The 57,671-nt window shown below is 73.4% G+C and carries 47 protein-coding genes and 1 pseudogene (1 of these 48 only partly in view); 32 read left to right on the forward strand and 16 right to left on the reverse strand.

The genetic code is table 11. From position 1 onward, the window contains the following. Positions 1–79 precede the first annotated feature (79 nt). The 4 genes from ACFC2L_RS04000 to ACFC2L_RS04015 all read right to left on the reverse strand — a co-directional run bounded on the left by ACFC2L_RS04000 (position 80) and on the right by ACFC2L_RS04015 (position 4,641). The gene (locus ACFC2L_RS04000; protein ID WP_375823007.1) at positions 80–1,333 is read right to left on the reverse strand and encodes an ABC transporter ATP-binding protein; all 1,254 of its coding nucleotides are present in this window, start codon (positions 1,331–1,333) and stop codon (positions 80–82) included. Positions 1,334–1,451: 118 nt separating this feature from the next. Continuing rightward, positions 1,452–2,303 carry a carbohydrate ABC transporter permease gene (locus ACFC2L_RS04005; RefSeq protein WP_375823008.1) on the reverse strand — a complete coding sequence of 284 codons (852 nt, stop codon included), beginning with the start codon at positions 2,301–2,303 and terminating at the stop codon, positions 1,452–1,454. After that, complete coding sequence (locus ACFC2L_RS04010) at positions 2,303–3,352, reverse strand: carbohydrate ABC transporter permease (RefSeq protein WP_375823009.1); 1,050 nt, start codon at positions 3,350–3,352, stop codon at positions 2,303–2,305. The genes ACFC2L_RS04005 and ACFC2L_RS04010 overlap by 1 nt, the downstream gene beginning before the upstream one ends. Continuing rightward, positions 3,349–4,641 carry an extracellular solute-binding protein gene (locus tag ACFC2L_RS04015; protein ID WP_375823010.1) on the reverse strand — a complete coding sequence of 431 codons (1,293 nt, stop codon included), beginning with the start codon at positions 4,639–4,641 and terminating at the stop codon, positions 3,349–3,351. The genes ACFC2L_RS04010 and ACFC2L_RS04015 overlap by 4 nt, the downstream gene beginning before the upstream one ends. A gap of 125 nt (positions 4,642–4,766) precedes the next feature. On the opposite strand from ACFC2L_RS04015, the gene ACFC2L_RS04020 reads away from it, so the two are divergent. Together ACFC2L_RS04020 and ACFC2L_RS04025 are read left to right on the forward strand one after the other, a co-directional pair. Beyond that, positions 4,767–5,438 carry a carbonic anhydrase gene (locus ACFC2L_RS04020; protein WP_375823011.1) on the forward strand — a complete coding sequence of 224 codons (672 nt, stop codon included), beginning with the start codon at positions 4,767–4,769 and terminating at the stop codon, positions 5,436–5,438. A 97-nt stretch (positions 5,439–5,535) separates the two neighbouring features. After that, on the forward strand, positions 5,536–6,981 hold the full coding sequence (locus ACFC2L_RS04025) for a class II fumarate hydratase (protein WP_375823012.1): 1,446 nt from the start codon (positions 5,536–5,538) through the stop codon (positions 6,979–6,981). A 68-nt stretch (positions 6,982–7,049) separates the two neighbouring features. Here ACFC2L_RS04025 and ACFC2L_RS04030 read toward each other — a convergent pair whose 3' ends face one another. The 4 genes from ACFC2L_RS04030 to ACFC2L_RS04045 form a co-directional block, all read right to left on the reverse strand. After that, positions 7,050–7,289, reverse strand: a complete 240-nt coding sequence (locus tag ACFC2L_RS04030) for a TM2 domain-containing protein (protein WP_375823013.1) — start codon at positions 7,287–7,289, stop codon at positions 7,050–7,052. 136 nt (positions 7,290–7,425) lie between these two features. Beyond that, on the reverse strand, positions 7,426–8,805 hold the full coding sequence (locus ACFC2L_RS04035; RefSeq protein WP_375823014.1) for a PhoH family protein: 1,380 nt from the start codon (positions 8,803–8,805) through the stop codon (positions 7,426–7,428). A 340-nt stretch (positions 8,806–9,145) separates the two neighbouring features. Further along, the gene (locus ACFC2L_RS04040; protein WP_375823015.1) at positions 9,146–10,792 is read right to left on the reverse strand and encodes a DHA2 family efflux MFS transporter permease subunit; all 1,647 of its coding nucleotides are present in this window, start codon (positions 10,790–10,792) and stop codon (positions 9,146–9,148) included. Beyond that, on the reverse strand, positions 10,789–11,409 hold the full coding sequence (locus ACFC2L_RS04045; protein WP_375823016.1) for a PadR family transcriptional regulator: 621 nt from the start codon (positions 11,407–11,409) through the stop codon (positions 10,789–10,791). The genes ACFC2L_RS04040 and ACFC2L_RS04045 overlap by 4 nt, the downstream gene beginning before the upstream one ends. Positions 11,410–11,577: 168 nt before the next feature. On the opposite strand from ACFC2L_RS04045, the gene ACFC2L_RS04050 reads away from it, so the two are divergent. Both ACFC2L_RS04050 and ACFC2L_RS04055 read left to right on the forward strand, forming a co-directional pair. Next, a complete protein-coding gene (locus ACFC2L_RS04050; protein WP_375823017.1) occupies positions 11,578–13,044 on the forward strand; it encodes an amidase in 1,467 nt (488 codons plus the stop codon). Next, positions 13,011–13,595 carry a DUF1697 domain-containing protein gene (locus ACFC2L_RS04055; RefSeq protein WP_375823018.1) on the forward strand — a complete coding sequence of 195 codons (585 nt, stop codon included), beginning with the start codon at positions 13,011–13,013 and terminating at the stop codon, positions 13,593–13,595. The genes ACFC2L_RS04050 and ACFC2L_RS04055 overlap by 34 nt, the downstream gene beginning before the upstream one ends. Positions 13,596–14,338: 743 nt before the next feature. Here ACFC2L_RS04055 and ACFC2L_RS04060 read toward each other — a convergent pair. Then, positions 14,339–15,250 carry a hypothetical protein gene (locus tag ACFC2L_RS04060; RefSeq protein WP_375823019.1) on the reverse strand — a complete coding sequence of 304 codons (912 nt, stop codon included), beginning with the start codon at positions 15,248–15,250 and terminating at the stop codon, positions 14,339–14,341. Positions 15,251–15,431: 181 nt separating this feature from the next. Between ACFC2L_RS04060 and nhaA the strand changes: the two genes are divergently transcribed. Next, a complete protein-coding gene (gene nhaA, locus ACFC2L_RS04065; RefSeq protein WP_375823020.1) occupies positions 15,432–16,751 on the forward strand; it encodes a Na+/H+ antiporter NhaA in 1,320 nt (439 codons plus the stop codon). Positions 16,752–16,857: 106 nt separating this feature from the next. Here the strand turns inward: nhaA and ACFC2L_RS04070 are convergent, their stop codons facing one another. Continuing rightward, complete coding sequence (locus ACFC2L_RS04070; protein ID WP_375823021.1) at positions 16,858–18,351, reverse strand: PHB depolymerase family esterase; 1,494 nt, start codon at positions 18,349–18,351, stop codon at positions 16,858–16,860. 259 nt (positions 18,352–18,610) lie between these two features. Between ACFC2L_RS04070 and ACFC2L_RS04075 the strand changes: the two genes are divergently transcribed. From ACFC2L_RS04075 to ACFC2L_RS04135, 13 genes are read left to right on the forward strand one after another with little or no spacing between them, the layout of a single operon-like run. Then, entirely contained in the window at positions 18,611–19,825 is a 1,215-nt protein-coding gene (locus ACFC2L_RS04075; protein ID WP_375823022.1) for a substrate-binding domain-containing protein, read from the forward strand. 1 nt (position 19,826) lies between these two features. Next, positions 19,827–20,603: an ABC transporter ATP-binding protein gene (locus tag ACFC2L_RS04080; protein ID WP_375823023.1), complete on the forward strand. Its 777-nt coding sequence runs from the start codon at positions 19,827–19,829 to the stop codon at positions 20,601–20,603. Beyond that, positions 20,600–21,379 carry an ABC transporter ATP-binding protein gene (locus ACFC2L_RS04085; RefSeq protein WP_375823024.1) on the forward strand — a complete coding sequence of 260 codons (780 nt, stop codon included), beginning with the start codon at positions 20,600–20,602 and terminating at the stop codon, positions 21,377–21,379. Before ACFC2L_RS04080 ends, ACFC2L_RS04085 begins: the two co-directional genes overlap by 4 nt. After that, positions 21,376–22,251, forward strand: a complete 876-nt coding sequence (locus ACFC2L_RS04090) for a branched-chain amino acid ABC transporter permease (protein ID WP_375823025.1) — start codon at positions 21,376–21,378, stop codon at positions 22,249–22,251. Before ACFC2L_RS04085 ends, ACFC2L_RS04090 begins: the two co-directional genes overlap by 4 nt. After that, a complete protein-coding gene (locus ACFC2L_RS04095) occupies positions 22,248–23,405 on the forward strand; it encodes a branched-chain amino acid ABC transporter permease (RefSeq protein ID WP_375823026.1) in 1,158 nt (385 codons plus the stop codon). Before ACFC2L_RS04090 ends, ACFC2L_RS04095 begins: the two co-directional genes overlap by 4 nt. Then, a complete protein-coding gene (locus tag ACFC2L_RS04100) occupies positions 23,402–25,027 on the forward strand; it encodes a class I adenylate-forming enzyme family protein (protein WP_375823027.1) in 1,626 nt (541 codons plus the stop codon). Before ACFC2L_RS04095 ends, ACFC2L_RS04100 begins: the two co-directional genes overlap by 4 nt. Beyond that, complete coding sequence (locus ACFC2L_RS04105) at positions 25,024–25,722, forward strand: TetR/AcrR family transcriptional regulator (RefSeq protein WP_375823028.1); 699 nt, start codon at positions 25,024–25,026, stop codon at positions 25,720–25,722. The genes ACFC2L_RS04100 and ACFC2L_RS04105 overlap by 4 nt, the downstream gene beginning before the upstream one ends. Then, positions 25,719–26,513 (forward strand): 3-hydroxybutyrate dehydrogenase, encoded by a 795-nt coding sequence (locus tag ACFC2L_RS04110; protein WP_375823029.1) that lies wholly within the window; start codon positions 25,719–25,721, stop codon positions 26,511–26,513. Before ACFC2L_RS04105 ends, ACFC2L_RS04110 begins: the two co-directional genes overlap by 4 nt. Then, the gene (locus ACFC2L_RS04115) at positions 26,510–27,613 is read left to right on the forward strand and encodes an alpha/beta hydrolase (RefSeq protein WP_375823030.1); all 1,104 of its coding nucleotides are present in this window, start codon (positions 26,510–26,512) and stop codon (positions 27,611–27,613) included. The genes ACFC2L_RS04110 and ACFC2L_RS04115 overlap by 4 nt, the downstream gene beginning before the upstream one ends. Continuing rightward, complete coding sequence (locus ACFC2L_RS04120; protein WP_375823031.1) at positions 27,610–28,494, forward strand: CoA transferase subunit A; 885 nt, start codon at positions 27,610–27,612, stop codon at positions 28,492–28,494. Before ACFC2L_RS04115 ends, ACFC2L_RS04120 begins: the two co-directional genes overlap by 4 nt. A gap of 3 nt (positions 28,495–28,497) precedes the next feature. Continuing rightward, entirely contained in the window at positions 28,498–29,202 is a 705-nt protein-coding gene (locus ACFC2L_RS04125; RefSeq protein WP_375823032.1) for a CoA transferase subunit B, read from the forward strand. Then, positions 29,199–30,350: an alpha/beta hydrolase gene (locus ACFC2L_RS04130; protein WP_375823033.1), complete on the forward strand. Its 1,152-nt coding sequence runs from the start codon at positions 29,199–29,201 to the stop codon at positions 30,348–30,350. Before ACFC2L_RS04125 ends, ACFC2L_RS04130 begins: the two co-directional genes overlap by 4 nt. Next, on the forward strand, positions 30,347–31,552 hold the full coding sequence (locus tag ACFC2L_RS04135; protein WP_375823034.1) for an acetyl-CoA C-acyltransferase: 1,206 nt from the start codon (positions 30,347–30,349) through the stop codon (positions 31,550–31,552). Before ACFC2L_RS04130 ends, ACFC2L_RS04135 begins: the two co-directional genes overlap by 4 nt. A 49-nt stretch (positions 31,553–31,601) precedes the next feature. Here the strand turns inward: ACFC2L_RS04135 and ACFC2L_RS04140 are convergent, their stop codons facing one another. Continuing rightward, complete coding sequence (locus ACFC2L_RS04140; RefSeq protein ID WP_375823035.1) at positions 31,602–33,383, reverse strand: hypothetical protein; 1,782 nt, start codon at positions 33,381–33,383, stop codon at positions 31,602–31,604. Between the two features lie 194 nt (positions 33,384–33,577). Between ACFC2L_RS04140 and ACFC2L_RS04145 the strand changes: the two genes are divergently transcribed. Further along, positions 33,578–35,338, forward strand: a complete 1,761-nt coding sequence (locus ACFC2L_RS04145; RefSeq protein ID WP_375823036.1) for an alpha/beta hydrolase — start codon at positions 33,578–33,580, stop codon at positions 35,336–35,338. A 9-nt stretch (positions 35,339–35,347) separates the two neighbouring features. Here the strand turns inward: ACFC2L_RS04145 and ACFC2L_RS04150 are convergent, their stop codons facing one another. Continuing rightward, a complete protein-coding gene (locus ACFC2L_RS04150; protein ID WP_375823037.1) occupies positions 35,348–36,841 on the reverse strand; it encodes a helix-turn-helix domain-containing protein in 1,494 nt (497 codons plus the stop codon). A 180-nt stretch (positions 36,842–37,021) separates the two neighbouring features. Between ACFC2L_RS04150 and aceA the strand changes: the two genes are divergently transcribed. The 5 genes and pseudogenes from aceA to ACFC2L_RS04175 all read left to right on the forward strand — a co-directional run bounded on the left by aceA (position 37,022) and on the right by ACFC2L_RS04175 (position 43,274). Further along, a complete protein-coding gene (gene aceA / locus ACFC2L_RS04155; protein ID WP_375823038.1) occupies positions 37,022–38,449 on the forward strand; it encodes an isocitrate lyase in 1,428 nt (475 codons plus the stop codon). A 109-nt stretch (positions 38,450–38,558) separates the two neighbouring features. Then, entirely contained in the window at positions 38,559–40,277 is a 1,719-nt protein-coding gene (gene aceB, locus ACFC2L_RS04160) for a malate synthase A (RefSeq protein WP_375823039.1), read from the forward strand. A gap of 201 nt (positions 40,278–40,478) precedes the next feature. Further along, entirely contained in the window at positions 40,479–41,405 is a 927-nt protein-coding gene (locus ACFC2L_RS04165) for a hypothetical protein (RefSeq protein ID WP_375823040.1), read from the forward strand. 93 nt (positions 41,406–41,498) lie between these two features. Continuing rightward, positions 41,499–42,620: pseudogene (locus ACFC2L_RS04170) on the forward strand (SulP family inorganic anion transporter); the annotation flags it as partial. 27 nt (positions 42,621–42,647) lie between these two features. Next, positions 42,648–43,274, forward strand: coding sequence for an STAS domain-containing protein (locus ACFC2L_RS04175; protein WP_375823172.1), 627 nt, complete (start codon positions 42,648–42,650; stop codon positions 43,272–43,274). Between the two features lie 74 nt (positions 43,275–43,348). Here the strand turns inward: ACFC2L_RS04175 and ACFC2L_RS04180 are convergent, their stop codons facing one another. Then, the gene (locus ACFC2L_RS04180) at positions 43,349–43,789 is read right to left on the reverse strand and encodes a winged helix-turn-helix transcriptional regulator (protein WP_375823041.1); all 441 of its coding nucleotides are present in this window, start codon (positions 43,787–43,789) and stop codon (positions 43,349–43,351) included. Positions 43,790–43,942: 153 nt separating this feature from the next. Here ACFC2L_RS04180 and ACFC2L_RS04185 point away from each other — a divergent pair, with 153 nt between their 5' ends. Further along, on the forward strand, positions 43,943–44,308 hold the full coding sequence (locus ACFC2L_RS04185; RefSeq protein WP_375823042.1) for a DoxX family protein: 366 nt from the start codon (positions 43,943–43,945) through the stop codon (positions 44,306–44,308). Between the two features lie 4 nt (positions 44,309–44,312). Here ACFC2L_RS04185 and ACFC2L_RS04190 read toward each other — a convergent pair whose 3' ends face one another. From ACFC2L_RS04190 to ACFC2L_RS04200, 3 genes are all read right to left on the reverse strand, one after another. Continuing rightward, the gene (locus ACFC2L_RS04190) at positions 44,313–45,173 is read right to left on the reverse strand and encodes a phosphotransferase (protein ID WP_375823043.1); all 861 of its coding nucleotides are present in this window, start codon (positions 45,171–45,173) and stop codon (positions 44,313–44,315) included. Positions 45,174–45,245: 72 nt separating this feature from the next. After that, positions 45,246–45,812, reverse strand: coding sequence for a hypothetical protein (locus tag ACFC2L_RS04195; protein ID WP_375823044.1), 567 nt, complete (start codon positions 45,810–45,812; stop codon positions 45,246–45,248). 9 nt (positions 45,813–45,821) lie between these two features. Beyond that, on the reverse strand, positions 45,822–49,178 hold the full coding sequence (locus tag ACFC2L_RS04200; protein WP_375823045.1) for a type I restriction endonuclease subunit R: 3,357 nt from the start codon (positions 49,176–49,178) through the stop codon (positions 45,822–45,824). 384 nt (positions 49,179–49,562) lie between these two features. Between ACFC2L_RS04200 and zorA the strand changes: the two genes are divergently transcribed. The 7 genes from zorA to ACFC2L_RS04235 all read left to right on the forward strand — a co-directional run. Next, positions 49,563–51,311, forward strand: a complete 1,749-nt coding sequence (gene zorA, locus ACFC2L_RS04205; RefSeq protein WP_375823046.1) for an anti-phage ZorAB system protein ZorA — start codon at positions 49,563–49,565, stop codon at positions 51,309–51,311. Beyond that, positions 51,304–52,092, forward strand: a complete 789-nt coding sequence (locus ACFC2L_RS04210) for a flagellar motor protein MotB (RefSeq protein ID WP_375823047.1) — start codon at positions 51,304–51,306, stop codon at positions 52,090–52,092. Before zorA ends, ACFC2L_RS04210 begins: the two co-directional genes overlap by 8 nt. A 131-nt stretch (positions 52,093–52,223) precedes the next feature. Further along, positions 52,224–53,636 carry an EH signature domain-containing protein gene (locus ACFC2L_RS04215; RefSeq protein WP_375823048.1) on the forward strand — a complete coding sequence of 471 codons (1,413 nt, stop codon included), beginning with the start codon at positions 52,224–52,226 and terminating at the stop codon, positions 53,634–53,636. 4 nt (positions 53,637–53,640) lie between these two features. Then, positions 53,641–56,670, forward strand: a complete 3,030-nt coding sequence (locus ACFC2L_RS04220) for a DEAD/DEAH box helicase (RefSeq protein WP_375823049.1) — start codon at positions 53,641–53,643, stop codon at positions 56,668–56,670. 101 nt (positions 56,671–56,771) lie between these two features. Continuing rightward, positions 56,772–57,044 (forward strand): multiprotein-bridging factor 1 family protein, encoded by a 273-nt coding sequence (locus tag ACFC2L_RS04225; protein ID WP_375823050.1) that lies wholly within the window; start codon positions 56,772–56,774, stop codon positions 57,042–57,044. Continuing rightward, positions 57,041–57,289, forward strand: a complete 249-nt coding sequence (locus ACFC2L_RS04230; RefSeq protein WP_375823051.1) for a HipA N-terminal domain-containing protein — start codon at positions 57,041–57,043, stop codon at positions 57,287–57,289. Before ACFC2L_RS04225 ends, ACFC2L_RS04230 begins: the two co-directional genes overlap by 4 nt. Positions 57,290–57,355: 66 nt before the next feature. Beyond that, on the forward strand, positions 57,356–57,671 hold the start of the coding sequence (locus tag ACFC2L_RS04235; RefSeq protein WP_375823052.1) for a type II toxin-antitoxin system HipA family toxin. 626 nt of this gene lie beyond the right edge of the window; only the first 316 of its 942 coding nucleotides appear in the window; the start codon lies at positions 57,356–57,358; its stop codon lies beyond the right edge, outside the window.

The following is a 57,671-nucleotide window of genomic DNA, read 5'->3' on the forward strand; positions in this document are numbered from 1 at the left end:
CCGGCCCCCCCCGCGCCCCCCGCGGCCGGGGGGCGGGCGGCCGCGGGGGGGGGGCCGCGGGGGCCCCCGACGCCGCACCTCAGACCTGGGCGTCCTGCTTCTGGGCCCGTTCGAGCGACCGCTTGCGGTCCTCGGCGTTCTCCTCCTCGATGCGGTCGGCCTCGGCGTCGTCGCGCGTGAGGTTCTCGCTCGTCTCGGGGTCGAAGATCATCATCTTCGTCGGGTCGAACCACAGCTCCGTCGTGTCGCCGTCGCGCACGCGCGACGCGGAGTCCAGGGCGACGACGAACTGGCTGCGCAGGCCCTCGCCGTCGAGCTCGCGGTCCAGCTCCTCGAGCTGGCCCTTCACGGACTCGTGCATGTCGAACGGCACGTAGGCGTAGAGCTCCGCGCCGAGCCACTCCGTGACGTCGATCTGGATCTCGAACGTGTGGCCGCGGTCCTTCTTGGACGGGTCGACGAGCCGCGCGTCCTCGAAGTGCTCTGGCCGCAGCCCCACGATGACGAGGCCCCGGTCGCCGACGACCGACGCGACGTTCTCCGGCATGTCGAACTCGCCGAACGGCAGCGTGATCCGCCCGCCCGACACCTCGCCCGGCAGGAAGTTCATGGGCGGCGTGCCGATGAACCCCGCGACGAACAGGTTGACGGGCTGCTCGTAGAGCCCGCGCGGGCTCGCGACCTGCTGGAGGACACCGCGGCGCAGCACCGCGACGCGGTCGCCGAGCGTCATGGCCTCCGTCTGGTCGTGGGTGACGTAGACGGTCGTCGTGCCGAGGCGCCGCTGCAGCCTGGCGATCTCCGTGCGTGTCTGACCGCGCAGCTTGGCGTCGAGGTTGGACAGCGGCTCGTCGAAGAGGAACGCCTTCGCGTCGCGCACGATCGCGCGCCCCATCGCGACGCGCTGGCGCTGGCCGCCCGACAGGTTCGCGGGCTTGCGGTCCAGGTGCTCGCGGAGGTCGAGCATGTCGGCCGCGCGCTCGACCTTCTCGCGGATCTCCTCCTCGCTGTGCTTGCCCTTGGCGAGGCGCAGCGGGAACGCGATGTTCTCGGCGACCGTGAGGTGCGGGTACAGCGCGTAGTTCTGGAACACCATCGCGAGGTCGCGCTCGCGTGGCGCCTTCTCGTTGACGCGCGTGCCGTCGATGTCGAGCTCGCCGGAGGTGATGTCCTCGAGCCCGACGATCATGCGCAGGACCGTCGACTTCCCCGAGCCGGACGGGCCGACGAGGATGACGAACTCGCCGTCGGCGATGTCGAGGTTCACGCGGTCCACCGCGAGGAACCCGTCGCCGTAGCGCTTGACGATGTCCTTGAGGGTGATCGACGCCATCAGCTCTCTCCTCGGGTTCGGCGTGCGGCACGGTGCGCGACGGCGCGGGCGGGGCGCGGCGGTGCCGCGGCGGGCAGCAGGGGCGGCTGCCGGGTGGTCGCCCGGCGATCGGTCGTGCTCATCCCTTCACCGCCCCCTGGGTCAGGCCGGAGACGATCTGACGCTGGAAGAGCACGACGAGGACGACGACCGGGATCGTCACGACGACGGCCGCCGCGGAGATCGCTCCGGTCGGCTCCTCGAAGTACGACGCGCCGGTGAAGAACGCCAGCGCTGCCGGGACCGGGCGCGCGGCGCTCGTCGACGTGAGCGAGATGCCGTAGACGAAGTCGTTCCACGCGATGAAGAAGGCGATGAGCGCCGTCGTGAAGACGCCGGGCGCCGCGAGCGGCACGATCGCCTTGCGGAACGCCTGCCAGGGGGTCGCCCCGTCGACCTGCGCGGCCTGCTCCAGCTCCCACGGGATCTGCCGGAAGAACGCCGCGAGCGTCCAGATGGAGATCGGGAGCGTGAGCGACAGGTACGGGATGATGAGGCCGAGCCACGTGTCGTACAGGCCGATGTTGCGCCAGAGGTTGAACAGCGGCGTGACGATCGAGACGACCGGGAAGATCGAGACGCCGAGCGCCGTCGTGAGGATGAGGCGCTTGCCCGGGAAGTCGAGGCGGGCGATCGCGTAGGCGCACAGCGTCGCGAGCACGACGGCGATGACGGTCGCGATGAGCGAGATGCCGATCGAGTTGCGCAGGGCGGAGAGGAACAGCTCCTGCGCCGAGCCGTCCGACGCGAGGATCTGCTCGTAGTTCTCGGTGCTCCACCGCGGCGGGAGGAACGTCCCGGAGTTGATGTCGCTCGACGCCTTGAAGCTCGTCATGAAGATCGACAGCACGGGGAACAGCGCCCCGACGAGGACGACGACCGTGATGACGGCCCACCAGATCTTGGCCCGGGTGCTGAGGACGCTGCCCATCACTTCTCCCCCCTCGCGCCGGCGAGATCCACCTTGAAGAGCTTGATCGCGATGAAGCAGATGAGCACGACGCACAGGAACAGCAGCACCGAGATGGCCGATCCCATGCCGATCTGGAGCTGGCCGATCGAGGTGCGGTAGGCGAGCAGCGACAGCACCTCGGTGCCGTTCGCGCCGTTCGTCATGATGAAGACGTTGTCGAAGATGCGGAACGCGTCGAGCGCGCGGAACAGGACGGCGACCATGATCGCGGCCTTCATGTTCGGCACGATGACGCGCGTGAACCGCTGCCACGCGGTCGCGCCGTCGACCTTCGCGGCCTCCTCGAGATCGCCCGGCACCTGCGCCAGGCCGGCGAGGAGCAGGAGGGAGATGAACGGCGTCGTCTTCCAGACCTCGGACATGATGATGACGAACAGGCTCGTGCCCTGCTGGGCGAACCAGTTGAGGTCGGGACCGATGCCGGGCACCCAGTCGAACCAGTGGTTGACGTACCCGGACGTGATGTCGAACGCGTAGAACCACGCGAACGCCGAGACGACCGTGATGATCCCGTACGGCACGAGGATCGCGGTGCGCAGCAGCCCGCGCAGGCGCTTGATCGCGCGGTGCATGACGAGCGCGAGCGCGAAGCCCAGGACGAGCTCGATCGCGACGGTGATCACGGTGATGAGGACGGTGACCCACAGGGCCTTCCACCACACGGGGTCCGTGAGGATCACGACGTAGTTGTTGAGCCCGACGAACGCGCGGTCGTCCGGGGCGGTGAGCTTGTAGTTGAAGAGCGAGTCGTAGACCGCCTGCAGGATCGGGTACAGCGTCACGGCGAGCATGACGACGAACGCCGGCCCGGCGAGGTACCACCCGAGGCGCGCCTCGGCGCGGGCCCGGTCGCTGCGCGCGGCCTTCGCGGCGGCGTCGGGCGCGCCGCGGGCGTCGTCCCGGGACCCGCGGCGGGTCTCGCGACGGGCTGAAGCCTCCTCGGTCGTGGTCGACGGCGTGGCGTGCCGGCCGCGGGGTGCGGGCTCGGCGGGAGGTCCGGCGTTCACAGGAGTCGCTCCCCTCGCAGGACGGCGGTGATGAACTCGGTGGACTGCTGCGGGGTCGTGTCGGGGTCGACGGACGCCGGTGGGTACCACGTCTGCTGCAGGCCCGTGGAGACCTCGTTGTAGAACGGCGTCTGCGGTCGCGGCGCGGCCTGGTCGAGCGAGTCGCGGATGACGTCGTACATGGGGAAGGCCTTCTGGACGTCGGGGTCGTCGTAGGCTTTGATGCTCGCGGCGGGGTTGCCGTTGGTCACGAAGTACTCGGCCTGGTTCTCCGGGCTGACGATGCACTGCGCCGCCTCGTACGCGAGGTCGGTGTGCTTGCCGAACGCGCCGATGCCGAGCGAGATGCCGCCGTAGGGCGGACGGGCGTCCTCGCCCTCCGTGGTCTGCGGGTAGAGGGCCCAGCCGATGTCGTCGAGCAGGGACTGGTCGAGCGACCCCGCGTCGACCGCGCCCTGGGTGGAGGACCAGACGAACGGCCAGTTGACCATGAACGATCCGCTGTCGCCCTGGAACTTCGTCAGGGACGCCGGCTCGTCCTCGCTCGGCAGCCCGGGGCCGCCCACGCCCGACGTGCCGATCTCGCCGATGATGGTCGCGGCCGCCTTGCCCGCGTCGGTGTCGAGGCCGAGCTTCACCTCGTCCGCCGGCGCCTCCGGGTTCTCGAGGATGTGCCCGCCCGCGCCCTCGACGAGCGCGTTGATCCACACCGTGAGCGACTCTGCCTTGGCGCCCTGGACCGCGAGGAGCTTGTCCTGGTCCTGCGCGGCCTTCATGATCTGGTCCCACGTGACGGGCTGCGACATGTCGAGCCCCGCGGCCTCGGCGACCGACTTGCGGTACCAGAGGAGCTGGGTGTTGGCCCAGAACGGGATGGCGACCAGCTCGTCCTTCCACGTCGACGCGTCGATCGCGCCCTGCACGACGTCCTGCGTCGTCGCGTCGGCGACGTCGGCGGGCACCGGCGCGAGGAAGTCGGCCTCCGCGAACTCCGCGATGAAGACCGGGTCGAGGCTCATGACGTCGATCGACGAGTCCTTCGCCGCGAGGCGGCGGGCGAGCTGCTCGCGCTGCGACGCGGCGTCGCGCGGCAGCAGCTCGGTCTGGATCCGGTACGCGCCCCCGGCAGCCTCCGTGCAGGACGCGGCGATGTCGGCCTGCCCCCCGTTGTCCGGGTTGATGTACCACGTGAGCACCGGCGTCCCGTCGTCGCCCGGGCCGCACGCGGCGAGCGGCGCCACGAGCCCCACGGCGACGAGGACGGCGAGCGCTCGGGTGCGTCGACGCACGTCAGCTCCCCTCGGTCGCGGCCAGCCGGTCTCCCGGCGTCCCCCTCCATGGCTACACCCGGACCCGGTGGTTCGCCATGCGAACGGCTCCGGCCTGCGCGGACGCGGGCTGCGATCATGAGGCCATGACGTCTGCCTCCCCGACCCCCGCCCCCCTCACCCCGGCCGAGGCCTGGGCGACCCTGCGCTCCGGCAACGACCGGTTCGTCGCGGACGCCCCGCTCCATCCGTCGCAGGGCGCGGACCGACGGCGGGAGACGTCGTCGTCGCAGCACCCCCACACCGTGCTGTTCGGGTGCTCGGACTCGCGCGTCGCGGCGGAGATCATCTTCGACCAGGGCCTGGGCGACATGTTCGTCGTGCGCACGGCGGGCCACGTCGTCGACACGACCGTGCTCGGGTCGATCGAGTACGGGGTCGAGCTCCTGTCCGTGCCGCTCGTCGTGGTGCTGGGGCACGACTCGTGCGGCGCCGTCGGAGCCGCGGTGGACACGCTGACGACCGGCGCCCAGGCGGACGGGTTCGTCCGCGCCGTGGTCGACCGCGTCATCCCGTCGATCGCGAAGATCACCGGCGCCGGGAACGGCTCGCTGGAGAACCTCGACCCGGCCGTGCTGCGCCGCGAGCACGTGCGCAACACGGTCGACATGCTCCACTCGTACTCCGCCGGGCTCGCGGCCGCGGTCGCGGAGGGGCGCTGCGCGATCGTCGGCGTCGAGTACGACTTCGCCGAGGGCCGCGCCCGCCTGGTCGACGTCGTGGGCGACGTCGGCGAGGCACCGCTCGCCGACGACTGAGGCCCCGGCACCGGCGCCCGGCCGGGCCGCCCGCACCCCGCGTGACCTGGGTCACGCGGGTTGCGGGAGCCCGCGCGCGGTGCGGCAGGATGGCCCCATGACTGCATCTCCCGAGGCCTCCGGCGCCGCCGCCGGCGAGGCCGCACCGACGACCGAGTACCGCATCGAGCACGACACCATGGGCGAGGTGCGCGTCCCCGCGCAGGCTCTCTACCGCGCGCAGACGCAGCGCGCCGTGGAGAACTTCCCGATCTCCGGCACCCCGCTCGAGCGCGGCCACATCGAGGCCCTCGCGCGCGTGAAGAAGGCCGCGGCCCGGGCGAACGCCGAGCTCGGCGTGCTCGACGAGGACGTCGCCGCCGCCATCGTCGCCGCGGCCGACGAGGTCGCCTCCGGCGCGCACGACGCGCACTTCCCGGTGGACGTCTACCAGACGGGGTCCGGGACGTCGTCGAACATGAACACGAACGAGGTCCTCGCGACGCTCGCCACGCGCTCGCTCGGGCGCGACGTGCACCCGAACGACCACGTCAACGCCTCGCAGTCCTCCAACGACGTGTTCCCCACGTCGGTGCACGTCGCCGCCACCGCGGGCGTCGTGCGGGACCTCGTGCCCGCGCTCGGCCACCTCGCCGAGGCGCTCGAGGCCAAGTCGGCCGAGTTCGAGACCGTCGTGAAGTCGGGCCGCACCCACCTCATGGACGCCACCCCCGTCACGCTCGGGCAGGAGTTCGGCGGCTACGCCGCCGCGATCCGCTACGGCGTCGAGCGCCTCGAGGCGGCCCTGCCCCGCGCGGCCGAGGTCCCGCTCGGCGGCACCGCCGTCGGCACGGGCATCAACACGCCCGCCGGGTTCCCGCAGCGTGTCATCGCGCTGCTCGTCGAGGACACCGGCCTGCCGCTCACCGAGGCGCGCGACCACTTCGAGGCGCAGTCCTCGCGCGACGGCCTCGTCGAGCTGTCCGGCGCGCTGCGCACGATCGCCGTGTCCCTCACCAAGATCTGCAACGACCTGCGCTGGATGGGCTCCGGCCCCAACACGGGCCTCGGCGAGATCTTCATCCCCGACCTGCAGCCGGGCAGCTCGATCATGCCGGGCAAGGTCAACCCGGTCGTCCCGGAGGCCGTGCTCATGGTCGCCGCGCGCGTGATCGGCAACGACGCGACCGTGGCGTGGGCGGGCGCGTCGGGCTCGTTCGAGCTCAACGTGCAGATCCCCGTCATCGCCCAGGGCGTCCTCGAGTCGATCCGCCTCCTCGCGAACGCGTCCCGCGTGCTCGCCGACAAGACCGTCGCGGGGATCACCGCGAACGTCGAGCGGGCGCTCGCGCTCGCCGAGTCGTCGCCGTCGATCGTCACGCCGCTCAACCGCGTGATCGGCTACGAGGCGGCGGCGAAGGTCGCGAAGCACTCCGTCAACGAGGGCCTCACCGTCCGCCAGGCCGTGATCGACCTCGGGTTCGTCGAGCGCGGCGAGGTCACCGAGGCGCAGCTCGACGAGGCGCTCGACGTGCTGTCGATGACGCGCCCGCCGCAGGCCTGACCCACCGCGGAGACGGCACGACGCGGGCCAGGTGCGTTCGCACCTGGCCCGCGTCGTTCAGCCTTCGCTCAGGTCCACTGGGTGAGCTTGCGCCCCTCCTTGTCCCGGAACGCGCCGACGATCAGCATGATGAGGTCGACGAGCGTCCAGACCCCGAACGCGCCGAGCGTGAGGATCATGAGCACGCCGGTGCCGATCTTCCCGACGTAGAAGCGGTGCACGCCCAGCGTGCCGAGGAAGAAGCAGAGCAGCACCGCGGGCAGCAGGAGCTTGGGGCTCGTGGCCTGGTTCGAGACGGGGACGGACATGGGGCTTCCTCCGGGAAGTCGAGTGACGGGCACGGCGCCCACCACGACGGCGGCCGAAGCGTAGCGTGCCGTGGTGGGTCCGTGGATCCGTCCGCGGAGATTTCACCCGCCTCCGGAGACGCGCGCGCGACGCGCCTCAGACCTCGATCGACTCGAGCATCTCCGTGACGAGCGCCGCGACGGGCGAGCGCTCGGAGCGCGTGAGCGTCACGTGCGCGAACAACGGGTGGCCCTTGAGCGCCTCGATGACCGCGGCGACGCCGTCGTGCCGCCCGACGCGCAGGTTGTCGCGCTGCGCGACGTCGTGGGTGAGGACGACGCGCGACGACTGACCGATGCGCGAGAGGACCGTGAGCAGCACGTTGCGCTCGAGCGACTGGGCCTCGTCGACGATGACGAACGCGTCGTGCAGCGAGCGCCCGCGGATGTGCGTGAGCGGCAGCACCTCGAGCATCTCGCGGTCGATCACCTCGTCCAGCACCTGGGGCGAGACCAGCGCGCCGAGCGTGTCGTAGACGGCCTGCGCCCACGGGTTCATCTTCTCGGCCTCGGAGCCGGGGAGGTACCCGAGCTCCTGGCCGCCCACCGCGTAGAGCGGGCGGAACACCATGACCTTGCGGTGCTGCCGACGCTCCATGACCGCCTCCAGCCCTGCGCACAGCGCGAGCGCCGACTTGCCCGTCCCCGCCCGGCCGCCGAGCGACACGATGCCGACGGACTCGTCGAGGAGCAGGTCGATCGCGACGCGCTGCTCCGCCGAGCGACCGTGCAGACCGAAGAGCTCGCGGTCGCCGCGCACGAGCTGCACGTGCTTGTCCGCCGTGACGCGGCCGAGCGCGGAGCCGCGCGGCGAGTGCACCACGAGGCCCGTGTGGCAGTGCAGGGGTCCGGCGGCCTCGACGACCTCCGGGTCGAGGCTCGTGAGCTCGACGGACTCGTGCTCCCAGAGCGACGCCGCCTCGGCGTCCGTGAAGGAGATCTCCCCCATGCCGGTCCAGCCCGAGTCGACGGCGAGCTCGTGGCGGTACTCCTCCGCGCGCAGCCCGACCGCCGACGCCTTGACCCGCATCGGCAGGTCCTTGGACACGACCGTCACGTCGTGCCCCTCCGCCGCGAGGTTCGCGGCGACGGAGAGGATGCGCGTGTCGTTGTCCCCCAGCCGGAAGCCGGCGGGCAGCACGTCGGGATCGGTGTGGTTGAGCTCGACGCGCAGGGTCCCGCCGACGTCCCCGACCGGGATCGGGGCGTCGAGCCGGCCGTGCTTCACGCGCAGGTCGTCGAGCATGCGCAGCGCGCTGCGGGCGAAGTACCCGAGCTCCGCGTGGTGGCGCTTGGCCTCCAGCTCGGTGATGACGACGACCGGGAGGACGACGTCGTGCTCGGCGAACCGCCCGATCGCGCGGGGGTCGCTCAGCAGGACCGAGGTGTCGACGACGAACGTGCGGCGCGCGTCGTCGTCTCTCGCGTCATCCTGCGGGGTGGGTGAGGTACCGGGGGTGGGTGAGGTGCGGACCACGAGGGCTCCCCTCCGGCGCGCGGGCGCCGTTCTCTCTCTGGGCGAGGCGGGCGACCGGCCGTCGGGCCGTGGGTGCCACGGCTCAGCAGCGCCGGTGCCGGCCCTCCTGAGCGGAGCGTGAACCCCATCGGCTGGCCTCCCGGAGGACGGCGGTGGTGCCGTCCGTCTCATCGAAACTACGCCGGTGTGATTCCGCTCACCACCCCCGACACGCCTCCGGGGCGAGGTTTAACCCTCCGTTCACGCGGTGGTCCGGAAGCGTGCTCCGCGAGATCGGCCCGAGCGTTCGAGATCGACCCTCGGGAGGCCGATCTCGCGACGTACGGGCCGATCTCGCGGGTCAGTGCTCGACGTGCTTCGGTGTCATCGCGATCGCGCACACGAAGCCGAGCACCAGGACCGCGGCCGTGACCGCGAGCGTCTGCCCGACGGCGGTCGCGAACCCCTGGTGGAACGCGGCGGTGGCGGCGTCGGTCACCTGGCGCGCGACGTCGTCGGGCACCCCGGGCGGGAGCGGGAAGGAGCCGCCCTGGCCGCCCTGGAGCGACCCGGCGTTCGCGAAGCCGTCGACGAACTGCTGGCGGAACTGCTCGGGGAGGGAGGCCGCCGCGTCCTGCGCGGCGGCGGGGAGGGTGACGGCGAGGCGCGCGGTGAGGGTCGCGACGATCGCCGCCGAGCCGATGACGCCGCCCACCTGGCGCGTGGTGTTGAACGCGCCCGCCCCGGCGCCCGCGGTGCGGTGGTCGAGGCCCGACGTCGCGAGGTTGGCGAGCGGCGAGAACACGCAGCCGGTGCCGATGCCGAACAGCGTCATGGGCAGCACGATCGTCACGACCGACACCCCCGGGCCGACGACCAGGGCGAGCCACCCGATCGCGACCGCGAGGACGCCGAACCCGGTCGCTACGACCCACTTGGCGGGCACCCTGTCGGACAGGCGACCCGCGAGCGGCGCCACGATCCCCGACACCAGCGACCCCGGCAGGTTGACGAGGGCGGCGTGCAGCGGCGACAGCCCGAGGATCGACTGCAGGTAGATCGTCAGGGGGAAGAAGATCCCGATCATCGCGAACGAGACGGACATGCCCGCGATGTTCGCGAGCGAGAAGTTGCGGGAGTGGAAGAGCCGCAGGGGCAGGAGCGCGCCGTCGCCGAGGTGGCGCTGCCACAGGACGAAGCCCACGAGCACGAGCAGCCCGGCGCCGATGACGCCCCAGACCGTGATCGGCCCGGTGATGGTGCCCCAGTCGTACGTCTCGCCCTCCTGGAGGCCGAAGACGACGGCGAACAGGCCGACGACCGAGAGCACGACGCCGAGGACGTCGAACGAGCGCTTGTTCGTCGCGAGGCGCGGCAGGCGCGTGAGCGCGAACCACAGCGCGACGACGCCGACCGGCACGTTGACGAAGAAGATCCACTCCCAGCCCCACGACTCGACGAACACGCCGCCGAGCAGCGGTCCGGCGATCGTCGCGACGCCGGCGGTCGCGCCCCACAGGCCCATGGCCGCGCCGCGCTGCCGCGGCGGGAAGACGCGCGTGATCATCGCCATGGTCTGCGGCGTCATGAGCGCCGCGCCGACGCCCTGGACCACGCGCGCCGCGATGAGCATCTCGATGGATCCCGAGAACCCGCACCACGCGGACGCGATCGTGAAGACCGCGAGCCCGACGACGAACACGGGCTTGGGGCCGTACCGGTCGCCGAGGCGCCCGGCGAGCAGGAGCAGCACGGCGTAGGAGAGCAGGTAGGCGCTGTTCACCCAGCCCACCGCGACGAGCGACGCGTCGAGCTCGGTCTGGAGCGTCGGGACGGCGATGTTCACGATCGTGGTGTCGACCATGATCATGAAGAAGCCGAGGATGAGCGGCGGCAGGATGCTCCAGGCGCTGCGGCCGTGGAGGTCGACGAGGGGCACCACGCGCGAGCCGCCGTCGGCGGGCGCCGGGGCCGTGCTCGGGCTGCTGCCCGGGGCGGGAGTGGTCACGAGGGCTCCTGAGGTGAGGTCGTGCGGGGGAAGCGGAACGCAGGCGCGGGCTGGTCGGTCCAGCTCAGCGCGCCCGACTCGAGGTCGGCGACCGTCGCGTCGAGCCACGCGATCTCGGCCTCGGCCTGGTGGAGCTGGAACGACGCGTCGAGCAGGTAGCGCCGGGGCAGCCCGCGCGTGACGACGCCGTCGAGGTGCTCGCGCACCCCGTCCGTCGCGGCCGCGAGCGCTGCCCGGCGCTCCCGCAGGAGGGCGAGGGCGTCCTCGAGCGGGAGGTCGTGCACGAGCGCGAGCCCCACCGGGAACGCCGGGTACTCGGGCGGCGTCTCGCGGACGAGGTCGCGCGTGCGGTCGTGGTGCGCGGCGACGCCCGCGTCGGTGATGGCGTAGAGGGTGCGCTCGGGCCGGTTGCCGTCGCGGTCGACGCCCGCGCGCTCGACGAGGCCGTCGCGCTCGAGCCGGTCGACCGCGTGGTAGACGGCGCCCGGGTTGAGCCGGACGAGCCGGTCGTCGCGCCGCTTGCGCAGGCGTACGAGCATCTCGTACGGGTGCATGGGTTGGTCGAGCAGCACGGCGAGCACGAGGGTCGCCGTGGGGCTCAGGCGCGGTGCGGGCACGGTCGTCTCCGGGACGGGTTCACGGCGGGGGCGGCGGACGGTGCGGGCAGGTGGCCCGGACAGGGAGGTCCGCAAGGAATATTCCGACTGGAATATACGCCGGACCCGGCGGGGTGTCGACCCCGGGCGGTTCGCGCGGTCGCGGCCCGCCGCGTAGGTTCACGAGCCATGAGCGTCACCGACCTGCTCGACCTCGACGCGACCGCCCTCGCCCACGCGCTCCGGAGCGGCGACGCCTCCCCGACGGAGGTGCTCGACGCGACGCTCGACGCCGCCACGGGCGTCGGCGCGGACGTCGGAGCGTTCACCGTCGTCACCGCCGACCTCGCGCACACGCAGGCGCTCGCCGCGGAGGCCGCGCTCGTCGCGGCACGTCGCGCGGGCTCCCTCGTCGCCGCGTCCACGGAGCCGGGCGCGCCGCCGCCGTTCCTCGGCGTCCCGTGCCCGGTCAAGGACCTCACCATGGTCGAGGGCGTGCCGATCCGCGCCGGGTCGGCCGCGATCGACCCGTTCCCGGCGCCCTACGACGACGGCGTCGCGACGCTCCTGCGCGCGGCGGGCACCGTCATGGTCGGCAAGACGACCACCCCGGAGCTCGGCCTGCCCTGCTACACCGAGCCCGACGTCGGGCCCACGGCCCGGACGCCGTGGGACCTCGCACGGTCCGCGGGCGGGTCGAGCGGCGGCGCCGCGGCCGCGGTCGCGGCACGCGTCGTCCCCGTCGCGCACGGGAGCGACGGTGGCGGCTCGCTGCGGATCCCCGCCAGCGCGTGCGGGCTCGTCGGGCTCAAGCCGTCGCGCGGGCTCGTGAGCCCCGGGCCGTACGGGGTCGACGGCGCGGGGCTCGCCACGCACGGCGTCCTCACCCGGTCGGTCCGGGACGCCGCGGCGTTCCTCGACGTGCTCGCGCGCCCGTGGCCGGGCGACACGTTCACCGCACGCCTGGCCGCCGCACCGTCGGGGCGGCGGCTCCGCGTCGGGCTCCTGCTCGACCCCGTGATCGCCGCCGACGCGCCCGTGCACCCCGCGTGCGCGGACGCGGCCAGCACGACCGCCGCGCTCCTCGCAGGGTTCGGGCACGACGTCGTCGAGATCCCCCCGCCGTTCGGCGCCGAGCGCTGGGACGCGTTCGCCGCCCTGTGGTCGGTCGGCGCGCTCCAGGCCCCCGTCCCGCCGGACCGCGAGCACCTGCTCGTCCCGCTCACGCGGTGGTTGCGCGAGCGCGGGCGCGGCGTGAGCGGGCTCGCGTACGCCACCGCCCTCGCCGGGGTGCAGCAGCTCACGCGAGAGGTCGCCGCCGCCTGGGCCGGGGTCGACGTCGTGCTCTCCCCCACGCTCGCGCAGCCGCCCGCGCTCGTCGGCAGCCAGCGGATCGACGACGACCCGGCCGCCGACTTCGCCGCACAGACCGCGTTCACCCCCTGGACCAGCGTGTGGAACCTCACCGGCCGCCCCGCGATCTCGCTCCCGCTCGGCGAGGCGCACGTGACCGACCCCGACGGGTCGTCCGCCACCGTCCCCGTGGGCGTCATGCTCGGCGCCGACCACGGGGACGACGCGCTCCTCCTCGACCTCGCCGCCCGCCTGGAGGAGGCCGCGCCGTGGTCCCACCGCCGACCGGGGACGGCGTCGTGACCGCCTACGTCGCCCTGCTGTTCGCCGTGAACGTGGGCGGGCGCAAGGTCCCGTCGACCGCGCTGCGCGAGCTCGCGGGCGAGCTCGGGTTCGCGCACGCCCGCACGGTCGTCAACAGCGGCAACCTCGTCGTCGCGCCCGGGACCTCGGGCGCGTCCGGTCCCGACGACGTCGCGCGGCTCCTGCACGACGCCGTCGCCGAACGCTTCGGCGTCGACGCCGCCGTGGCCGTGCTCACGACCGAGCGGTTGCGCAAGATCGTCCGCGGCAACCCCCTCCCCGACGACGCACAGGAGCGACCCGCCGCGCTCCTCGTCCTCGTCGGCGAGACCCCGGTCGACCCGGACGGCGCCGCCACGATCGACGACCGCGGCGGGACGGAGCGCGCCGCCGTCGCGAACGGCGTCCTGTACGTCGCCTACCCCGACGGCATCGGCCGCTCGAAGCTCACGACGGCGGTCCTCACGAAGGCCGCCGGCGCCCCGGTGACCGGCCGCAACTGGAACACCATGACCCGCCTCCTCACCCTCGCCGAGGACACCTCCGCCTGACCGCCCCGCCGAGGGGTCACGCAGGGTAGAGCCGTGGTCCGGCGAGGTAGGCGTGCTCGGAATTCAAGCCCGCGGGGTCGGGTCCGCGGCGCGGGTGTCCTCGGTGCTCGGGGCTGCGGCGCCCTCACCCTGGTCTTTCGGGCGTGGGTTCTAGGAGCGCCGCTCTGACGCCCCTTCGCATCCGAGTCCACCCCCACCGCTCAGCCGTCGGCCCACCACGGGCCTGCCGCCCGGCCGACCAGGCCATCCCCGTAAGCCGAACAGGCGACCACGGCTCGTCAGACACCCCCGACGAACCACAACCACCTGCTCGACGTCATGTCGCCACGACTCGACGCGACATCGCGACGACCAGAACCGTCGCGACGGTGACGCAACCCACGGCCACGGCGCAACGGCACCGAGAGCCGGGAGCCGGGAGCCGGGAGCCGGGAGCCGGGAGCCGGGAGCCGGGAGCCGGGAGCCGGGAGCCGGGAGCCGGGAGCCGGGAGCCGGGACGACCGTGCCACGCGGCTACCGAACGCGACAGCGGGAACATGCTCGGGGAACCGACACCGCGGGCAGTCGCCCGAGGTGAGCGGAGACCAGGGCGAGACGACGCCGGGCGGGGTGGGTGGTGGTGCCGCGTCGTGGCGGGCCTGGCGGGAGCCGCGAGGAACGAGCGGCGGATGGTAGACGCGGCACCACCACCCATCCCGCCACCCAAGGTGACCAGACCGCCGTCGAACACACGAACCAGGGCTCTAGCTCGGCGGGGTGGCCGGGCGCCAGTGCTGGACCTTGTCGACGTCGCGGACGACGACGTCGAGGCGGGCGAGCTCGCGCCGCAGGTCGGCGGCGTCGGACGTCTTGTCGGCCTGGAGCATCGTCGCGCGGGCGCGCAGGACCGCGTCGGCGCTCGGCGGGAGCGACGGGTCGCCGGGGACCCAGCGCCGGAACTCCTCTGCCCACGGGTCGCCGTCGTGCCACGGCCAGCCGTGCGACCGGAACGCGTCGGCAAGACGGTGGGTCGCGAGCTCGGTGCGGACGTGCAGGAGCTCGACGACCGGTGCGTCGTGAGCGTCGCCGTCCACGATGTCGACGCCGGCGTCGGGTGCGGTGCGCGCCGCGGGCGACGTGGGCCGGTCGGTGGCGGTCGGGGTCCGACGGCCGAGCACGACGAGGTCCTTGCGGTCGACGAGCACGGCGGTGACGTGGTCCCGGTCCAGCTCGGTGCGGTCGCCGCGCCGGTCGACGGCTGCGTGCGCGGCGTCGAGCGTCACGACCGCGATGTCCCGCACCGCGTGCGCGGCGAACACGAGCCCGGCACCGACCCCGAGGGCGAGGCAGATCGCGACGCCGAGGGTTCCCCGCTCGCCGAGGAGCTCGTCGATGGCGCGCGCGAGTCCCTGGAACGGCGCCCACCGCAGTCCCGCCATCCATCCGGCGAGGTGGAGCGCCCCGTACGCGAGCAGCGCCCCGAGGACCGGCGACCCGCCCCACAGGAGCCAGCGGTCGAGCGCCGTCGGTCCGACGACGGTCGGCACGTCCGGCGACACCGTCCCGTCCGGGGACGGGGTCGGGGACGGCGTCGGGGCAGGTGTCGGGGTCGGGGCGGAGTCGGTGGACTCTGCCGGGGTGAGGTCGGGCGCGGGGCGGGGGACGTTGTCGGGCACCTGCCGATCCTCACGTGCGCTGGCCGCGGGCGGCGTCGCCCGGGAGGATGATCGCCAGACGAGCACGTCGGCCGCGCGGGGTACGGCCCCCGTAGAATCGAGGACGGTGTGCCGGGAAGTCTGGTCGGCCACGGTCTCGCGTCCGCGGGCCGTGCGACACGACAGCGACCCCGGGAGCACGATGACCCACGCCACCCCGCCCTCCGGCACCCACCCCGCCCCGTCGACGGACCGGCCCTCGCCTCGCGTGCGGCTGCGCCGGTGGGTGAGCAGAGAGACGACGGGCGGCGCGCTGCTCATCGGCGCGGCGCTGCTCGCGCTGCTGTGGGCGAACTCCCCGTGGCGGGACGCGTACACGACCCTCTCGGAGACGGTGGTCGGGCCGGCCTCGATCGGCCCGCTGTCCCTGCACCTCGACCTGAGCCTCGAGACCTGGGCCGCCGACGGGCTGCTCGCGATCTTCTTCTTCGTCGTGGGCGTCGAGCTCAAGCAGGAGTTCGTGGCGGGCAGCCTCCGGAGCCCACGGCAGGCCGGGGTACCGATGCTCGCCGCGGTCGGCGGCATGGCCGTGCCGGCGGCGATCTTCACGGCGGTCGTGCTGCTTGCGGGCGACGACGGCGCGCTGCACGGCTGGGCGATCCCGACGGCCACGGACATCGCGTTCGCGCTCGGCGTGCTCGCCGTGTTCGGGCGCGGGCTGCCCGCCGCGATCCGCACGTTCCTCCTCACGCTCGCGGTCGTGGACGACCTGCTCGCGATCGTCGTCATCGCGGTCTTCTACACGGCCGACCTGCGCATCGGGTTCCTCGGCCTCGCGCTCGTCGCGGTCGCGCTGTTCGCCGTGCTGGTCCGGGCACGGCGCACCCGGTGGTGGCTCCTCGTGCCCGTCGCGGTCGTCGCGTGGGTGCTGGTCCACGAGTCCGGCGTGCACGCGACGATCGCGGGCGTCCTGCTCGGCTTCACCGTCCCCGCGCTCGCGATGCACGGCGAGACCGAGTCGCGCACGCACCGGTTCGAGCACGCCTTGCGCCCGGTCTCCCAGGGGATCGCCCTGCCGGTGTTCGCGTTCTTCGCCGCGGGCGTGACGTTCGTCGGCGGCGGGGGCGACGTCCTCGGCCAGCCGGTCGTGCTCGCGATCGTCCTCGGCCTCGTGCTGGGCAAGCTCGTGGGCGTGCTCGGGGTGACGGCGCTCGTCACACGGTTCACCCCGCTGCGCCTCGCGCCGGGCATCGGGGTGCGCGACCTGCTCCCGGTCGGCCTGCTGGGCGGCATCGGGTTCACCGTGTCGCTCCTCATCGCGGAGCTGTCGTTCCCGGACTCGACCCACACCGACGCGGCGAAGATCGCCGTCCTCGCCGCGTCGACGATCGCCGCCGCCCTCGCCGCGGTCGCGCTGCGCTGGGACGCCCGGCGTGCGCGCAGCAACGACATGAACCTCGACGACCTGCCGGACGACGTCACCGACCACATCGGCGACGCGAAGGACCGCCTGGAGCACTGACCCGGGCCGTCCGCGTTCGCCGAACCCGGGGTTGCGGGCGAGGCGAGGGCCCAGCTCGCCCGTATCCCCGGGTTCGGCACCGGTCGGTGCGCCGCGTGGGGCCCGCTCAGCAGGTCGTCGCGACCTCGTAGCGGCCCGGCGCGGCCTCGCGCAGCGTCGTGACCGTCGCGTCGCCCTGGCCGAGGTACGCGAGCGAGCCCACCGCGTAGTACGGGTTGTACGGGTCCACGCCGTAGGAGATCGCGCGACCCGCAGCCTGGTGCTGGGCGTTCGTCGCCGTGCCGCACCACGGTCCGGAGGGCACCTGCACCGTCACGGTGACCTGTGCGGTCGTCGCGTTCCCCGCCGCGTCGACCGCGCGGGCGGCGAGCACGTGGGCGCCCGCCGCGAGCGCCGTCGTGTCCCAGTCGTCCGCGTACGGGGCGGTGCGCAGCGTCGCGAGCGCGGTGCCGTCGACGCTCAGCTCGACGCGGTCCACGCGGCGGTCGTCCGCCGCCGCGACGGCGACCCGGACGGCCCCTGTCACGGTCGCGCCCGCGGTCGGCGACGTGATCGTGACCGTCGGAGCGACGACGTCGGGCTCGGGCCCGGTGCCGGGGTCGCGGTCGACCCGGCGGTTGTTCTCGAACAGGAAGTCGGTGAGGTAGGCCGGGTAGTCGATGCTGTTCGTCGACACGTACGACCCGCCCGGCCCGCCGCCCGCGGGCCACGCGTGGGCGAGCCCGGTGTTCCGGACCAGCGAGACGCGCGGGCCGTCGGCGTCCGACCACAGCGAGCCGGAGCCCGCCGTGTTCGTCCCCGCGAGCCCGGCGAGGGAGAACGACGACGTCGTCCCGGCGCCGTAGAGGTCGGCCATGACCTGGGCGTTCAGCGTCCCGTACCCCGTCGCGACGGTCGTGTCCGCGCTGCCGAAGACGATGGACGTCACCTGGGTGGCGAACTCCGCCGCGTGCGTCCCCGCGAACGTCCGGCACGTCGAGCGCGCCTGCGCGAGCGTCGTCGCGACGCTCCCGATCTGGCCGGACGTCGTCCCGACCGTGGGCCCGGCCGCGATCCCGACGCCGGCGAACACGTCGGGCGCGAGGCAGCCCATGACCATCGCCTGGCCGCCGCCGGAGGACAGCCCGCTGACGTACACCTGGTCCGGGTCGATGCCGAGCGAGGTGTCGGCGAGCAGCGCCGAGACGAGGTCGAGCAGGTTGTCGTCGTGCCGCGCGGGGTTCGTCCGGCTGTGGTTCGTGTCGTAGTAGTCCCAGCAGCCGAGCAGGACGCCGCCGCTCGGCGCCGCGGGGATCGCGACGACCATGCCGTGCTCGTTGGCGGTCGCGGTCCAGTTGCCCGCGTTCTTGAGCACCTGCGAGGTCTGGACGCAGCCGTGCAGCGAGACCATGAGCGCCCGACCGCCGGGGAGCGCGGGCGCGGTCGTCGGCCGGTACAGCTCGACCGTCATGCCGCCCGCCGAGCGCTGGGACCAGGAGCCGGCCGCGGACGCGGGGGCCGTGACGAGCGGCGCGAGCACGACGGCGAGCGCCGTGCCGAGGGCGAGCGCGGCCGCGGACCGGCGGGCGCGGCCGCGCCGCCTGAGGGAGTGCCTGACCATCTGAACCTCCACGTCGAGGTCGGGTCGCCGTCAGCGCCGGACGCGCTGCGGCGCGCACCGTCGCGCGCCGGACCCGGGCGAACCGGACGTTACGTGTGACCTGAATCACCTGTCAACATCGCCTCGTCGGCCCCGTGGCCGGATCGTGACCGGCGCGGGTTGACACCGCGCTCGTCGCGGATCCATGATTCCCGCAACCTGAATCGCCTCTCATGTTTGAGCGGCGCTCCCCCAGGACCACCCAACGAAGGGCGAAGTCATGCGGACGAAGAAGTCCCAGCGGCCGGCACTCGCCGTCGCCGCGCTCGCGGCCGCGAGCCTCGTGCTCGCGGCGTGCGCGCCGACCGACGCGACCGGCGGCGACACGACCGGAGGCGAGAGCAGCGCGAGCGCCGACCCCGTCGACGTCGGCATCATCTACTCCAAGACCGGGCCGCTCGCGGCCTACGGCGAGGCCTACTACGAGGGCTTCCAGGCCGGCCTCGACTACGCGACCGACGGCACGGGCGAGGTCGACGGCCGGCCCGTCAACGTGACGTTCCACGACGACGGCGGCGACCCCGACAAGGCGGTCGGCCAGGCGAAGGACCTCATCGGCAAGGGCTACCAGATCCTCGGCGGCACGGTCGTGTCCGGCGTGGCGCTCAAGCTCGCCGAGCAGGCCGAGCAGAACAAGGTGCTCTACATCTCCGGCCCGGCCGCGGTCGACGCGCTCACCGGCATCAACGACTACACGTTCCGCTCGGGGCGCCAGTCGCTCCAGGACGTCGCGACCGCCGGCACGTTCGTCGACCCCGACGGCGCGAAGGTCGTCGTGTTCGCGCAGGACAACGCGTTCGGCCAGGGCAACCTCGCCGCGGTCGAGGCGGTCCTCGGCGCGCAGGGCGCCGAGGTGACGAGCGTGCTCGTGCCCGAGGACGCGACGGAGTTCACGCCGTTCGCGCACCAGATCGTCGACGCCGCGCCCGACCTCGTGTTCGTCGCGTGGGCCGGGGCGACGTCGGGCGCGATGTGGCAGGGCCTCGACCAGCAGGGCGTGCTCGACTCGACGACGGTCGTCACCGGCCTCGGCGACGTCGCCACCTACGGCGCGTACGGCGCCGCGGCGAGCAAGGTCGACTTCCTCAACCACTACTTCCCCGGCGCCGCGGGCACCGAGGTCGAGGCCGCGATGCTCGCGTCGGTCGAGGCGGCCGGCAAGCAGGCGGACCTCTTCACGCCCGACGGCTTCGTCGCGGCGCAGATGATCGTCCACGCGATCGAGGAGGGCGGCGACGACGTCGACGCCATGGTCGACGCGCTCGAGGGCTGGAGCTTCGACGGGCCCAAGGGCGCGACGACGGTCCGCGCGTCCGACCACGCGCTGATCCAGCCGATGTACCAGGTCAAGCTCGTGGCCGACGGCGACGCCTGGGACCCCGAGCTCGTCACCGAGGTGCCGGGCGAGGACGTCGCGCCGGCCGAGGCGGGCTGACGTGGGCGAGCCGCACACCCTCCCCGCGCTCGAGGTCCGCGACCTCGGGCTCCAGATCGGCGGCGCGCGCATCCTCCAGGGCGTGAGCCTCGCCGTCGGGCAGGGCGAGATGCTCGGGGTGATCGGGCCGAACGGCGCGGGCAAGACGACGCTCTTCAACCTGGTCTCGGGCATCCACCGCCCGACGAGCGGGTCGGTGCTCCTCGAGGGCACGGACGTGACGACCACCTCGGTGGCGGCACGCGCCCGCGCCGGGCTGGGTCGCACGTTCCAGACGTCGAGCCTGTTCCCGCGTCTGAGCGTCCGGGAGAACGTGCGGCTCGCCGCGCAGGGGCGCCTCGGCGGTGCCCTGTCCGTGCTGCGCTTCCCGCGCCGCGGCGACGCCGCGACGCGGGAGGCGGACCGGCACCTGGCGACCGTGGGGCTCGCGCGCCGAGCGGACGTCGCCGCGGGCGACCTCTCCCACGGCGACAAGCGCAAGCTCGAGATCGCGGTGCTCCTCGCGACGGAGCCGCGGGTCGTGCTGCTCGACGAGCCCATGGCGGGCGTGTCCTCGGCCGACGTGCCCGGGCTCGTCGAGGTCATCCGCGACCTGCACGCCACGGGCTGCACGGTCCTCATGGTCGAGCACCACATGGACGTCGTCCTGGGGCTCGCCGACCGGGTCGCCGTCATGCACCACGGCGAGGTGCTCGCGTGCGACACCCCCGACGCCGTCATGGCGGACCCGACGGTGCAGAGCGCCTACCTGGGCGTCACGGCAGGAGAGGCAGCATGAGCGCCAGCAGCGGGAGCACCACCCACCCCGCGGCCGCGAGCGACGTGCCCGTCCTCGAGGTGCGCGGGCTGTCCGCGCGCATCGCGGGCCAGCAGGTCGTCGAGGACGTGACGTTCTCCGTCCCGGCCACGGGCGTCACGGCGGTGCTGGGCCGCAACGGCGTCGGCAAGACGTCGACCCTCAAGGCCGTGCTCGGCCTGATCGAGCGCCGGGGCGAGGTGCTGCTCGCGGGCGCGCGCGTCGACGGCGAGCGCACGGACAAGATCGTGCGCCGCGGCGTCGGGTACGTGCCCGAGGACCGCGAGGTGTTCGCCGGGCTCACGGTCGCGGAGAACCTGCGCCTCGCCGAGCGCGACGCCCACCCGCGGCGCGAGCTCGTCGCCGAGCTGTTCCCCGACCTCGTGCAGCGCGCGGCGCAGCGCGCCGGCACGCTCTCGGGTGGCCAGCAGCAGATGGTGTCGCTCGCGCGCGCCCTGCTCAACGCCAACCGCCTGCTCCTCGTCGACGAGCCGACCAAGGGCCTCGCCCCGCGGATCGTCGGCGAGGTCGCCGACGCGCTCGCGGAGGCGGCACGCACCGTGCCGATCCTGCTCGTCGAGCAGAACCTCGAGGTCATCGAGCGGCTCGCCGAGCGCGTCGTCGTGATCGACGCGGGCCGCGTCGTGCACACGGGCCCGGCGCGCGAGCTCCTCGACGACCCCGACCGCGTCCAGCAGCTCCTCGGCGTGCACGCCGAGGTCGACCACCACGGAACCGAAGGGGCGGTGGCCCGGTGAGCACGATCGTCCTCCTCCTCGTCACGGGGCTCGGCCTCGGGGCGCTGTACTTCCTCGTCGCGTCCGGCCTGTCCCTCATCTACGGGCTCATGGGCGTCCTCAACTTCGCGCACGGCTCGTTCCTCACGCTCGGCGCGTTCGGCGGATGGTTCGTCGCGCGCTCGCTCGGCGCGGACTCGTGGGGCGTGTTCGCGCTCTCGCTCCTCGCGGGCGCGGTCGTCGGCGCGGGCGCCGCGGCGCTCACCGAGCTGCTGCTCATCCGCCCGCTCTACGAGCGGCACATCGAGCAGGTGCTCGTGACGGTCGGTCTCTCGCTCGCGTCCGTCGCGCTGTTCGAGGGGATGTGGGGCTCGGACCCCGAGTTCATCTCCGGGCCGGCGTGGCTGAAGGGCACGACGGACCTCGCGGGCGCGCCGATCCCCAACGACCGGTTCGTCGCGATCGCCGCCGCGGCGCTCGTGCTCGGCGCCATCGTGCTGTTCCTCAAGCGCACGCGCTACGGGCTCGTCATCCGCGCGGGCGTCGAGAACCGGTCCATGGTCACGGCGCTCGGCATCGACGTGCGCAAGGCGTTCACGCTCGTGTTCGCCCTCGGCGGCGCCGCGGCGGGCCTCGGCGGCGTCCTCGCCTCGCAGTACTTCGGCTACGTCTCGCCGCACCTCGGCGGGTCGCTGCTCATCTTCGCGTTCATCGTCACCGTCATCGGCGGGCTCGGCTCGCTGACCGGTGCCGCGGTCGCGTCCGTGCTCGTCGCGGTCCTGCAGCAGTTCGCGAACTACTACCTCGGCTACGGCGACCTCATCGTCGTCCTGCTGCTCGCGCTCGTGCTCCTCGTCCGTCCCACCGGCCTCCTCGGGAAGGCAGCCGCATGACCACCCAGACCGCTCCCCCGGCCCCAGCGGCCCGCGCCGACGACGCGCCCCCGGACGAGCGCCCGGCCCGCCGGGCGCCGTCGGGCACGCTCGTGCGCACCCTCGCGGGCGTCGCGCTCGTCGCGCTGCTCGCGTGCCTCCCGCTGCTCGCGATCCACGTGCCGGGCGTCCTGCCCGGCCCGACGTACACGCCCGGCGCGCTGCAGATGATGGCGCTGTGCTGGCTCATCGGCGCGCTCGCGCTGAGCTACCACCTGCTGTTCGGCGTCGCGGGGCTGCTCAGCTTCGGGCACGCGCTGTACTTCGCGGCCGGCGTCTACGGGCTCGCGATCGTGCTCGACACGACCGGAATCCCGCTCCTGCCCGCCGCGGCGCTCGTGCTCGTCGGCGGGATCGTCCTCGCGCACGTGGTCGGCGCGATCTCGCTGCGCGTCACCGGCATCTCCTTCGCGATGGTCACGCTCGCGTTCGCGCAGGCCGGCAACGTGCTCGTGCGCCGCAACCCCGGCGGCGCGACGGGCGGCGAGGAGGGCCTCGCGCTCGCGACCGCCAACGTGCCCGACGCCTTCGTCGGGGTGCTCAACACGCGCAACCTCTACTGGCTCGCGCTCGCCGTGCTCGTCGTGGTCTACCTCGTGGTGCTGTGGGTCGAGCGCTCGCGCGCCGGGCACGTCGCGGCGGCGACGCGCGAGAACGAGATGCGCGTGCGCGTCGTCGGCGGGCGGCCGTACCTCGTCAAGCTCCTCGTGTTCGTGCTCGCGGCGACGCTCGCGACGGTCGTCGGCATGGCGTACCTGCTGCTCCAGTCCGGCGCCGTGCCGCGCGCGACGTCCGCCGACTTCACGCTCACGCTGCTCGTCATGGTCGTGCTCGGCGGCGTCGGGTCCCGGTGGGGCGCGATCGTCGGCGGCGTGCTCTACACGATCCTCGACCAGCGCCTCGGGACGCTCGCGAGCTCCGCGGCCGTGGCCGACCTGCCGGCCGTGCTGCGCGTCCCGCTCAGCGAGCCGCTGTTCCTGCTCGGGACGCTGTTCATCCTCGTCGTGATGTTCCTGCCCGGCGGCATCGCCGGCGCCGCGTCGCGCCTCGCCGCGCGCCGCCGCCCGCGGGAGGATCGGGAGGGAGCCCGCGAGCGCCTCGAGGAGGTGGCATGACGACGACGCAGCACCGGCCCGGCGCGCAGGACGGCCTGCACACCCTCGGGCGCTGGACGCGCGACCGCGCGCTCGCCACGCCGGAGCGGGTCGCGGTCGACGACCGCGGCGTGACCCTGCGGTACCGCGACCTGCACGAGCGCGCAAGCGCCCTGGCGACGGCGTTCCGCGAGGCGGGCTACGGCGTCGGCGACCGCGTGGCCACGGTGACGGGCAACAGCGCCGACCAGGTCGTGCTGTTCTTCGCGTGCGCGCAGGCGGGACTGGTGCTCGCGCCGCTGTCGTGGCGCCTGTCGCCCGGCGAGCTCGCGGCGCAGCTCGAGCAGGCCGACCCGGCGCTCGTGCTCGTGGAGCAGGAGTTCTCCGCGCTGGCCGACGCGGCGTTCGACCGGCTGGACCGGCTCGTCCTCCCGCCGCGGCGCACCGAGCTCGGCCGCAGCGGCGTCGAGGCGCAGGTCCCCGCACCCTCGCGCCGCCCGCGCCTGACCGACGGCGCACGCGACGCGGGCGGCGCAGGCCAGGCCGCGGTGGCGCCCGCCCCCGAGCGCCGGGCCGTGCGCGACGACGACCCGCTCCTGCTCGTCTTCACGTCCGGGACGCAGGGCACGCCCAAGGGCGCGCTGCTCACGCACGCGAACTGCTTCTGGACCAACCTCTCGCTCTCGCGCACGGTCGAGCTGACGAGCCACGACGTCGTGCTGAGCGTCCTGCCGCAGTTCCACGCGGGCGGGTGGAACATCCAGCCGCTGCTCGCGTGGTGGACCGGCGCGACAGTCGTCCTGGAGCGGACGTTCGAGCCCGAGCGCGTGCTGCAGCTCGTCGCGGAGCGCCGCGTCACGACGATGATGGGCGTCCCGACCAACTACCTGCTCCTCGCGGAGCACCCCGGCTTCGCGGGCGCCGACCTGTCGTCGCTGCGGCACGCCGTCGTGGGCGGCGCGCCGATGCCCGAGCCCCTGCTGCGCTCGTGGCACCGGCGCGGCGTCGCGCTCTCGCAGGGGTACGGGCTCACCGAGGCCGGGCCCAACGTGCTGTGCCTGCCGGACGACCAGGCGCGCGAACGCATCGGGTCGGCCGGGACGCCGTACCCGCACGTCGAGGTCGCCGTCGCCGACCCGGTGACCGGCCAGCACCTCGACGGACCGGCGTCCGGCGAGCTGCTGGTCCGCGGACCCGGGGTGTTCGCCGGGTACTTCCGCGACGAGGCCGCGACGGCCGCCGTCCTGCACGACGGCTGGCTGCGCACCGGCGACCTCGTCGAGCGCGACGCCGACGGGTACTACCGCGTGGTGGACCGGATCAAGGACGTCTTCATCGTCGGAGGCGAGAACGTCACGCCGTCCGAGGTGGAGGCCGTGCTCCGGCGGCACCCCGGCGTCGCGGACGTCGCGGTGGTGGGCGTGCCCGACGACCGGTGGGGCGAGGTCGGCGCGGCGTTCGTCGTCCCGCGCCAGGGCCACCCCACCGACGCCGAGGAGCTGGAGGCGTTCTGCCGCCGCGAGCTCGCGCACTTCAAGGTCCCGCGCCGCTTCGACCTCGTCCCGTCCCTGCCCCGCACGTCGCTGCACAAGGTGTCGCGCCGCTCGCTCGCCGAGCGCGTGACCGTCCCGGAGGACTCATGAGCACCCAGCCCCGCACCGCCCGCGGCAACCGCACGCGGGCCAAGATCCTCGCCGCGGCCGAGCAGGTGTTCGCCCAGGTCGGGTACCACGACGCGTCGATCGTGAAGATCACCGAGTCCGCGGGCGTCGGGCAGGGCACGTTCTACCTGTACTTCGAGTCGAAGATCGACGTGTTCGACGAGCTCGTCGACGACCTCAACCGCCGCGTGCGGCACGCGATGATCGAGGCGAGCTCGCAGGCGACGACGCGCCTGGCCGCCGAGCGTGCGGGCTTCGAGGCGTTCTTCCGCTTCACCGCCGAGCACCCGGCGCTCTACCGGATCGTGCGGCAGGCCGAGTTCGTGTCGCCCGGGGCACTGCGCCGCCACTACGCGCGCATCGTCGAGGGCTACATGACCGGGCTCGACAAGGCGCGCGCGAACGGCGAGGTCGGCCACGACGTCGACCCGGAGGTCGCCGCCTGGGCGCTCATGGGCATCGGCGAGATCGTCGGGATGCGCTGGGTGCTGTGGGGCGGGCGCTGGGACGAGGGCGCGGAGCCGCCGTCGTACGACACCGCGGCCGCCGAGGTCCCCCCGCACGTCTTCGAGCAGACCATGCAGTTCATCGAGCGCGCGCTCGCAGCCCCGCGGGCCGCCCCACCGGCCGGGACCGGACCCGCCACCACGACCGACACCGAAGGAGACGCGCGATGACCGCCGCCGCCACCGTCCCCGCAGGCATCCCCGCCGGGTCCGGCGCCCCCACGCTCGCCGGGCGCCGCGCGCTCGTCACGGGCGGCGCGAGCGGCATCGGTGCGGCGTGCGCGCGCGAGCTCGCCGGTCGCGGCGCGCACGTCACGATCGCCGACGTCGACCCCGACGGCGCGCAGCGCCTCGCGGACGAGCTCGGCGGCGAGGCGTGGGTCGTCGACCTCGCCGACACGCGCGCGCTCGACGACCTCACGCTGGACGTCGACGTCCTCGTCAACAACGCGGGCGTGCAGCGCGTGAGCCCCATCGAGGACTTCCGCCCCGACGACTTCCGCCTGCTGCACGCGATCATGCTCGAGGCGCCGTTCCTGCTGGTCCGGGCCGCGCTCCCGGGGATGTACGCGCGCGGGTTCGGCCGTGTCGTCAACGTCTCGTCCGTGCACGGCCTCGTCGCGTCGCCGTTCAAGTCGGCGTACGTGTCCGCGAAGCACGGCCTGGAGGGGCTGTCCAAGGTGACCGCGCTCGAGGGCGGCCCGCACGGCGTGACGAGCGTGTGCGTCAACCCGGGGTACGTGCGCACGCCGCTCGTCGAGAAGCAGATCGCCGACCAGGCGCGCGTGCACGGCATCCCCGAGTCCGAGGTGCTCGCGACCGTGCTCCTCGCCGAGTCCGCGGTCAAGCGGCTCGTCGAGCCCGAGGAGGTCGCGTCGCTCGTCGGCTGGCTCACCGGCCCCGACGCGTCGATGGTCTCGGGCGCCTCGTGGACGATCGACGGCGGCTGGAGCGCGCGATGACCCCGGGAGCGACCGCGGGAGCGACCACGGGCACGGCCGCCCGCCCGACGACGGACCCCGCGCGCGCGTCGCACGACGTCACCGCGGCGACCCACACCTACGCGACACTCGACGTGCCCGTCGCGGGCGGCCGCCTGCGCGTCGGGGTGTGGGACCCGGTGGCCTCCGACGACGCCGCGGCGGACGACCCGGCCGACGGCGGCGAGCGTCCCACGGTCCCGACCGTCCTCGCCGTGCACGGCATCACGGCGTCGCACCGCGCCTGGCCCGCGGTCGTGGCCGCGCTGCCGGGCGTGCGCGTCGTCGCGCCGGACCTGCGAGGACGCGGTCGCAGCAACACCCTGCCCGGCCCGTACGGCATGGGCGCGCACGCCGACGACCTCGCGGCGGTGCTCGACGCGCTGGCGATCGAGAGCGTGGTCGCGCTCGGGCACTCGATGGGCGCGTTCGTGTCGGTCGTGCTCGCGCACCGCCACCTCGGCCGCGTCTCCCGGCTCGTGCTCGTCGACGGCGGCATCCCGCTCCCGCCGCCCGCGGGCCTGCCCGCGGACGCCGGTCACGACGAGGTCCTGCGCGCCCTGCTCGGCCCCGCCGTCGAGCGGTTGGAGCGGACCTTCGCCGACCGCGAGGAGTACCGCGGCTTCTGGCGCGCGCACCCCGCGTTCGCGAGCGCGTGGGACGAGCCGTGGGGCGACGTCGTCGCGGGCTACGTCGACTACGACCTCGTCGGCGAACCGCCCGTGCTGCGCCCGGCGTCGTCGGGGACGGCGGTCTCGGCCGACTCGCTCGAGCTCTACGAGGGCGGCCCGCTCGCCGACGCGCTCACGGGCGACCACCCGCTCGACGTCCCGCTCGTGCTCCTGCGCGCGCCGCGCGGCCTGCTCGACGAGCCCGAGGCCCTGTACTCCCCCGAGCACCTCGCCGCGTGGCGCGCGCGACTGCCGGGGCTGCGCACCCGCGACGTAGCGGGTATCAATCACTACACGATCATCATGAGCCCGCCCGGCGTCGAGGCCGTCGCGGGCGAGACCCTGCGGGCCCTGGCCTCCGTCACGAGCGGCGGACCAGGACCGGCGAGTGACGAGGAGGTCACGGCATGAGCCCCACGATCACGTCCCCACGAGGGACCGGGCTGGACAAGGTGGTCGCGTCGGCGGCCGAGGCCGTCGCGGACGTGCCCGACGGCGCGTCGCTCGCCGTCGGCGGGTTCGGCCTGTGCGGCAACCCGATCGCGCTCATCGAGGCGCTGCTCGCCCAGGGCACGCGCGACCTGTGGGTCGTGAGCAACAACTGCGGCGTCGACGACTGGGGTCTCGGCATCCTCCTCGGGGCGGGCCGCATCCGGAAGATGACGAGCTCGTACGTCGGGGAGAACAAGGAGTTCGAGCGGCAGTTCCTCTCGGGCGAGCTCGAGCTGGAGCTCACGCCGCAGGGCACGCTCGCGGAGAAGCTGCGCGCCGGCGGCGCGGGCATCGCCGGGTTCTGGACCCGCACGGGCGTCGGCACGCAGGTCGCCGAGGGCGGCCTCCCCCAGCGGTACGACGGCGCGGGCGGCGTCGCGCAGGCCAGCGCGCCCAAGGAGGTGCGCACGTTCGGCGTCGGGCCGCGCGGCCGCGACGGGTCGCACGCCGACGAGGCCGAGTTCGTCCTGGAGGACGCGATCACGACGGACTACGCGCTCGTGCACGCGTTGCGCGGCGACCGCCACGGCAACCTCGTGTTCCACCGCTCGGCGCGCAACTTCTCCCCGCTCGCCGCGATGGCGGGCCGCGTGTGCGTCGCGCAGGTCGAGGAGCTCGTCGAGCCCGGCGAGATCGACCCCGACGAGGTCCACCTGCCCGGGGTGTTCGTCCACCGCGTCGTCGAGGTCGGCCCCGACGCGCCCAAGCGCATCGAGCGCCGCACCGTGCGCCCTGCCGCAGAGACCGACCAGCCCGCGCGCACGACGTCGGGTACCGCGACCAGCGTGAAGGAGGGCTGACGCATGGCGCTCACCCGCGACGAGATGGCCGCGCGCGCCGCGCGCGAGCTCCAGGACGGCTGGTACGTCAACCTCGGCATCGGCCTGCCGACGCTCGTGCCCAACTACGTCCCGGCCGACCGGCACCTCGTGCTCCAGTCGGAGAACGGGATCCTCGGCGTCGGGCCGTACCCGACCGAGGACGCCGTCGACCCCGACCTCATCAACGCCGGCAAGGAGACCGTCACCGTCCTCCCGGGCGCCGCGTTCTTCGACTCCGCGCTGAGCTTCGGCATGATCCGCGGCGGCAAGATCGACGCCGCCATCCTCGGTGGGATGCAGGTCTCCGAGACGGGCGACCTCGCCAACTGGATGATCCCCGGCAAGATGGTCAAGGGCCCCGGCGGCGCGATGGACCTCGTGCACGGGGCGGGCCGCGTGATCGTCCTCATGGAGCACGTCGCGCGCGACGGGTCGCCCAAGATCCTGCGCTCGTGCTCGCTGCCCCTCACCGGGCGCGGGGTCGTGCACCGAATCATCACCGACCTCGCGGTGATCGACGTGACGCCGGGCGGCCTCGTGCTGCGCGAGACCGCGCCGGGCGTGAGCGTCGACGACGTCCGCGCGGCCACGGAGCCCGACCTCGCCGTCGCGCTCGACGACGCCCCGCTCGACGTCGCCGACGCCGGCCCGGGACCGTCCACGCACGCCGCGGGGACGCCGTCGTGACGCGCGACGTGCTGCGCCGCGACGTCACGACCCCGCGCGGTCGCGAGCACGTGCGCGAGGTCGCCGCCGAGGGTGCGGCGCGCGCGACGGTCCTGCTCGTGCACGGCAACTGCTCGTCGTCGGCGTTCTTCGACCCGCTGCTGCGCGCGCTGCCCGCCGACGTGCGCGGCGTCGCCGTCGACCTGCGCGGGTACGGCGACGCCGAGGTCCGGCCCGTCGACGCGACGCGCGGCGTGCGGGACTTCGCCGACGACGTCGCCGCCGTCGTCGACGCGCTCGACCTCGCACCCCCGCTCGTCGCGGTGGCGCACTCGGCCGGGGCGGGGGTCGTGCTCCAGCTCGCGACGGACCGACCCGACCTCTTCGACGCGGTGCTCCTCGAGGCGCCCATGTCGCCGTACGGGTTCGGCGGCACGCGCGACGTGGACGGCACGCCGCTCTCCCCCGACTTCGCGGGCTCGGGCGGCGGGACGGCGAACCCGGCGTTCGTCGCAGCGCTCGCCGCCGGCGACCGCAGCGAGGACGCCGGGTCGCCCCGCGACGTGCTGCGCCGGTTCTACGTCGCCGACCCCGCCTCGCTCGGCGAGCCGCTCGGCGACCTGGAGGAGCTCCTGCTCGACTCCGTGCTGTCCACGCGCACGGGCGACGACAACTACCCGGGCGACCAGACGTCGTCGGGCACGTGGCCCGGCGTGGCGCCCGGGACGCGCGGCATGAACAACGCGATCAGCGCGCGGTACTGCGACCTGTCGGGCTTCGCGACGTCCGGTGCGACGGCGCCCGTGCTGTGGGTGCGCGGCGACGCCGACGCGATCGTCTCGGACGCGTCGCTGTTCGACCTCGCGCAGCTCGGGGCGCTCGGCGCCGTACCCGGCTGGCCGGGCGCCGAGACGCACCCGCCGCAGCCGATGGTCGCCCAGACGCGCGCCGTCCTCGACGCCTACGCGGCCGCGGGCGGGCGGTACCGTGAAGAGGTGCGGCCCGGCGTCGGGCACAGCCCCCACCTCGAGGAGCCGGACGTGTTCCTCGGGCTCCTGCTCGGGCTCGTGGACGACGCCGTCGCCGGCACGACCACCGCACGAGCGGGCGCCACACCCCCGGCGCCCGCGCAGACACCGCCGTCCGCACCCCTGGAGGTCCAGCCGTGAGCACCACCACCACCCACTCCCCTGACGACGTCGTGGTCGTCGCCGCCGCCCGCACGCCGCAGGGCCGGCTCAAGGGCTCGCTCACCGCGCTGACCGCGGTCGAGCTCGGTGCCGTCGCCGCGCGCGCCGCGATCGAGCGCTCAGGGCTCGGCGCGGAGGCGGTCGACGCCGTGGTGTTCGGCCAGGTGCTCCAGGCCGGGGCGGGCCAGAACCCCGCGCGCCAGACGGCGGCCGCCGCGGGCGTGGGCTGGGACGTGCCCGCCGTGACGGTGAACAAGGTGTGCCTCTCCGGGCTCACCGCCGTCATCGACGGCACGCGGATGATCCGCTCCGGCGAGGCCGAGGTCGTGCTCGTCGGCGGCCAGGAGTCCATGACCAACGCGCCGCACCTGCTCCCCGGCTCGCGCGCCGGGTTCGCGTTCGGCGACGCGACGCTCGTCGACGCCGTCGCGCGCGACGGGCTCACCGACGCGTTCGACCGCGCCTCCATGGGCGTCTCGACCGAGCGCACGAACGTGGGCGACGTGTTCGTGTCGCGCGAGGTGCAGGACGCCGTCGCGGCGGCCTCGCACCAGCGCGCCGCGGCCGCGGCCAAGGACGGCCTGTTCGACGCCGAGCTCGCACCCGTGAGCGTCCCGCAGCGCCGGGGCGAGCCCGTCGAGGTGCGCGACGACGAGGGCGTGCGCCCCGACACCACCGCCGAGGGTCTCGCCCGCCTGCGGCCCGCGTTCGACCCCGAGGGCACCATCACCGCGGGCAACGCGTCGCAGATCTCCGACGGCGCCGCCGCGCTCGTCCTCACGACGCGCGCCCGGGCCGAGTCCGCGGGCGCGCCCGTGCTGGCGACGGTGCGGGCGTGGGGGCAGGTCGCCGGTCCGGACACGTCGCTGCACTCCCAGCCCGCGCGCGCGATCCGGCAGGCGCTCGACCGCGCCGGGTGGACGGTCGACGACCTCGACCTCGTCGAGATCAACGAGGCGTTCGCGACGGTCGTCGCGGTCTCCACGCGCGTGCTCGGGGTCTCGCCGGACGTCGTCAACGTGCACGGCGGCGGCATCTCGCTCGGCCACCCCATCGGCGCCTCCGGCGCCCGCCTCGCCGTCCACGCGGCGCACGAGCTCGCGCGACGCGGCGGCGGGCGCGTCGCCGTCGGGCTGTGCGGCGGGGGCGGCCAGGGAGAGGCGCTGCTGCTGGAGGCGTGAGCCGCCGGCCCGGCCGGCCCGACCCGGCGGGCCGGGCGGGCCGGGCGGGCTACCCGCCGACGCGCGGCGGCGCCGGCGGCGGCGGCGGGACCGCCGGCAGCACCTGCGTGTCGGGGTCCGGCACCGGTCGCCGCCGCCGGAGGAACCACCACGCGCCACCGGCGAGCCCGGCGAGGACGACCAGCCCGACACCGATCACCACGACGAGCGCGGCCACCTTGGGGCCGGTGCCCTGGAGACCGAACGTCGCGGGCTCGGCGCCCGGCGACGCCGAGACGGTCCCGCCCTCGACCTGGCTCCCCTGCGGGAGCACCGACGTGCCGTCGATGTCGACTCCCGGCAGCGTCACGACGTAGGTCGGGGCCGCGGCCGGCCCGCCCTGCGTCCACTCCGGGCGGAGCACCAGGTCGAGGTCCGCGCCGTAGGACCGGGTGAACGCGCCGCCGGGCAGCGGGTACACGGCGAGCCGAGAGCCGGGAAGGTAGTCGGCGAGCGCGGCGTCGAGCTCGCCCGTCGCGGTGTCGCCGGTGAGCTCGACGCGATACGTGACGACGTCGTCCGCCTCGTCCACCGCGAGGGTCCCGTAGGTCGAGGTCGGGCGGAGCGCCTCGACGAGCTGCTCCCCCACCGCTGCGTGGTGCTCGGCCGTCAGGGTCAGCGCGACGATGACGGTGCCGTCACCGGACTCGGGCAGGCTCGCCTCGACGACGACGGACTCGAACGGGACCGCGTGCTCGAAGACGACCGGCCCTGCGACCCCGGACGCGTCCCAGCGGTCGCCGCCGTCCCCCGGCTCCCCGGCGTACAGGGTGCTGGACGACCAGCCGGCGGGGGTGACGAGGTGGCTGGTCGCGAAGACGTCCTCGGCGCAGATCGCGGAGCAGTCGACCGCGTCGACGACGGTCGTGGTCAGCACTCCCGCCTGGTCCCGGGAGACGGCGTGCTCGACCCCGAACTCCGTCGTCGAGGACGCGAGCGCGACGTCGGTCCACGCGGCGACGTCGGCGCTCGTCCCCTCCGGGAACGTCACGACCCAGGTGGTCCCGGCCGCGCCCGGTTCGGTGAGCTCGCCGCCCTCGGGCGTCGCCGCGTCGAAGAAGGCGTCGTAGCCCTCCGGCGAACGGCTGTACGCCTCCCGGGCGAGGTCGTAGCTGATCGAGCGGACGAAGCTCTCGCCCTCGAGCCCCCGGGTCTCGACGCTCAGGCCGCGGACGCCGAAGTCCTTCATGGACGTGAAGTCGATGGCCGCCGTCGTCTCGAACGCGACGCCGCCCACCGTCACCGCGGTCGTCCCGATCTCCGAGGCGTTCGAGCTCGAGTCCGCGGGCACGGCCCCCGTCTCGACGAGCGAGTTCACGAGCCAGGCGAGCAGGTCCTGCGACGTGAAGTTCTCCTCCACCTCCAGCCCCTGGCGAAACACGCTGTCGGCCAGGACGATCCGCGTCCCGGCGTCGAGGTCGACGACCCCGCCGGCGCCGAGGATCGACACCACCTTCTCCTGGTAGTCCTCAGGGTCCTCGAACGGCACGGTGAAGGTGAAGACCGACTCGCCCTCCGGCCCTTCCGTGCGCCCTTCGTAGGTCATCGCGCTCGGCAGGGACGCCGTGATCGCGCCCTCGATCGCGGCGACGCCGCCCGTGACGTGGTCCGCGATGTCGCTCGCGGAGAGGGTCGCGGTGATGGTCCGGACCCCCGAGCCGTCCTCGTTCACGGTCAGCGTCGTGCTGATGACCGCGCCGCAGGCGGACAGCAGGAGCACCACCCCCGCCAGGAGCGCGCTCCGGAGCGCTCGCACCGCTCCGCGGCCTGACTGCTTGATCCCCTCGCGCACGACGGTTCCCCCCTGGTTCGTGTGGCAGCCGCACCCTCGGGCCGGGCGACCGGCGAGGTGCTGCGGAAAGACTGGCGCGGTCCGCGGGTCCGGGCGCCCGGGGTTCACATCGTGGACCCGCCCTCCGCCGACCGAGCCGCGGGAGCGGCGCGGTTCGACAGGACGGCGTGGAGCGCCTCGCCTACGCTCGCGACGTGCAGCCCACCGTGACGGAGACCCGTGCCCCCGAGACCGTCGACGAGGAGCCCGCGCGGCACGGAGCGTGGGGACGGTGGCTGCGGCGGTTCTCGGCGACCGGGCTGGTGCTCGCGCTGCTCTGGTTCTGCCTGTCGTTCACGCCCTCCCTCATCCCCCGGGCCTGGTACTACCAGGCCGTGATCTCGGGCGTCAGCGCGGTCGGCGGGTACGGCGTCGGGGCGTTCGTCGAGTGGTTCGCGCTCAAGGTCGGGCTGCGCCTGCGGTGGACGGCGCGCGCGAGACGGGTCGCGTGGTGGGTGCTCGCCGGGGCGACCGTCGTGCTCGTCCCGCTCTCCCTGATCCTCGGCGCCCGCCGCCAGATCGAGCTGCGGCACCTGTTCGGCATGTCCGAGGACGTCCCGGGGCGCGAGGTCGCCACGCTCGCGCTGGCGCTCGTCGTCGCGCTGCTCGTGCTCCAGACCGGGCGAGGGCTGCGCCGCGTCGCGCGCTGGGTCGCGCGGCTCGTCGGCCGGGTCGTGCCCGCCCCGGTCGCGCGGTTCGTGAGCGGCGTGGCGGTCGCGGTCGTCGTGGTGCTCGTGTTCAACGGCGTCGTCTGGTCGGGCGCGATGAGCGCGCTCAACTCGATCTACTCGGCCGCGAACGCCGACGTCGACCCCCGCCTGACGCCCCCGGCCCAGCCCGAGCGGTCCGGGTCGGCGGCGTCCCCCGAGACGTGGGACTCGCTGGGCGCGGAGGGCCGCAAGTTCGTCGTGTCCGGGCCGACGCTCGACGAGCTGACCGCGTTCGCCCAGGCGGGCGACGTCGTCGACCCCGCGGACGTGCGCGAGCCGATCCACGCCTACGCGGGCCTCGACCCCGACGGCGACCTCGACGCCACGGCGGCGCGCGTCGTCGACGAGCTCGACCGCACCGACGCCTGGGACCGGTCGGTCCTCGTCGTCGCGACGACCACCGGGACCGGCTGGGTGGACCCCGGCATGGTCGAGGCGCTCGAGCTCATGCACGGCGGCGACACCGCGATCGCGAGCATGCAGTACTCGTACCTCCCGAGCTGGATCAGCTTCGTCGGCGACCGCACGACCCCGCCCGCAGCCGGCAAGGCGCTGTTCGAGGCGGTGTACGCACGGTGGTCGCAGCTCCCCGAGGACGACCGCCCGCGCCTGGTCGCGTTCGGCATCTCGCTCGGGTCGTTCGGCATGCAGGGCGCGTTCAGCGGCGTGCAGGACGTCGAGGCGCGCTCCGACGGCGCGATGTTCACCGGCACGCCCGGCTTCACGCCGATGTGGCGCGAGCTCACCGACGCGCGCGACCCCGGGTCGCTCGAGTACGCGCCCGTGCTCGACGACGGCCGGCAGGTCCGGTGGGGCGACCCGGTCGCGACCGGGGTGGCCGACCTGTGGGGCCCCGGCCCGCGGTGGGACGAGCCGCGCGTCGTCTACCTGCAGCACGCGTCCGACGGCGTCACCTGGTGGGGCCCGGAGACGCTGTGGTCCGAGCCCGACTGGCTGCGCGAGCCGCGCGGCCCCGACGTCCTGGGCGACGTGCGGTGGTACCCGTTCGTCACGTTCTGGCAGCTCACGGGCGACCTGTTCGTCGCCGCGGCGTCGGACATCCCGCCCGGCCACGGCCACGTCTACAAGCTGGAGTACGCCGACGGCTTCGCCGCGCTGCACGCCCCCGACGGCTGGTCGGACGCCGACACCGCGCGCCTCAAGGCCGCGATGGACGCGCCGACCGAGGGCGGCTCGATCGGCTGACGCCCGCACTCACCGTGGGGCGTGGGACTCGAGGAACGCGTACACCTCCGTGGTGTCGACGCCGGGGAACGCGCCCGTCGGCATCGCGGCGAGCATCGACGCGTGCGGGCGGGCGCTCGGCCACGACTGCCCGGCCCACCGGTCCGAGAGCGCGTCGGGCGGGCGGCGGCAGCACGCGCCGTCGGGGCACCGGGAGACGAGGCGCTCGGTGGTGTCGCGGCCGAGGAACCACTTCACGTGCGCGAACGGCACGCCGACGCTCACGGAGAACTCGCCGTCGGCGGACGCCTGGACGCGCGACGTGCACCAGTAGGTGCCGCTCGGGGTGTCCGTGTACTGGCTGAACGGGCTGAGCCGGTCCTCCACGGCGAACACCGTGCGCGCGGTCCAGCTCCGGCACACGTACTGCCCCTCGACGGCGCCGAGCGGGTCCGCGGGGAAGCGGACGCCGTCGTTCTCGTACGCCTTGTGGATGACGCCCGACTCGTGGACCTTCATGAAGTGCACCGGGATGCCGAGGTGCTTCGTCGCGAGGTTCGTGAACCGGTGCGCCGCCGTCTCGTACGACACCGCGAACGCGTCGCGCAGGTCCTCGATCGAGATCTCGCGCGCGTCCTTCGCGGCCCGCAGCGCCTTGACCGCGTGCCGCTCCGGCAGCAGGAGCGCCGCGGCGAGGTAGTTGGCCTCCACTCGCTGGCGCAGGAACTCGCGGTAGTCGCGCGGCTCCGCGTGCCCGAGCACGTGCGGCGCGAGCGCCTGGAGCAGCGCCGACGTCGCGTTGGACCGCCCGCGCATCCCGTCGCTCGGCAGGTAGACGCGGTGGTGCCGCAGGTCGAGCACCGAGCGGGTCGAGTGCGGCAGGTCGCCCACGTAGTGCAGCGTGAACCCGAGGTGGGACGCGAGGTCCGCCGCGACGCGCTGGGGCAGCGGGCCGCCCGCGTGCCCGACGCCGTCGAGCAGCTCGGCCGCCGCGTCCTCGAGCTCCGGGAAGTAGTTGTCCTGCGCGCGCATGGTCGCGCGCAGCTCCGCGTTGGCGCGGCGCGCCTCCTCGGGCGTCGCGGCACGCTCGGTGTGCAGGCGCTGGAGCTCCCGCTCCAGCGCCACGATCGTCTCGAGCGCGTCCGTCGGCAGCGACTTGCCGACCCGGACCGGGCGCAGCCCGAGCGCGTCGAAGAGCGGCCCCCGCTGCGCGCGCTCCAGCTCGATCTCCAGGGCGTCCCGGCGCGACGGGGGCTCGGGCGAGAGCAGGTCGTCGAGGCTCGCGCCGAGCGCCCGCGCGACCGCCTGGAGCAGGGCGAACTTGGGCTCGCGCTTGCCGTTCTCCAGGAGGGACACCTGGGACGGTGCGCGGCCGATGGCGGCGCCGAGCTCGTCGAGCGTCATGCCTCGCGCGGTGCGCAGGTGCCGGATCCTGCGGCCGATCGTCAGGGCGTCGGGCTCGCTCTCGAGCGGGATTTCCGCATGTTCCGCGATTCCGGCCGGTCGCGTCGTCGGGATAGCCATGACTGAGAGTGACACGCGCCACTCCTTCCGCACAAGAGAAGAAGTGTGGTTCTTTCGCTCGATCTGGCTTGAGACGGGGTTGCCGGCGGGAGGAAGGTCGAAGCACGGACCTCGCCGAGGTCCACCGACCGGCCCGTCCGGTCCGCCCCGAGCGGACCGGCGCACCACCAGGAGGCACCCGTGAACAGGCCCACCATCGTCAGCCGCCGCTCCCCGTCCGAGTACGCGGGCGGCGCCCGTCCGCTCGGTGCCGTCGCGACGACGGCGGACGTCGCGGGCCGCACCCCGGGTCCCGCCGGGAGCGCCGGTCCCCGCCCCGGCGACCAGACCCAGACGGCGGCCGAGGTCGCCGAGCAGTGGGCGACCGACCCGCGCTGGGACGGGATCGAGCGCGACTACACGGCCGAGGACGTCGTCGCGCTGCGCGGCTCGGTGCGCGAGGAGCACACGCTCGCCCGCCGCGGCGCGGAGAAGCTCTGGGAGCAGATCCACACCGAGGAGTGGGTCGCCGCGCTCGGCGCGTTCACCGGCAACCAGGCCGTGCAGCAGGTGCGCGCCGGACTCAAGGCCATCTACCTGTCCGGGTGGCAGGTCGCGGCCGACGCCAACCTGTCCGGCCAGACGTACCCCGACCAGTCGCTCTACCCCGCCAACTCCGTGCCCGCCGTCGTGCGTCGCATCAACAACGCGCTCCTGCGGGCGGACCAGATCGAGACGGCGGAGCGTTCGGGGGCCGACGACGAGCCGCGCCGTGACTGGCTCGCGCCGATCGTCGCCGACGCCGAGGCCGGGTTCGGCGGCCCGCTCAACGCGTACGAGCTCATGCACTCGATGATCGCCGCGGGCGCAGCGGGCGTGCACTGGGAGGACCAGCTCGCGTCGGAGAAGAAGTGCGGCCACCTCGGCGGCAAGGTGCTGGTCCCCACGAGCCAGCACATCCGCACGCTCAACGCCGCGCGTCTCGCGGCCGACGTCGCGGGCGTGCCGTCGGTCATCATCGCCCGCACGGACTCGCTCGCCGCGGACCTGCTCACGTCCGACGTCGACGAGCGCGACCAGCCGTTCCTCACGGGCGAGCGCACGTCCGAGGGCTTCTACCGGGTGCGCCCGGGGCTCGACGCGGTCGTCGCGCGCGGCCTCGCGTACGCACCGTACTCCGACCTCATCTGGGTCGAGACGGGCGAGCCCGACCTCGAGCTCGCGCGCACGTTCGCCGAGACGATCCACGCGCAGTACCCGGACAAGAAGCTCGCCTACAACTGCTCGCCGTCGTTCAACTGGAAGAAGCACCTCGACGACGCCCAGATCGCGAGCTTCCAGAAGGAGCTCGCCGCGATGGGCTACGCGTTCCAGTTCATCACGCTGGCCGGCTTCCACGCCGTCTCGCACTCCATGTTCGAGCTTGCGCGCGGCTACGGCGAGCGCGCGATGTCCGCCTACGTCGAGCTCCAGGAGGCCGAGTTCGCCTCCGAGGCCGACGGCTACACCGCCACCCGCCACCAGCGGGAGGTCGGCACCGGCTACTTCGACCGGGTCGCCACGGCTCTCAACCCCGACGCCGCCACCCTCGCGCTCGCCGGGTCCACCGAGACCGCCCAGTTCCACTAAACCCTCCCCTCCCGCGAGAGAGAACCCGCGCGCCCGAGATAGAGCTCGCAGCGCTCTACCTCGAAGCTCGCGGTTCCATCTCGCGGGAGCACGACCTTCGGAGCACGCCATGACCACGCTGACCACGACCACCTCTCCCCCTCCGACGTCCCCCTCTGCGCCGAGCAGCCCGCGTGTCACCGGCACGCTGCGCGTCACGGGGACGCTGGGCGAGCGCTACCGCGAGATCCTCACGCCCGAGGCGCTCGACTTCCTCACGCTGCTGCACGACCGGTTCGTGGCCCGCCGTCACGAGCTGCTCATGGACCGCCAGCAGCGCCGGCAGGACGTCGCGGACGGGATCGACCCCGACTTCCGCGCCGCGACGCGGCCCGTGCGCGACGACCCGTCGTGGCGCGTCGCGGGCTCGGCCGGCGCGCCGGGCCTCGACGACCGCCGCGTCGAGATCACGGGCCCGACCGACCCCAAGATGACGATCAACGCCCTCAACTCCGGCGCCAAGGTGTGGCTCGCGGACGCCGAGGACGCCTCCAGCCCGACGTGGCGCAACGTCGTCGAGGGGCAGCTCGCGCTGCACGACGCGATCCGCGGCACGCTGACGCACACGACCGGCACGGGCGACCACCGCAAGGAGTACCGCCTGCGCTCGACGACGCTCACCGACCTGCCGACGATCGTGTTCCGCCCCCGCGGGTGGCACCTCATCGAGAAGCACATGCGGTACGTCGACCGGGCCGGGGTCAGCGTGTCGGCGTCGGCGTCGCTCGTGGACTTCGGGCTGTACGCGTTCCACAACGCGCGCGAGCTCGTCGAGCGCGGCCGCGGGCCGTACTTCTACCTGCCCAAGCTCGAGGGCTACCGCGAGGCCCGGCTGTGGAACGACGTGTTCGTGCTCGCCCAGGAGTACCTGGGGCTGCCGCAGGGCACGATCCGCGCCACCGTGCTCATCGAGACCCTGCCCGCCGCGTTCGAGATGGAGGAGATCCTCCACGAGCTGCGCGACCACTGCGCCGGGCTCAACGCCGGGCGGTGGGACTACCTGTTCTCCGTCATCAAGGCGTTCCGCACGCGCGGCGACTCCTACGTGCTGCCCGACCGCGCGCAGGTCACCATGACCGCCCCGTTCATGCGGGCGTACACCGAGCTGCTCGTCGCGACGTGCCACAAGCGCGGCGCGCACGCGATCGGGGGGATGAGCGCGTTCATCCCCGACCGGCGCCGGCCCGACGTCACCGAGCGCGCGTTCGAGCAGGTGCGCGCCGACAAGCGTCGCGAGGCGACCGACGGGTTCGACGGCACGTGGGTCGCGCACCCCGACCTCATCGAGGTCGCGCGCGGCGAGTTCGACGCGGTGCTGGGCGACCGCCCGCACCAGGTGTCGCGGCTGCGCGACGACGTCGAGGTGGGCCAGCACGAGCTGCTCGACATCGGCTCGGCACGGCGCGCCGGGGCGACCGTCACCGCCGCGGGGCTGCGGTCCAACGTCTCCGTCGGGGTGCGCTACCTCGAGTCGTGGCTGCGCGGCGTCGGGGCCGCCGCGATCGACCACCTCATGGAGGACGCGGCGACGGCCGAGATCTCGCGGTCGCAGGTCTGGCAGTGGATCGCGTCCGGCACGCGCACCGAGAACGGCGTGCCGATCACGCGCGACCGCGTCGAGGCGCTCCTCGCCGAGATCGTCGACGACCTGCCGCGCACGCCGGGCAACCGCATCGACGACGCGGCGAACGTGTTCCGTGCCGTCGCGCTCGCCGAGGACTTCCCGACGTTCCTCACCATCGGTGCCTACTCGCAGTTCCTGGTGGGCTCGGAGGTTGACCAGCCGTAGACCCCCGCCGAACACGACCTTGGTGTCGCTATCCGCGCGATAACGACACCAAGGTCGTTCTCGGGGGCGGGCGGCGTCGTGGTCGACCGTGGGGCCCCCGGGTCGCGTGGTGGCGGCGGGAGGTCGCGGTGTGGGAGCATCCGGCCACGCGCGGCGACACACCCGTCGTCCGGGCGCTCGCCCGCACGAGCCCGGAGCACCATGAGCAATCCCTTCGCGCCGCCGAACCAGTCGACGTCGGGTCCGTCCGGCCCGCCCCCGGCGGCTCCTGGATCACCCCCGCCTCCGCTCCCGGCGTCCGGGCACGCGGCCGCCCCGCCCGCCGCCGCACCGGTCCCCTTCTCGCCGGCACCTCCGCTGGCTCCTCCCGGGTACGGGCCCGCCCCGATCGGCCACGGCCCCGTCCCGCCGGGGGCCGCGCCGACAGGACCGCTCCCTCCGGGCCCAGGCCCGACGTACCCGGTCGCCGGGCTCCCCGGCCTGCCCCCGCCCGCCGCGCGCCGCGGGCTGTCGCGCACCGCCGTCGGGCTGATCGTCGGCGCGGCGTGCCTCGCCGTCGGCGGCGGCGTCGGCTTCGCGGCCGGGGTCGCGAGCGACGCGGGCAGGCAGATCGCCGACTGGTACACCGCGCCGACCGACGACTGGTCCGACGACGACTGGTCCGGCGAGGACTGGCCCGAGGGTGAGTGGGAGGGCTCCGGCACGCCCGACGACCCGTGGTTCTTCGACGGCTACACGATCGGCGGGGAGGAGTGGGAGGTCCTGCTCGACCCGCCCTACGAGGCGACGGCGGAGGTGCTCGCGCACAGCGACGTCAACGCCGCGCCGCCGGAGGGCACGGAGTACTGGATCGTGCCCGTGACCGCGACCTACTTCGGCCCGAGCTCCCAGGTCACCGTGTCGGGCGCGGTCGACCTGGGCTTCGTCGGCGACGACGGCGTCGTCGCCGACGGCCAGTGCGGCGCGGTGCCCGACGCGCTCGTCGGTACGGGCATCATCGGCACCGACGACACCGTGTCGGGCAACGTCTGCCTCGCGGTCCCGGCGGGCGCCGCCGGGCTGTGGACGCTCTCGCTCGAGGGCTACGAGCCCTGGTACCTCACGGCGGACGACCCGCTCGCGAGCTGACCGGCGTCCGAGGCGCGGGCGTCGCCGCGTTGCTGTGGTCGCCCTGCCCCTACCGTGCCAGAGTCTCCCCATGGCGCAGCCGCGGGAGACCCGATGAGCCTGCGGCCGGTGCGCGCCGTCCACGCCTGGTGGGACGGTGTCCGACCCGCTCCGGGGACGTTCTGGCGCTCGGCCGGCGCCGGTGTGCCGGGCGCCGTCGGCGGGGTTCCCGACGGCATGGCGACCGCGACGCTCGTCGGCGTCAACCCGATCCACGGCCTCTACGCGACGGCGATCGGCCGCATCGCGGGCGGCCTGACCGTCGACTCGCGCCTCATGATCGTCACGACGACGAGCGCCGCCGCCCTCGCCGCCGGCTCGGCGCTCGCGGGGGTCGACGGCGAGGACCGGCTCGCGGCGCTCATCCTCCTCACGACGCTCGCCGGGGCGTTCATGGTCGTCGCGGGGATCGTGGGGCTCGGCCGCCTGACGGGGTTCGTGTCCCACTCGGTGATGACGGGGTTCCTCACCGGGGTCTCGGTGAACATCCTCCTCGGGTAGCTCGACGACCTCACGGGCGCGGACCCGACGGCGTCGCTCGCCGTCGCGCAGGCGTACCAGGTGCTCCGCTCTCCCGGGACGTGGGACCTGCCGACGCTCGTGGTCGGCCTGGGTTCGGTCGTCCTGCTCCTCGTCCTCGGCCGGACGCGTCTCGCCCCGTACGCCGCGGTCGTCGCGCTGGTGGTGTCCGCCGTCGGGGTGTGGGCACTCGGCGCGACGTCCGTGCAGCTCGTCGGGGACGCGGGCGAGATCCCCGCCGGCCTGCCCTCCCTCGCGCTGCCCGACCTGGGCGTCGTCTCGGTCGACGTCGCCGTGGGCGCGCTCGCCGTGGCGGCCATCGTCCTCGTGCAGGGCGCGGGGGTCGCCGAGTCGGTCCCGAACCCCGGCGGGCGTTGCGCCGACCCGAACCGCAACTTCGTCGGGCAGGGCATCGCGAACCTCGCGGTGGGGTTCTTCCGCGGCATCCCGGTCGGAGGGTCGGTCGGCCAGACGGCCATCAGCACCTCCGCGGGGGCGCGCGACCGCTGGGCGGGGGTCATGTCCGGCGTGTGGGTGCTCGTCGTCCTCGTCGCGCTGTCCGGGCCGGTCGGGGCGGTCCCGTCGGCGACGCTCGCGGCGCTGCTCGCGGTCGCGTCGGTCGGGTCGATCCGGCTGTCGGCCATGGCGACGGCGTGGCGCACGGGCAGCCAGTCCCAGGTCGCGATGGCGACCACGTTCCTCGCGACCCTCCTCCTGCCCGTCGCGGCCGCGGTCGGCATCGGCGCCGCCCTGTCGATCCTGCTGCAGGCGAACCGCGAGTCCCAGGACCTGCGGATCGTCCGCCTCGTCCCCCTCGCGGAGGGCCGCTACCGCGAGGAGCCGGCGCCGGAGCGGCTCGACGACGGGACGGTCACCGTGCTCGACGTGTACGGGAGCCTGTTCTACGCCGGTGCCCGCTCGCTCGAGGCCGCGCTGCCGGAGCCCGCCGACGCGCACGACGCCGTCGTCGTGCTGCGGCTGCGCGGCCGCGCGAGCCTCGGCGCGACGGCCTTCACCGTCCTCGCGCACTACGCCGACCGGCTCGGCGAGGGCGGTGGCCGGCTGTACGTGAGCGGCGTCGACCCCGAGCTCGCGGAGAAGTTCGAGCACGTCATCGACGTCCGGCTGCACGAACGCATCGCGGTGTACCCGGCGCGGCCCGTGATCGGCGAGTCGACCGCAGACGCGACGCGGCACGCGGAGGCGTGGCTCGTGCGCGGCGTCGAGACGACCGAGATCCCCGTCGTGCGCCCGGACGGGGCGATGAAGCGGCTGTGGTCGCGCGTCCGGTCCGCGCTGCACCGCGACTGACCGGCTGCCGTCGCGGGGCCGTCTCTGAATCGTCGCCAAGCCGTCGCCAGGCCGTCGCGGGGCGGCTCGACGGCTCAGCCCGCGGCGGCGCCGCGCGCGTCGAACCGGTCCCGGTGGTCGCGGATGGTGGTCGTGTTCTCCATCGCCCACTCGACGAGCGCGAGCACGGGCGGCAGGAGGGTCGCGCCGAGGTCGGTCAGCGCGTAGTCGACGCGCGGCGGCACGACGGCGTGCACCGTGCGGCTCACGAGCCCGTCGCGCTCGAGCTGGCGCAGGTTGAGCGTGAGCATGCGCTGCGAGATCCCGTCGATGCCGTGCAGGAGCTCGGTGAACCGCTGCGGCCTGCCCGAGAGCATGCCCAGGATGAGGACGCTCCACTTGTCGCCGACCCGGTCGAGCACCGAGCGCACCTCGCTCGTGGCCTCGGCCGCGGCGCAGCCCCGGTCGGCCGGGATGCCGTGCCGCTCCGCGAGCTCGCGCACCCCGGGCACGTCCGTGCTCGGCGTCGTGGTCATGGGGTCTCCGTCTCCTCGGCGTGCGGCTCCGTGTGCCTCTCGCACACGGGTGTGCCTTGTGTAGCGCCGCCCATGGTTACCCATCATGTGCCCAGGCACAAAGAGTGACCGGCCACCCCGGGCCGTCGCCGCCTCCCCTCGAAGGACTCACGCATGAACGTCGCCCTGTGGATCGCCTCCGGTCTGCTCGCCCTCGCCTTCCTCGGCGCCGGGCTCATGAAGGCCCTGCGCCCGATCCCCGTGCTCCAGGAGCAGATGCGGTGGGTGACGCCGGAGCGCACCGCGGGCGTGCGCGCGATCGGCTGGCTCGAGGTCGCGGGCGCCGTCGGCGTGGTCCTCCCCTGGGCGCTCGGCGTCGCCCCGGTCCTCACCCCGGTCGCGGCGGTCGGGCTCGCGCTCACGCAGGTCGGCGCGATCCCGCTGCACGTCCGGCTCGGCGAGGCCAAGGCCGTGCCGGCGAACGTCGTGCTGCTCGCCCTCGCGGTGTTCGTCGCCGTGGGACGGTTCGCCGCGCTCTGAGCACTCAGCCCAGCGCGTGCACGAAGTCGACCCGCTGGGCCGCGAACCACGCCTCGTCGTCGCGGATGGCGTCCCCGACGCCGTCGTCCCACATGCGCTGCCAGCCGCCGCCCCGCGTCTGCGCCGCGTACCGCATCGCGTACCAGCTCCGCGCGAACCGCTGCGCCAGCACGTCGAGCAGCGCGAGCCGCTCCGAGCGGTCCAGCCCGTACGCCTCGGTGAGGATGCGCGCGCGGCGCGGCGCGTCCAGGTCCCGCAGGGCCTCCGGCCGCCTCTCGGGCGCGCTCACCGGCGCCCAGTAACGCAAGGTCGTCGCCACGTCGAGCAGGCGCGTGGTCGGCGCGGCGAGGTCGAAGTCGACCACGCCGACGAGCCGGTGCGGACCCTGCGGGTCCTCGCCGGCCGGGACGAACAGCGCGTTCTCCACCGTGAGGTCGTTGTGCCCGACGACGTCCGGCACGTCGAACACGTCCGGCACCTCCGGGAACTGCACCCGCTCGGGCCACGCGACGCCGTCGGGCAGGACGACGTCGCGCGACACGGCGTGCAGGTCGCGCTGCCACGTGCCGAGCTGGACGAGCACGTCCTCGTCGGCCGCCCAGGCGTGCGACGGCCGACCGCCCATCTCGCCCGGCAGGAACGTCACGACCTCCCGACCGTCGTCGTCGACACCGAGGAACCGCGGCGCGCGCTCGAAGCCCGCGCGCTCCAGGTGCAGCAGGTACGCCTCGACCGCGGGGCTGTGCGGGCCGCGCGGACGGCGGACCGTGTCACCGCGCCGGACGATCCCGTCCGACACGTCACCGCCCAGCAGGGGGACCTCGACGCCGTCCGCATCGTCGCGGTACGTGAGCAGATCGGTCATACCCGACACCCTCGCACGGGCACCGGCTCCCTGACCAGCGCTGCGACCACGCTGGAGACACAGGACGACAACTCAGCGAACGAGGCGCCAGGCACAACTCGCGTCATCGACCACACCGCGGTCCCGTAGCGCGCGGAGACGCCCCCGGACCGCCTCGGCCTCATCGGCCGGGAACCGTGCCAGCAGCGCTTCCTCCGGTACCCAGGTCGTGTAGAGGTCGGTGTAGTCGCAGCAGCGCTGCAGGGCACGGACGACCTCGAGCTGGTCGTCGTCGAGAAGACCGAACCGCTTCCAGAGCGCCAGCCCCCCGCCGGCGACGGTTCCGAGCCCACCTGTCGTCCCGGCGCTGAGCAGGTCGACGAGGAAGCCGACCACGACGGGCACGAGGCCGTCCCGGATCCCGTCCACGTGGATGTACATGCGCGTCCGCATGAACATCATGCCCATCTGACCTGGGGCGACCTCGGGCGACTCGGTGACCGTGCCCACCCTTCCGCCGACCTCCTTGAGGATCGAGAGCAGCTCGCGGGCGACGACCACCTCGTCGATCCTGCCCGGGTCGACGACCACTCCTGCGGAACCGAGCCAACGGCCCGGGTCGAAGTCGTCGACGAAGAATCCCTCAGCGGCCGCCGTCATGTCCCCTCCTCACGCCGCGTAGCGCGGCGCCATCGACTCCATCTGCTGCATGACGAGGACGATCGCCCCGGACTGCCGGTCCGGCGGGTACTTGTGCTTGATGAGCAACCGCTTGATCGACGACCGGAGCTTGGCCTTCACGTCGTCGCGGACGGTCCAGTCGGTCTTCACGTCGCGGCGCATCACGGCGACGAGGTCCCGGGCGATCTGCGCGAGGACGTCCTCGCCCTGCAGGTCGACCGCCGACTCGTTCGTCGACACGGCGTCGTAGAAGGCGAGCTCATCGCGGTTCAGCGGGGGTTCGAACCGCTGCCCGCGCGTCTCCTCCGCGGCCACCTCCCGTGCCATCTCCACGAGCGCGGCGATGACCTCGGCCGACGTGAGGTTGGAGTTCACGTACTTCGACATGATCGACTGGAGGCGCTCGGAGAACACCTGCTGCCGCACGAGGTTGCCGCGCGTGAGCCGCCTCGACTCCTCCGTGACGAGCCGGCGCAGCGCCTCGATGGTCAGCTGGGGGTTCGGCGCCGCCTGCGCGGTCGCGAGGAAGTCGTCGTCGATGCGGTCGAGCCGCGGGTGCTCGAGCCCGGCAGCGGAGTACACGTCGACGACCTCCCCGGACACCACCGCGGTCGCCATGAGCTGGTTGAGGAGACGCTGGACGTCGTCGGGCACGGGCTCGCCGCGAGCCTGGCGCTCCTCGGCGTCGAGCTTGCCCATCCAGACGCGGACCTGCTCGTAGAACCGCGCGTCGTCGGCAAGGTCCGTGACGGCGTCGGACCGACCGGCGATGGCCCAGGCCCTGGCGAGCGCCGCGGCCCGACGGCGGAACTCGGCTCCGCGCGACTCCTCGCCGTCTGCCGTGACGACGTTGCCGGGTGTGCGGGGGTCGCGCAACCACGCGACGGTCGCGAGAACCGTGTCGAGGTAGCCACGACGCGACCCTGCCGCGCTGGCGCTCGTCAGCAGTCCCCGCCATCCCGACGGGTCGACGAGCTCGCGCAGCCGTGCGACGAGGTCGGTCACCACCTCGGCCGCGTCGTCGACGGTGCGTCCGACCGGTCGCGCACCCTGGTCGCGCACGGTGTACTCCGCGAGCGCGGCGCGCAGGTTCTCCGCGATCGGTGCGGACGCGACGAGCAGGCCGGCGTTCTTGCCGCGGAACGTGCGGTTGACGCGGGCGAGCGTCTGCATGAGCAGCGCTCCACGCATGGGTCGGTCGAGGTAGAGCGTGTGCAGCGGGGGCGAGTCGTACCCGGTGAGCATCATGTCCTTGACGATGACCAGCTCCAGCTCGTCGTCGGGGTCCTTCAGACGCTTCTTGACGACGGCGTTCTCGGAGTCGCGACGGACGTGGTCGGCGATCGGCGGCTGGTCCGCCGCAGTACCGGAGTAGACGACCTTGATCCTCCCCGCGTGCAGGTCGTCGGAGTGCCAGTCGGGACGGAGCGCGACGATCTCGTCGTACAGCCGCGCGCAGATGTCGCGCGTCGCCGCGACGATCAGCGCCTTCCCCGGCGCGCCGCCCGCCACGGGTGCGCGAGCCTCGTCGGGCGTCGAGGCGCCGCGCACGAGCTCCTCCATCGCTCCACGACGTCGCTCCCAGTGCTGCACGACGTCGCCCGCGAGCTCACGCAGCCGGGCCGGCGCCCCGTACACGGCGTTGACGACGGCGACCGACTTCTCGATGCGGTCGCGCTCGACGTCGTCGAGACCGACGGTCGCCTCGTCCGCGGCGGCGTCGATCGTCTCCGCGTCGAGACCGTCCGCGAACGCGACCTTGACGAGCCGCGGCTCGAAGTAGACGGGCACCGTCGCACCGTCCTCGACGGCGCGCGTGAGGTCGTACACGTCGATGACGTCGCCGAAGACCTTCTCGGTGTTGCGGTCGGCGGTCGAGATCGGCGTGCCGGTGAACGCGATGAGCGTCGCGTTCGGCAGCGCGTTCTTCAGGTGCCACGCGTAGCCGTCGAGGTCGTCGTAGTGGGACCGGTGCGCCTCGTCGACGACGAGCACGACGTTGCGGCGGTCCGACAGCACGGGATGCTTGGCGCCCGCGTGCTTCTCCTCCGCGGTCAGGCCGAACTTCTGCAGCGTCGTGAAGTAGATGCCACCGGTCCTGCGCGACGCGAGCTCGTCGCGCAGCTCGGCCCTCCGCCGGATCTGCCGAGGGGTCTCGGTGAGCAGCCGCGAGCGCGCGAACGTCTCGTAGAGCTGGCCGTCGAGCTCGGTGCGGTCGGTGACGACGACGATGGTCGGGTTCGACAGCTTCGGGTGCCGCGCCACGTGGGCCGCGTAGAGCTCCATCTCCATGGACTTGCCGGAGCCCTGCGTGTGCCAGACGACGCCCGCGCGCCCGTCGGTCTCGACCGCCCGGATCGTCGCCTCGAGCGCTCGGCTCACCGCGAAGTACTGGTGCGGCTTGGCGACGCGCTTGGTGAGCCCGTCGTCGCCTTCGTCGAACGCCACGAACCCGCGCAGCAGCTGCACGAACCGCTGCGGGTTGAAGAGGCCGTCGAGCATCGTCTCGAGCGGCGACGAGAGGGTCACCTCACCCTCCGCGACGTCGTCCGTGATGCCGTCGACGGCGTGCCCGTCCCGGTCCGCCGCCTGGTCCGCGTCGGTGACCGGTGGGAGGGGCGCACCGGTCGGGCCGACGACACGCCCGTCGTCGTCCACGTTCCACGGCGAGTAGTGGTTGAGCGGCGTGAACGGCGTGCCGTACTTCGCGACGATCCCGTCGCTGATCACCGTGAGGACGCACGCGCGGAACGCCATGGGCAGCTCGCGCACGTACGTCGTGAGCTGCGCGTGCGCTGCGGCGACGTCGGCCCTCGCGGTCCCCGCGTCCTTGAGCTCCATGACCACGACCGGCAACCCGTTGAGGTACAGCACGATGTCGAAGCGACGCTCGACGTCGCCGTCGACCACGCGGACCTGGTTGACGACCAGCCACTCGTTCTCGTCCTCGCGCGAGGAGACGAGACGGATCGTCGGGGTCTGCTGACGCCCGTCCTCGACGTACGTGACGCCGCGGTACCCGTCGACGAGGACGTCGTGGACCCGCTTGTTCTCCGTGATCGCGTCCTGCGACGTCGGGCGGAGGATCTCGACGAGCGCCTGCTCGAGGTAGTCCCGCGGCACGTCCGGGTTGAGGCGTCGCAGCGCGGCGCGCACACGCGAGGGGATCACCACCTCGTCCCAGGACTCTCGCTGCGGCAGCGGCTCGCCACCCGTCGCGTACCCGGGGTGCCCGACGGCGGACGCCGCGCCGGGCGCGATCGCCGGCCCGTCGAGATGCTGCCAGCCGATCCCGGCGAGATGGTCGAGCGCGAGGTGCTCCCACTCGGCTTCGTTGCTGCGCACTGATCCTCCGTGGCGTCGGTGCCTGGCCAGTCTCGGTTACGTCCCGGTCGACGACTGGTCGTGAGACTACTGGCCGGTGGCTCGTCCTACGCCAGGGTGCCGTAGGCGCGGTCGCAAACGCGTGCTGCGCGCCGATAGAGGGGGTTATCACGAAGAACGCCCATGCTCGACCGATCGTCCTGCGAGCCTCTTGCGCACCGAGGCCGGACCGGCGCCGGGAAGAACCCCGAACTTCACCCTGGACGGACTTCTCGACGTCGCCGACCAGGCCGTACGATCCGGTCGCGCCGCACAGTCGAGCCGTCCGGTGCTCACCACCCTTGTCCGTGCTCGGCCGCTTCGGTCGCTCGACGCACGGCCACGCACGAGAGGCAGCCACGACGAGTGAACCCGGTCACCCTGATCTCCGAGGCGCTCGAAGGTGATGGTCACGCGATCATCATCTGCGTCGCCGTCGCCCTGATCGTCCTCGTCGCCCTCTGGGCGGTTGCCTACACCGTGCGCGCCTACATGCTGGGCGTCAAGGCCATCGCACAGGTCCGCACCCTCATCTCCGTGCTGGACGCAGAGAACGCGTCTTCCGTCCGTCGGGAGCTGCGCGGACGCGCCATGGCACCCGGCCGAGGGAACGCGCTGTGGCGCGAGTTCGACGAGACCCTCGTCGTCCTGGATGACGACCGGCTCAGCAACACGGTCGAGGCGGAGCACTACTTCAGTCCCGACCGTTTCGCGCCCGAGCTCGTGCGCAACCGGCTGCTCGGGGCCGCACCGTCGATCCTCACTGCACTCGGACTGCTCGGGACGTTCATCGGGCTCGCCGTCGGGCTCAACGGACTGAACCTCAGCCAGGCTGCGACTGCCGACGAGATGCGGACGGGTATCGAGGCCCTGGTCAAGGGAGCAGGTCTCGGCTTTATCGCGTCCGTGTGGGGCGTGCTCTGCAGCCTCGTCGTGAACATCCTCGAGAAGATCTGCTCGCGGTCGATCTCCAAGCACGCCGCAGAGGTCCGCGACCAGGTCGACCAGGTGTTCCTCCTGCAGACGCCGGAGCACTCGCTCGTCCGGATCGAGCAGTTCACCCAGGACTCGGCAACGGCCCTGGCAGAGCTGCACGAGAAGATCGGCACCAAGCTCCAGGAAGCGGTCACCGGCCTGTCCGAGGAGATGCAGTCGGCCCTCACGCGAGCGATCGAGACCGCGGTGGCGCCGTCGATGAACGCGCTGGCGGAGCGGACCTCGAACCAGTCGGCCCAGGTCTTCGAGGACCTCGTGGACAAGTTCACAGAGAGCTTCCGCGGGATCGGCGAGCGGCAGGCGGCAGAGCTGGGCTCGGCGTCGGCCACGCTGGACAACGCGCTCACGGGAGTCTCGGACCGGGTCGGTGCCGCGGTGGCCTCCATGCAGGAGGCGGCGGCTGCCCAGGCGGCAGCGACCACCGCGCAGACCGCGGCGCAGGAGCGCCAGATCGCGGAGCAGGAGGAGTCGTTCCGCTCCCAGATGTCGGAACGCACGCAGGCCTTCGAGGCGGAGATGTCGACACTGACCGAGCTCGTGACGAGCCAGGCGAAGATCCTGGACGGGTCGCTCAGTGCGCTCGCCGTCGGGATGGACGCCGCCGCCGGCAAGCTCGGGGCCGCGACGACCGGGCTGCAGCGGTCCTCGGAGCTGCTCGGCTCCACGTCCCGCGCGTTCGAGACGACGAGCCGGCGGCTCGAGGAGTCGTTCGACGCCGGCGCGACCGCGCTCGCCGGGACGGCCGAGGCGCACCAGGAGGCGTCTCGGTTGCTGGACCGACACACGACGGAGCTCGACCGGCTCACCGAGACCACGGCGGCGACGGCCGGGAAGCTCCTGACCGCCGCGCAGTCCGCGAACACGGCGTTCGACACCCTGCGCGCGTCGCAGCGCCAGTTCCTCGACGACCTCCAGCAGCGGGTCGAGAACCAGAGCGCCGTGCTGCGCGAGTGGCTCGACGAGTACGGCGACAAGGTCCATCACCAGACCCGGGACCGGCTCGAGACCTGGGACGCTCACACGCGCGAGTTCGCCGCGCACATGCTGCAGACCAGCCAGGCCCTCGCGGAGGTCGTCGACGAGATCGATGCGAAGGCGAAGGTGTCGGCGCGTGCGTAGAGGACGGCGCCGACCTGGCGACACCTCGGGCGCCGACAACCCGTACTGGGTCTCCTTCACCGACCTCATGACCGCGCTGCTCGCGGTCTTCATGCTCGCCGTCGTGGCGCTCGTCCTCCAGGTCACCCAGGAGCAGCAGGCGCTCGCGGCGCAGCAGGAGGCCGCGGAGCAGGAGCGTGACGAGTTCAGCAGCCACATCGCCGACCTGAGCCGCGCCGAGGACGTCAGGGCGCAGATGCTGCTCGAGATCGCCGACGGGCTCCAGTCCCAAGGTCTCGCCGTGCACGTCAGCGAGGACAACTCGGTGCTGAGCATCCCGACGGAGCTGCTGGGCTTCGAGAGCTCCGAGTGGGAGCTGCGTCCCGAGCACCAGGCGGTCGCGCTGCAGATCGGCGAGGCGATCTCTGCGGCGCTCCGCACGGACGACCGCTTCCGCTACATCGACACCGTGTTCGTGGAAGGGCACACCGACAGCAACCAGTTCGAGGGGGTCGAGGGAACCGGCAACTGGGGGCTCTCGACGTTCCGTGCGATCTCGCTGTGGCGCTACTGGGAGACGGCGCTTCCCGCCGACCACCGGCTTGCGACGCTCCAGCGTTCGGACGGGAGCCCCCTGTTCTCCGTGTCCGGGTACGGAGAGACCCGGCCGGTGACCTCGCAGCAGACGACGGACGCCGAGCGGGCCGCGAACCGCCGCATCGAGATCCGGTTCACGGTGATCCGCCCGACCGCGGAGGATCTCTCCCGGCTCCTGGACGAAGCTCCTGCCGAGGAAGGCTGATCGTGCGTCCCACCGCGACCTTCGATCTCCCGCACTGGCCGGAGAGCATGACCGGCTCGTGGACCGGCCTGGTGGCGCGAGCCTCTCGGCAGCGGCGCGAGGCCGGCGGTGGACGCGCCTTCGGAGTCCTGATGGACGAGATCCGCGCCGCGATCGACCACGGGGAGATCGATGCGATCGTGACGCGGCTCCACGAGCGTCGCGTGGCACGCGCACTCGTCTCGGTGTGGAGCCACGACGTGGAGCGGGCTCGGGTCTCGATGACGCCAGACCTCGTCCGGGCGGTCGTCGACCGTCAGGACCCCCATCCGTCGCGGCTCCTCGTCCGCGCGCTCGTCGACCTCGTGCTCCGGCACTTCGACCTGCTCGACTCCTGGACGGCGGGGCTCTTCGACGCCACGTCCGGGGCAGCACGACGTGCCGCAGCGCTCGCTCCGCGACCCCGCCGCGCCCCGGTCGTCGTCGATGTCGCGGACGTCGCACGCGACCACCCCGAGGAGCTGCTCGTCCGCGACGCGCCTCGTCGCGTCGCGGGGCTGCTCGTGGCTTCCGGCGCCGACGGGATCCCCCGCCCCTTGGACGACTGGGTCCGCGCCCGTGGGCTGCAGGGGTACGAGTCCGGCCGGTTCGGGCTGCTCGTCCGGCAGGCCGTCTACCTGGAGCGCCTGGCTCGCGCGGACCACACCGACCCGACCGGTCTCGGCTTCCTGCCGGAGATCACGGCGCGGTCCGTGGTCGACGCGCCCGGAAGCGCGGGCCGCTACTTCGGTCACGACCTCCTTGAGGTCATGACGACCCGAACAGGAAACGGTGCGCCGTGCGACACGTGGCTCGAAGCGCTCGTGGACATAGGCGGCGATCCTCGCCTGCAACGCTCGGCGCAGTGGAACCGTTGGTGGGAGCCTCTCCCACTGTCCGCTCGCGAGCAGGCCGTGCGCTGGATGAGCGTCGAGGACCTGCGCCTCTTCCTCGAGGCGGTCGACACGTACGCCCGGGACAACGGCAAGGAGGATATGCTCCGCATGTTCCCCGCCCGCAAGCGGTTCTTGTGGGGACTCTACGAGCAGGGCCTCGTCCGCGAGTCGCGGGTCGTTCTCGGTAACCGTGCCCGCGCATCGGTGCAGCACCAGCTCGGCCGGCTCCGGACGGACGTCTCGAGCCTGACGGCGCGCACCGACACGGCGATCGTCGTTCTGGACTGCGGGTCCTTCCACCTCGTCGAAGGGTCGCACAGCTTCAAGCTCTGGATCTTCGACGGCCCGGCTCGCGGGATCCTCACGGACCGCTCCCGCAGGACGTTCACGCCCGAGATGCTCACGTACACCGTCCCGAACGATCATGCGCGGAATCATCCGGGGGGAGCACGAGCCCACACGTCGATCACGCATCACGAGTCGACGTGGCAGCACCACGCGGTCCGCTTCATCGTCGAGGAGCTCGGCGTGAGCCTCGACCCGCGGACCGTGATGTCCGCTGACGACTACTCCCAGCTCAAGCGTCGGTTCGGTCTACCGGTGCTCGGCGCACGTTCCGTGACGAGGTGAACCCATGGGCTTGAAGGACATGCTCTCCCGGCTGCGCATGCGGCCCGACGACGAGGCGGCGCCGATGCGGCGGTTCCAGGTCTCGTTCGACGACGACGGCGCCAACTTCGTCACGACGCCCGAGGACCTCGACCTGCTGCGGCAGGGCGAGGGACAGCGGTCGACACAGGAGCAGTTCCTGGTCCTGGAGATGATGGAGGAGGCCGGTGCCGCACTGCCTCTGCCGAACGGGTACGCGGTCCGGTCCCGGGACGTCGCGGCGATGGGTCCGGAGGAGGCTGCGATCCTCGGGCTTCCCCCGCTGCTCCCGGGCAGACTCGAGCCGAAGGTCCGGCACAACACGACGTCCCGACACTTCGACGTGTCGCTGCGTGTCGTGCTCGAGGACGGTGACGAGCCCTGCCGCCGCACAGGTCCCGTGGTCACCATCGGGAGCGAGACCAGGTACCGGTTGTCTCCCCGCGCGCTCCGGGTGATCCGCGCCGTCGAACGGCACGCTGCCCTGGAGGTCGGCCGTCGGTCGGAGGCGGACAACGTGCGACTGATCGCGGAGATCCAGGCGGCTCAGCGAGATGCGGCGCAGCTCGACGGCGTCTCCTTCTCGCTCGGGCACCTCGACGAGTTCAGCACCGTGTCACCGACGTCCGTGAGCCTGCTCGTCGAGGAGCAGCCCGACGGTTCCCTCGCGATCAGTCCCGACCTGGGTGCCGAGGTCGACCCGAGCGCGGTCTCGTCACGACGCCATCACGTCGAGGACGAGGGGCCGAGCGTGCTCCGGGTGGGCAACCAGCTCGTGATGCTCGAGGAGGACCAGGCGGAGGGGGTCCGCGAGGTGCTGCGCCGCCCGCACATCCCCGCCGAGGAGAAGCAGGACTTCTACCGCGCCCCGGGGGACTTCTACGATCCCACCCGGGTGGACGTCGACCTGCACTTCGGCGTGCGGGTCGCCGGAATCGGGGTCATCGTCCCGCAGACGTTCACGGACGCGAGCGAGTCCGGGATCTCGTGGTTCGGGGGCGACCCGACCCTGCGGCCCACGGACGTGCTCGCCGGGCTCATCGACTCCCTCCCGAGGCTCGAGCAGGTCGAGCGCGACGTGACCGCTGCCCGCGAGGCCGGGCGGACCGCGGTAGCAGTCGGGGACCAGGTCGTCGACATCGGCGACGAGCGGGCCACCGCCGCCGCCCTGCACGAGGCGCGGGACCGCCTCGAGGAGGAGGCGCGTGCATCGTCGGACGCGTCGTCCTCCGCGGACGCCGACGCCCCTGCTCCCGAAGAACCTGCCCGACGCGTGCAGGTGGGCGTGCACGTCGCCGACGCGCAGGACGTCGCCGACGCCCTGCGCGGAACAGCCGTCGCAGTGCGGCCGATCCGCCCGGTCGACTACGACTCGCTGGCACGGTCGCCCTATCCGCACCAGCGTGACGGCGTCGAGTGGATGGCGGCGCTCATGGCCGCCTCGACGCGCGCCCCCGAGTCCTCGGCCACCCGCGTCCAGGGAGCGGTCCTCGCGGACGACATGGGTCTCGGCAAGACCTACATGACGTTGGTCGCGCTGCGCGAGCTCATGGCTGCGGAGCGTGCGCTGGGCGAGGATCCACGCCCGACCCTCGCCGTCCTGCCCGTCGCGCTCATCGAGAACTGGGAGGCGGAGCTCGCGGGGACCTTTTTGGAGTCGCCGTTCGGCGACGTCGTCGTGCTCCAGGGCGGTCGCGACCTGCCGCGGTTCCGGCTCGCGGGTGCGGGCCGGGAGACGACGGCGACCGTCACGTCGCTGGACGAGCGCGGGATGATGCGGGACGACGCCATCCGCTTCTCGCTGCGCGTCGGCCCCGACCACGGGGACCGTCGGCTCGATGTGCCGGGGCGCCTCGTGCTCACCACGTACGACACCCTTCGCTCGTACCAGCTCTCCTTGGCCCAGGTCGACTGGGGCACCGTCGTCTTCGACGAGGCGCAGACGGTGAAGAACCCTGACACGCTCGCGACCCGAGCGGCGAAGGCGCTCAAGGCCCGGTTCAAGCTGCTCGCGACCGGGACCCCCGTCGAGAACTCCATGCTGGACTTCTGGTGCCTCATGGACACCGCCCAGCCCGGGCTGCTCGGCTCGTGGTCCGACTTCCGGTCGCGGTGGGTCGCTCCGATGAAGGACGCCGACCCGCAGGAGAAGATGCGTATCGGCGAGGAGCTCCGCGCGCTCGTCGGGCCGTTCATGCTGCGACGTGTGAAGGAGGACCACCTCGCCGATCTCCCGCCGAAGACCGTCTACGGCCCCGAAGAGGGCCCGTCGCGCGTCGCCCGGCCGGAGCTCGGCGTCCCGATGCCGGCGGGACAGCGCGAGGTGTACGACGACGTCCTGCGCGACTACCAGCGCAGCGCGGGCGCCCAGGGGGCTGCGCTGAAGGCGGTCCAGGGGCTGCGTGCCGTGAGCCTGCACCCCGCGGCGCGCGGCGACGGTGAGCTCGGGACCGATCCCGGTTCGCTCGCGCTCTCCGCTCGGATGACGGCGGCTCTCGAGGTCCTCGACGCGGTCCGCGACAAGGGTGAGAAAGCGATCGTCTTCGTCATCAACAAGAAGGTCCAGCGCAGCCTCGCCCTCTGGCTCCAGGACCGGTACGGCCTCCCGGTGTCGGTCGTGAACGGCGACACGGCGGCGGTGTCCACCGGCTCGTCGCCGACGCGCAAGCGCATCATCGAGAGGTTCGAGCAGCGCCCGGGGTTCAACGTCATCATCATGTCGCCCCTGGCAGTCGGGGTCGGGCTGACCGTCGTCGGCGCGAACCACGCGATCCATCTCGAACGGCACTGGAACCCGGCGAAGGAGGCGCAGGCGACCGACCGGATCTATCGCATCGGCCAGACGAGACCGGTCTCGGTGTACCTGCCTGCGGCGCTGCACCCGGACATGACGTCGTTCGACCTCAACCTCGACCGGCTCCTGCAGCAGAAGACGATCCTGCGCGAGGCGATCGTCGTCCCGGAGAAGGTCACCGAGGACGAGCTCGCGGATGCTCTGACGCTCGACCCGCGCTGATCGCGACGAGCCGCCTGCATCGCATCTGATTCATTCGAGGAGTAGCCTGATGCTGAATCGGGAATGATTCACATCCGTATTGAGAACAGGATGAATCAGATATGAGCGCATCGATGCCGTGGTTCCGTGCGCGGACCGCGGGCGCCCTCGGCTCGGCCGTGCGCCGCGCCCGGCAGGTTGCCGTGCTGTCGCAGGACGAGCTCGCCCGTCGCGCGTCGACGTCGAGGCCCACCGTCTCGCGCCTCGAACGAGGTTCTGCCGTCGCGACCTCGACCCTGCTCGACGTGGCAGCGACGTGCGGCTACGAGCTCGTCCTCGTCCCTCGGGGCGCTCGGCTCACCGTCACCACGGGCGCGAGCGACGGCGAGTCGTGAACGCCACGCCCGACGTCCTCGCCGTCCACCTCCGCGGGGACCCAATCGGCGAGGTGCGACGCCTGCGGAACGGGCGGCTGCGTCTGCAGTTCTCCGACGGGGCGCTCCACCGCTGGGGCGAGGGCAGCCGCCCGCTCTCGTTGTCGCTTCCGCTCACCCCACGTCGGCTCGACGGGCCCGAGGTGCATCGGTTCCTGGACAACCTCCTGCCCGAGGGCCCGGTGCGGGCCGCGCTCGAGCGGTAGCACGGCGTCGCTCCCTCGGACACGTTCGGCCTCCTCGCCCGGGTCGGGGCCGAGTGCGCCGGAGCCGTGCAGCTCGTCCCGGAAGGAACCACGCTCGACGACGGGCATCTCCGCCCCTTGGACGACGCCGAGTTCGCGCGGCTCGTGTCCGAGCTGCCGACGCTCGATCCGCCGGACGACCTCGCCGTGACCGCGTCGCTCGGTGGTGTGCAGGCGAAGGTGCTGCTGCACCGCACCGAGTCGGGCTGGGCGTGGCCCGCGAACGGCGCGCTCTCCACGCACATCGTCAAGCCTGAACCACTCGGCGGGACGGGGATCGAGAGCCTGGTACGGCTCGAGCACTGGACGCTGCTGCTCGCCCAGGCAAGCGGTGTCCCGGCCG

The organism is Cellulosimicrobium sp. NPDC055967 (assembly GCF_042269845.1).
GTDB lineage: Bacteria > Actinomycetota > Actinomycetes > Actinomycetales > Cellulomonadaceae > Cellulosimicrobium.

Bases quoted from the DNA above. Each gene is read 5' to 3' on its own strand.
- ACFC2L_RS04000 (WP_375823007.1), bottom strand. From the start codon at position 1,333: ATGGCGTCGATCACCCTCAAGGACATCGTCAAGCGCTACGGCGACGGG.
- ACFC2L_RS04005 (WP_375823008.1), bottom strand. From the start codon at position 2,303: ATGGGCAGCGTCCTCAGCACCCGGGCCAAGATCTGGTGGGCCGTCATC.
- ACFC2L_RS04020 (WP_375823011.1), top strand. From the start codon at position 4,767: ATGACGTCTGCCTCCCCGACCCCCGCCCCCCTCACCCCGGCCGAGGCC.
- ACFC2L_RS04025 (WP_375823012.1), top strand. From the start codon at position 5,536: ATGACTGCATCTCCCGAGGCCTCCGGCGCCGCCGCCGGCGAGGCCGCA.
- ACFC2L_RS04030 (WP_375823013.1), bottom strand. From the start codon at position 7,289: ATGTCCGTCCCCGTCTCGAACCAGGCCACGAGCCCCAAGCTCCTGCTG.
- ACFC2L_RS04050 (WP_375823017.1), top strand. From the start codon at position 11,578: ATGAGCGTCACCGACCTGCTCGACCTCGACGCGACCGCCCTCGCCCAC.
- nhaA (WP_375823020.1), top strand. From the start codon at position 15,432: ATGACCCACGCCACCCCGCCCTCCGGCACCCACCCCGCCCCGTCGACG.
- ACFC2L_RS04070 (WP_375823021.1), bottom strand. From the start codon at position 18,351: ATGGTCAGGCACTCCCTCAGGCGGCGCGGCCGCGCCCGCCGGTCCGCG.
- ACFC2L_RS04075 (WP_375823022.1), top strand. From the start codon at position 18,611: ATGCGGACGAAGAAGTCCCAGCGGCCGGCACTCGCCGTCGCCGCGCTC.
- ACFC2L_RS04085 (WP_375823024.1), top strand. From the start codon at position 20,600: ATGAGCGCCAGCAGCGGGAGCACCACCCACCCCGCGGCCGCGAGCGAC.
- ACFC2L_RS04095 (WP_375823026.1), top strand. From the start codon at position 22,248: ATGACCACCCAGACCGCTCCCCCGGCCCCAGCGGCCCGCGCCGACGAC.
- ACFC2L_RS04100 (WP_375823027.1), top strand. From the start codon at position 23,402: ATGACGACGACGCAGCACCGGCCCGGCGCGCAGGACGGCCTGCACACC.
- ACFC2L_RS04105 (WP_375823028.1), top strand. From the start codon at position 25,024: ATGAGCACCCAGCCCCGCACCGCCCGCGGCAACCGCACGCGGGCCAAG.
- ACFC2L_RS04110 (WP_375823029.1), top strand. From the start codon at position 25,719: ATGACCGCCGCCGCCACCGTCCCCGCAGGCATCCCCGCCGGGTCCGGC.
- ACFC2L_RS04115 (WP_375823030.1), top strand. From the start codon at position 26,510: ATGACCCCGGGAGCGACCGCGGGAGCGACCACGGGCACGGCCGCCCGC.
- ACFC2L_RS04120 (WP_375823031.1), top strand. From the start codon at position 27,610: ATGAGCCCCACGATCACGTCCCCACGAGGGACCGGGCTGGACAAGGTG.
- ACFC2L_RS04125 (WP_375823032.1), top strand. From the start codon at position 28,498: ATGGCGCTCACCCGCGACGAGATGGCCGCGCGCGCCGCGCGCGAGCTC.
- ACFC2L_RS04150 (WP_375823037.1), bottom strand. From the start codon at position 36,841: ATGGCTATCCCGACGACGCGACCGGCCGGAATCGCGGAACATGCGGAA.
- aceB (WP_375823039.1), top strand. From the start codon at position 38,559: ATGACCACGCTGACCACGACCACCTCTCCCCCTCCGACGTCCCCCTCT.
- ACFC2L_RS04165 (WP_375823040.1), top strand. From the start codon at position 40,479: ATGAGCAATCCCTTCGCGCCGCCGAACCAGTCGACGTCGGGTCCGTCC.
- ACFC2L_RS04175 (WP_375823172.1), top strand. From the start codon at position 42,648: ATGGCGACCACGTTCCTCGCGACCCTCCTCCTGCCCGTCGCGGCCGCG.
- ACFC2L_RS04180 (WP_375823041.1), bottom strand. From the start codon at position 43,789: ATGACCACGACGCCGAGCACGGACGTGCCCGGGGTGCGCGAGCTCGCG.
- ACFC2L_RS04185 (WP_375823042.1), top strand. From the start codon at position 43,943: ATGAACGTCGCCCTGTGGATCGCCTCCGGTCTGCTCGCCCTCGCCTTC.
- ACFC2L_RS04190 (WP_375823043.1), bottom strand. From the start codon at position 45,173: ATGACCGATCTGCTCACGTACCGCGACGATGCGGACGGCGTCGAGGTC.
- ACFC2L_RS04195 (WP_375823044.1), bottom strand. From the start codon at position 45,812: ATGACGGCGGCCGCTGAGGGATTCTTCGTCGACGACTTCGACCCGGGC.
- ACFC2L_RS04215 (WP_375823048.1), top strand. From the start codon at position 52,224: ATGGACGAGATCCGCGCCGCGATCGACCACGGGGAGATCGATGCGATC.
- ACFC2L_RS04220 (WP_375823049.1), top strand. From the start codon at position 53,641: ATGGGCTTGAAGGACATGCTCTCCCGGCTGCGCATGCGGCCCGACGAC.
- ACFC2L_RS04225 (WP_375823050.1), top strand. From the start codon at position 56,772: ATGAGCGCATCGATGCCGTGGTTCCGTGCGCGGACCGCGGGCGCCCTC.